The sequence below is a fragment of the Chelativorans sp. J32 genome, from assembly GCF_000518985.1.
Classification (GTDB): Bacteria; Pseudomonadota; Alphaproteobacteria; order Rhizobiales; family Rhizobiaceae; genus Chelativorans.
Genome location: NZ_JAEQ01000025.1, coordinates 1 through 56,843, shown reverse-complemented (window position 1 = coordinate 56,843; position 56,843 = coordinate 1). Strand labels below are relative to the sequence as shown.

The following is a 56,843-nucleotide window of genomic DNA, read 5'->3' as shown; positions in this document are numbered from 1 at the left end:
CTTGCACCTCCGGAACTTTGGGGTCCTCCGGGATGGGGCAAGGGGATAGGCCCTCCTCGGAGGAGGGCGCAGTTCGGCCTGCCTCTCCGCCGTCGCCCTTTTCTGCCTTCCCGCTCAGCAAATCACGAGCCATAAGCTGCTCCGCGTAGCTGGCCGGCTTATAGCGAGAATAGGAAGACGCCGTGTTGTCGAGCAACCGATCCTGATCGTCTTGGCCAGCCTTTTCGCCTGCATTGTTCATTTCGCGCAGTGATGTGAGCATCGTGTGAGCAGTTGCGCCCATCGCGCTGTTCCGGGATTTTCCGCCCGGGTCGTTGTAAAAGTCGTCGATCGTGAACTGCAGTGTTGGCACGAAGTGCTGATCGAGATTCAATCCGAATTCTACTTCTTTGAACCTGCCGCGGATGACCGTGATCGGTGGCACCCCATGCTTTTCAAGTTGCTCCTCGATCGTCCTCTGGCGCAAGTCTTCGCAGCCTTTGCTGTTGAAGGCATTTTCCCATTCTGTTCTCAACGTCGCATTGCCGAACGCGGCCACGGAGGGGGAATGATCCCCTGCCCTACTCGGATCAGTTTTTCCATAGAGGCTGTCTGGATGCAGATGTCTCAGTCTGCTGACCGGAGACTCGAAGGCTTTGCTTTCACTGACTTTCACGAGATTTGCGACCGTGCGCGTATTCTCGGGTTTCGGCGTGGAGAGCTTTATCCCCCAACCATCCAATATCTCGTTGCGCGTCGGCGCAGTCGTTCTGGCTTTCTTGGAAGTAGGCTCATCTTCAGCGCTGGTGCAGTGTCGACGCCTGCCGATCGTGGATATTCCGGTTACCATTCTACTATTCCGCTGAAAAAATGAATTTAAGTATTAGGATGGCATATCGATAGGCGCGCGTGACCCAAATAGGGTGATAGTTATTCGTTATTTCGGCCCGCTGGTTCGGCTTACGCTTCTCCTCCTCATTTTGATGATCTCCCGCTTGGAGGAGCGCCCGGGGAACGAGCACGACGTCGACCATTATTTGCCTATAGCTTGGCGAGGCATATGTTATTCGTCAAAGCTTCGATGAGGTAGCGAACGGAATGACAGGCCGGCTCGAGCGGACGACGATATTGGAGCGGCTTCGCAGGCTGTTCGGTGGGAAGCCGCCGCGCATCCAGGCAGCCGCCCTGCCCTGGCGGTGCAAGGATGGCGTGGTCGAAGTCATGCTTGTTACGAGCCGCGACACGGGACGCTGGGTCCTCCCCAAAGGCTGGCCGGAGGGTGACGAAACACTCGATCGAGCGGCCGTCCGCGAAGCTATGGAGGAGGCGGGTATTGAAGGTACCATCTCGGCGGAGATCGGCCGCTATATCTATGGCAAGCAGATGTCTTCAGGCCTGCGGTCGCGGTGCGAGGTGGCTGTCTTTCCCCTCGAGGTAAAGCGTGAGGCCAAGCGTTGGGCCGAGAAGAAGCAGCGAACCCGCCGTTGGTTCGCGCCCGAAGAAGCAGCGCTGCTCGTCATCGAGCCGGATCTTTCCCGAATAATCGGAACCTTCGAAGGTAATCCACGGAAAATCGCCGCCTGAGGAACGATGGATCGTTTTTCTCGTTGGCGTCGATACCTTCGGTGATTATTGCCTAGGCGGAGCAATTTGGGGGCAACGCGGTTAAGACGCGGGTGCCAGTAGTTCGGACCGCCAATGACCGAGACGACGATCAAACCGAGAAAAGAAACTCTCGACAAGGACTTAGACAAGCTCGTCTATGTCGAGGAAGCGACGAGCCATGTCGCGCGCGGGCTTGCTGCGCCTGGTCTTGCGCTCCTTTTCCTTGCGCTCGCATCCGTCTTTGCCGGCTTCTATGTCTTCGGCGAGCCCGGTGCCGTCGTTATCATCGCAGCCGCCACGGTCGGGGCCTATATGGCGCTAAACATCGGTGCTAATGATGTGGCCAACAATGTCGGGCCAGCCGTCGGCGCCCGGGCCATGACGCTTGGCTTCGCCCTTCTGATCGCCGCCATTTTTGAAAGCGCGGGCGCGCTTATCGCCGGGGGCGATGTGGTGGAGACCATTTCCAGGGGCATTATCGCCCCTGAAGCGGTGGGCGATCCAGGTGTATTCATACGAGCGATGCTGGCCGCGCTGCTTTCCTCCGCTCTATGGGTGCATCTGGCCACATGGATCGGAGCACCGGTCTCCACCACACATGCCGTTGTCGGCGGTGTCGTGGGCGCGGGTATCGCGGCAGCCGGGTTGTCATCCGTCAATTGGCCGATGATGGCTCAGATCGCGGCGAGCTGGGTCGTTTCACCGCTGATCGGCGGCGTCGTGGCAGCGATTTTCCTGGCCTTCATAAAAACCATGATCATCTACCAGGACGACAAGATCGCTTCGGCGCGTCGCTGGGTGCCGCTGCTCATCGCCATCATGGCAGGCTCCTTCACCGCCTATCTGGTAATGAAGGGGCTCCGGCAGGTCCTCCATGTCTCGAACGGCGCCGTGGTGTTTCTGGGGCTTGCCGCCTTCGCCCTTTCCTGGGCGATCTCCCATTTCCAGGTCCGCCGCCAGTCGGAAGGAATGGAGAATCGAAACCAGTCGCTGCGCCGCCTGTTCAACTTGCCCCTCATCATTTCAGCCGCCCTCCTCTCTTTTGCCCACGGGGCAAACGATGTCGCGAACGCCGTAGGCCCGCTCGCGGCAATCGTTTCGGCTGCTCAAGCGAATACGGTTTCGGCGGAAGTCTTCATCCCCCCCTGGGTGATGATCATCGGTGCGATCGGCATTTCGCTCGGGCTTCTGCTTTTTGGCCCGAAGCTGATCCGTATGGTGGGCGAGCAGATAACAAAGCTCAATCCGATGCGTGCATTCTGCGTCGCGCTGTCGGCGGCGCTCACCGTCATCATCGCGTCCGCCCTTGGTTTGCCTATCAGTTCCACACACACGGCGGTCGGTGCCGTATTCGGCGTCGGCTTCTTTCGCGAGTGGTACACCGCGAATTCCAAGCGCCGCCGCGCCTACATCGAGCGGAAATACTCGGTGCGGAACGGAAGCAAAGACAAGAGCGGAAAGCGGAGCGAGGCTGCCCGCAAGACCAAAGATAACGAGAAGAGGGGCGCCGGCCTCTCCCGCGAGGAAATCATCCGGCGCAAACTGGTGCGTCGCGCCCATGTTCGCACGATCGTAGCGGCGTGGGTGCTCACCGTTCCTGCGTCTGCCGCGTTGGCAGCTGTGGTCTTTCTCCTATTAGACGCGTTCGCCTAGCCTTCCCCGGGGTCGGCTAGAAAGCATCGCCCGTAAGGCTTCATGATGATGGGGCCGCCGATCATGGGCGGCACCAGGATGACTGCCGGGATGCCACGGCTATTGCTCCTGCAGAGGTAGCGGAGGACACCACGGCTCAGGTCCAGGACCGTCCCCGGAGACCAAAAGCCTGAAATGGTAAGAGAGGAAACCCTATCCTGAACCGGACCGTTTCGATCGAGCGAGCGTTCCCCAGGGCCATGAGCCCGTCATGTAACGCCTCAAGTCCTCTCGCGCCTTCTCCCCGATATCCACACCCGGGACACACAATATCTAGCGTCATCAAACCTACATCAAACGACTGCTTGACGCGCGCATTCGAGTCGCCTTTTATATGAAAGGAGCGCCTGTCACGGGCGCGCCGAGAGTTCGGACAGTCAGTCGGTTATTCCTTTTGTCAGTTGTAGCGCGTTGCGCTTCACCCGCTGTCGCCGCGGGTGGAGACGGTGTTTTTCTGTCCGATGGCAAGGCGACGGGGGCGCGGGTGTCGTAGTGGTATTTGCAGGCTGTTAATGCTATATTTAGCGTTGCGCGGCATACTCGACACCATATAATGTGAAGTTCTCCATTCGGAGAGACAATCACAGGAAGCGTCATGGGGACCAGCCGGACTTGCCCGGCAGCTTTGCGTGGATGTTTCATCCGGGCCAGGCAGCGGGCGGGAGCAGGTATTGGGGCTGTCATGTGTCAGCGCATGGCAGCAGGCGGCGGATTTGGGCGGCCGGCGAGGCGGATGCGACGAGCATTCTTTCGCGGCAGGCGCTATATCTTGAGATCATGAGGGACGCGAAAGATGCGTATCGAACGTCGATTCACCAAGGAAGGCCAGTCTCCCTATGCGGAGATCCCTTTCCGCAAAGCATTGAGCGAGATCAAGAACCCGGACGGCTCCATCGTCTTCCGGCTTGAGGACATCGACGTTCCCGCACAATTCAGCCAGGTCGCCGCCGACATCCTGGCGCAGAAATATTTCCGCAAGGCCGGCGTGCCCGCGCGCCTCAAGAAGGTTGAAGAGAACGACGTTCCTTCCTTCCTGTGGCGCTCCGTGGCCGATGAGGAGGCGCTCGCTGCACTTCCCGAAGGTGAGCGTTACGGCTCCGAGACCGACGCGCGTCAGGTCTTCAACCGGCTTGCCGGCACCTGGGCCTATTGGGGCTGGAAGGGCGGCTATTTCGATTCCGAGGCCGACGCCCAAGCCTTCATGGACGAGCTTGCCTATATGCTGGCCACCCAGCGCGTCGCCCCCAACTCACCGCAATGGTTCAATACGGGCCTGCACTGGGCCTACGGCATCGACGGCCCCGGGCAAGGTCACTATTACGTCGATCCCTTCACGGGCAAGCTGACCAAATCCAAGTCGGCCTACGAGCATCCGCAGCCGCATGCCTGCTTCATCCAATCCGTCGCCGACGACCTCGTGAATGAAGGCGGCATCATGGACCTGTGGGTGCGCGAGGCCCGCCTGTTCAAATACGGCTCCGGCACCGGTTCCAATTTCTCGCAGCTGCGTGGCGAAGGCGAAAAGCTTTCCGGCGGCGGCAAGTCCTCGGGTCTCATGTCGTTCCTCAAGATCGGCGACCGCGCGGCCGGCGCCATCAAATCGGGCGGCACCACGCGGCGCGCCGCCAAGATGGTGATCGTCGATGTCGACCACCCCGACATCGAGGCCTTCATCGATTGGAAGGTCAACGAGGAACAGAAGGTCGCCTCCCTCGTCACCGGCTCCAAGATCGTGCGGAAGCATCTCGACGCGATCATGAAGGCCTGCGTGAACTGCGAAGGCGCCAATGACGATTGCTTCGATCCCACCAAGAACCCGGCTCTGAAGCGCGAGATCAAGGCGGCGAAGAAAAACGCGGTGCCTGAGAACTACATCAAGCGCGTCATCCAGTTCGCGCGCCAGGGCTATACGTCGATCGACTTCAAGACCTATGACACGGATTGGGATTCGGAAGCTTATCTCACCGTCTCCGGCCAGAACTCCAACAATTCCGTCTCCATCAAGGACGACTTCCTGCGCGCCGTGGAGAATGACGGCGACTGGACGCTCATCCGGCGCATCGACGGCAAGCCGGCCAAGACGTTGAAGGCCCGCGAACTGTGGGACAAGATCGGCTATGCGGCCTGGGCGTCGGCCGATCCGGGCCTGCATTTCAACACCACGATGAACGACTGGCACACCTCGCCCGAGGCCGGTCCCATCCGCGCGTCCAATCCGTGCTCGGAATACATGTTCCTGGACGATACGGCCTGCAACCTGGCGTCCATCAACCTGCTTGCCTATCGCGGCAAGGACGGCAAGTTCGACATCGAGGCCTATGAGCACTCCGTCCGCCTTTGGACCGTCGTGCTCGAGGTCTCCGTGATGATGGCCCAGTTCCCCTCGAAGGAAATCGCGAAGCTCTCCTACGAGTACCGCACGCTCGGCCTTGGCTATGCCAATATCGGCGGCCTGCTCATGACTTCCGGCATCCCCTATGATTCCGACGAGGGCCGCGCCATCTGCGGCGCGCTCACCGCGATCATGACGGGTGTCGCCTACGCCACTTCGGCGGAAATGGCGTCCGAACTCGGCGCCTTCCCGGATTACGAGCGCAACGCCAGGCACATGCTGCGCGTCATCCGCAACCACCGCCGCGCCGCCCATGGCCAGCGCGACGGCTATGAGCAACTTTCCGTCAATCCGGTGCCGCTCGAAGCGAAGTACTGCCCTGATCCGGCCCTCATCGAGCATGCCCGCGCCGCCTGGGACCGCGCGCTGGCGCTCGGCGAAAAGCATGGCTACCGCAACGCGCAGGCGACCGTGATTGCGCCCACCGGCACGATCGGCCTCGTCATGGACTGCGACACGACCGGAATCGAGCCCGATTTCGCGCTGGTGAAATTCAAGAAGCTCGCCGGGGGCGGCTATTTCAAGATCATCAACCGTGCCGTGCCGGAGGCGCTGCGCACGCTCGGCTATTCCGAAGCGCAGATCGCCGAGGTCGAGGCCTATGCCGTCGGCCACGGCAATTTGAACCAGGCGCCGGGCGTCAACCCGTCCACGCTCAAGGTCAAGGGCTTCACCGACGAGAAGATCGAGGCGCTCAACGCGGCGCTGAAATCCGCCTTCGACATCAAATTCGCCTTCAACAAGTGGACGCTGGGCGAGGATTTCTGCAAGGAGACCCTCGGCTTCACGGACGAGCAGCTGAACGACTTCTCCTTCGAGATGCTGCCGGCGCTCGGCTTCTCAAAGAAGGACATCGAGGCCGCCAACATCCATGTCTGCGGCGCCATGACGCTCGAAGGCGCGCCGCATCTGAAGGAAGAGCACCTGCCCGTCTTCGACTGCGCCAATCCCTGCGGCAAGATCGGCAAGCGCTTCCTCTCGGTCGAAAGCCATATCCGCATGCTTGCGGCGGCCCAGCCCTTCATCTCCGGCGCGATCTCCAAGACGATCAACATGCCGAACGAGGCCACCGTCGAGGACTGCAAGAACGCCTATATGCTCTCCTGGAAGCTGGCGCTGAAGGCGAACGCGCTCTATCGCGACGGTTCGAAGCTTTCGCAGCCCCTCAATGCCTCCCTCATCGCCGATGATGAGGAGGACGAAGAGGACGCGGTGGAAGCTCTGCTCGCGCAACCCATGGCCGCCCGCGCAGCCCAGGTCACGGAAAAGATCGTGGAGCGCGTGGTCGAGCGCGTCGTGCGCGAGCGCGAGCGCCTGCCCAACCGCCGCAAGGGTTACACGCAGAAAGCCGTGGTCGGCGGGCACAAGGTGTATCTGCGCACCGGCGAGTTCGATGATGGACGCTTGGGCGAGATTTTCATCGACATGCATAAGGAAGGTGCGGCCTTCCGCGCCATGATGAACAATTTCGCCATCGCCATCTCCATCGGCCTGCAATATGGCGTGCCGCTGGAGGAATTCGTCGATGCCTTCACCTTCGTGAAGTTCGAGCCGGCGGGCATGGTGCAGGGCAACGACGCCATCAAGAACGCCACCTCGATCCTCGACTATGTCTTCCGCGAGCTCGCCGTTTCCTATCTCGGCCGCGCGGACCTGGCGCATGTCGACACGTCGGACTTCTCCAACACCGCGCTCGGCCGCGGCATCAATGAGGGCAAGGCGCTTCCCTTCTCCAAGGGCCTGATGCGCGGCGCCACTCCCTTCAAGGTGGTAAGCGGCAAGGGCGAGCCGAAGGGCGAAGCCGCCCCGGGCTCTCTCGCCAATGCCCGCGCTGCGCCGACCGCCTCGAGCGGCTCCAATGTACGCGCCATCTCTTCCGGCGCTACCGTCACGGCGCTGAAGCACGCTTATGCGGGCCTTCAGGAGGAAGCGACCGCCTTCCGCCGCGACTACGAGGAGCGTGCCAGGGATCTGGCCGAGGAGGTGGCCGAAGAGGAAGGCGTGAACGCCCTCTTCACCGACACGGCAGCCGAAGAGGCGGCGGAAGCCAAGAAGCTCGAATCCCAGCGCCGCCAGCAGGCGATCATGCAGGGCTATACGGGCAACATGTGCTCCGAATGCCAGAACTTCACCATGGTGCGGAACGGGACCTGCGAGAAGTGCGATACGTGCGGCGCGACCAGCGGGTGCTCGTGAGCGAGTAAACGAAGAAGAAGAAGACGAGGCTTAAGGCTCGGCCCGGTCGCAAGATCGGGCCGAGCTACTTAGGAGAACAAAACAGGAAACAACATAAGGATGTCTTTATGTCTTTTCCTCAACCAGAAACACCAAAGCCGACCCAATCGGATCGGCTTTGGGTACCGCGAAGTAAGCCGAAGCCCACGCGGGGCGAAGAGACCGGAATCCCCTCTCCTGTAGCAAGGTTACTATAGGGGGAGTCGGGTCCCAGAGTCGAGAAGGCGTCGGCAGTTTCTGCCTTCATCAACTACAAAAGGACTCATAGGATGAAAGAACCCAAAATAAGCGCAAACAAGCTCGTTGAATATTGTTTTGCAAGCCCCCAAAGAAGGAACGTGATAATTCAAGATATAATTAGGCCGAAAAACTTCCTTCTCGATACAAGATATAACGACATCGAGAGGGCAATGATGTTCTTTATTGAAGCCGCGGTATTAACGATAGTCGCCTCGTACAACTCGACGGAGCACTGTTGTTGAGAGAGCCGGCGTCTTCCCACGAGGAGCAAAGGCTTCTCATCGCGCATGATGCAATTGAGCTTTCCCGGACATTGGATTTTAGAGGGATTCTCAACCAAGGAAAAATCGCCGCTTTGCCCGAGCGGCAACCTCGCTTAAATATTTCTGGAGTTTCTGTCAGCGTACATCCTACTAATTCCATCACCGTAGCTCCGCTCGGGAAACAAGACAGCAGGTTTGGCCTTGTCCGACCTTACTTTGCTAAGTGCCAGCCGCTGAACACGGAAACCGCCGCTTTACATGGTGCGCTTCTGCATTGGTATGCTGAAGAAATATTCCCCACACTGGGTGAAGCGCAGCCAAGCTTGTGCTTCATTATCGATGTGTTCGCTCAGAATATCGTTTCAGCTCCCAAGAACTTTAAGCAGCGGCGGAAACTCCTAGGGGCCTCCTGTCAGGAGATCGCCGATCGATGGCCTGCCATTCGTAAGCGTTTGATTGAGGAGGAGGAAGTCCGCTTAAGACAAGCATTTAGGCGGACGAAGTAGCCACATTTGCCTGACTATGGCCCTCCCCCGAACGGGAGCAAGGTGATGCACGCCATCGCCCTCCACATCAGGCGTTGCGCTCGGGTTGGCTTGTTGTTGAGCGATCTATGGCATGAACCACATAGCCCTTCGTCATCCTGGCGCGGAGCCCCGGCGCAGCCAGGCGTGGAACCTAGCATCCACGCCCAGCGCTTCCGGCAATGGCCCGGGAAACCTCGCATCCCGCACGAACATCACGGCATGGTTCCTCGGGTTAAGCCCGAGCATGACAAAGCGGAGGGAAAGGCGCTTAACCTTTACTGTCGGGGGCGTCACCAGCCGACGCGGGACTGTACCCACGAAAGCCTCGCCGCTCGCACAGGGACAGCCCCTACCTGGCACCGGTTCTGTGTCGTGCCTGCAACGGAGGGAACAGAACTTGAAGCAGGGAGCAAGCCGCCAACCTCACGCCTTGTAACGGCGCAAAATAGCGTGTTATTAACGCTGTAGCCGCCGTGAGTGCGGGTAACCAACTTTACGTTTCGGGCGGGGAATCCCACCATGGACGATGCCTTCCGCGTGGATGGCACACGCCGTCGCTCATCCGTGCTGCGCCGCGTCGCCTTCTGCGTTTCAGCGCTGATGCTTCTCGCTGGAAGCGCGGCGACAGCGGCGGTCATGACCGTGCCGGAATGGTTCCTGTTCAACAAGCGGCTCGCGCTGAACATTCTCGAGCTCAGGACCAATGTCGAGCTTGAGGCGCTCGATCTGAGGACTACCGACGGCTTAAGCCTGCGGTCCTGGTATCATCCGCCCTCTTCCGGAAAGCCCGTCATCGTGTATTTCCCGGGACGCGACGGCGACCTCATCCGCAAGTCCTCGCACCTCTTCAAGCTCGCCGAAGAAGGATATGGCCTGACGCTCGTCGGCTATCGCGGCTTCGGCGGAAATCCCGGAAGTCCCAGTGAATTTCACTTCTACCGCGATGCAGAAGCCCTCATCGACAAGCTTTCTCGGGAAGGACTCGCGCCGGACGGCTTCGTTCTCTACGGCTATTCCATGGGCACAGGCGTTGCCAGCTACGCGGCGATGAAGTCCGAGGCGCAGGGGCTCATCCTGGAGGGGGCGTTCACCTCGTTTCCCGCCGCGGTCCGGCTACAGGTTCCGACGATTCCCACCTGGCTGATCCGCACCCATTTCGATACCACGCAGCGCATTCCATATATAGACGAGCCGATCCTGCTTCTGGCCGGAGAAAAGGACACCGTCACGCCTCCGATATTCGCCGAGAAACTTGCCTCGTTGAGCAAGGGGCTCTCCTGGCTGCAGATCCTGCCGGGAGCTGGGCACCTTGACATGTATCGGCACGGAGCATTGGAGTTTGTCGCCGATTTCCTGGGCGATCTCAGCGTGAACACAGAGGTTGCCGAAACGGGTGAGGCCGGAACCTCGCTCTAAAGTCAGAATCGGGCAAAGGCAGTTGCAGAATGGGAGATGCAGCCATTCGAAGAACCGACAGTGCCGCGCGATTCATCAAGGCCCCTCCGCACGTCCTCTACCGCGCCTTCGTGAACGCCGATGCGCTGGCGCAATGGCTTCCGCCCTTGGGCATGACGGCCGAGATCTTTGCGTTCCAGCCGCGCGCTGGCGGAGCGCTCCGCATGGCGCTCAACTATGAGGCGGACGGCCAGCGCGGCAAGACCGAAGACAACAAGGACGTCGTCGAGGGGCGTTTTGTCGAGCTTGTCGAAAACGAGCGCATCGTTTGGGCGGTCACGTTCAAGTCCGACGATCCATCCTTCGCCGGCGAAATGAAGATGACCTGGAGTTTCGCCCCTGCCCCCGGCGGAACAGAAGTGACGATCATCGCCGAGAATGTTCCGCCGGGTATTTCCAAGGAAGATCACGACGCGGGGCTAAGATCCACGCTCGAAAACCTCGCCGCCTTCATAGAGTGATTCCTGGCCGACAAGAGCGCGGTACCGCCATATGGCTCTACCTGAAGTCGCGCTATGAGCTTTTTATGCACCACCGGCTGCAATCCTCAGCGCGGTATCGAGCCGCCAATAGAAATACACTCCGAGGATCACCTCAAAGAGGAAGGCAGAAAAGGAATCAGGAATTTCGCGTAAACGCTCAAAATGGATCGACGCGAGGCCCATCCCGGAATTCCATACTAGAGAGATGGCTATACCCAGCAGCGCTGCCTGGATGCAGATTGGAAATCCTATGCAGACCGCTCTCGCGATGAATTCCCTGTCGTCACCGTTCCGATTGGTCCGGTAGCACAGAATGGAGCCCACGATACAAATCGCAAGCAAGGCTATGTCCGTGGCAATGAGCCACCAGTCCAGGACGATCCAAACACTCGAAGACAAGATGTTGGATGATGCCAGCCATGTTAAAAAGCTAATAGCGAGGAAGTAATGAAACCTTTCTCGCGACCCGACGGAGTTTTCTCTGAAGCGCCACGCCAGTTCCCTATCTCTTAAAAAATTCATGATGCACCTAAGTAAAGAATGAAACAAAATATTCTTCGATTTGAAAACTTGACGCACACGATAAATATCATGCGTAAATGAACTACACACACAATAGATTCCCTTTCCCGGAAATCACTTTCTTTTGACTTTCTCAGATCCGGCTAAGCCTATCGCCAGGCTGTCCTTACGTTCAGACCATCGTCTGGTGAAACCGGATACGTGTCTGATGCCCTACGCTATCGCGCTTCGGCAAAGTGATCTGGTATCACGCACGTTGGGGAAAATTCCGGTCCTGAAAGTGCGTGAATAAAAATGCGGAGGGAGGTCCCGACCTTTCCCGGACGCAAGTTCATCGTGCTGCGGGATCGGCCGGGGCGGCAGAGGTCCAGGACCAAGCATCCGGGATGAATGCTCCGCCTTTCGGCCAGCTATCGCCGCAGATGCGGTGCTGAGATAATGGTGACGCAGCATCTTGAGGGATGTTCGAAATGGAGCGCAGGCAATTTCTCGGTCTCCTCAGCGGGACGGTTCTGGCCGCGCCACACACCCGAGGCCTTGAGGCAGAAGCCGCCTCTCACCGCCTCTCGCGCCAGGCACCGTCGCAATGCTTCATCACCCAAAACAGCACCGGCTATCTGGTGATGGAGAGGCGCGACGGGGACCGCACATGGGAGATCTGGCAGACGGCAGATGACGGGCTGACCTGGGAGCCTTCAAGCCGCTCGAAGGCATGACGCACGGGCCGGCCAAACCGGTGGCATCCGCGTCACTCCGCCAGGATCTCGGCCTCCTCGGCGGCCTCAACGAAGGCTTTGCGCGCGGTCTCCGGCGCGGCATCGCCGATAAGCACGTTCCGGCAGGCCCTACAGGCGTCGTAATATTTGGGGCCGCGGAAGACGTGGTCCGGCCAGTGGGAAGTCAGGATTTCCGCAGCGCGCATGGTGTCGCCGACGAGGCAACGGGTGTCTCCGCGTTTGCCCGCCTGAACACTGACGGGTATGCTCCAGGATCCGATCGACATGGCGCCCCAGAACACCGGCGCCGGTCCTTTGTTCCTGCGGGATTCGGAAAGTTTTGCAACAAAGCGACCGTCGAAGGAACTGTACGAATCCAGGGCGGCGGTCACTACGAGGCGACTTTCAGCGCAGCCGCTGCAACATGCCTCAGAGCCGTTTCTTCTTCCGGTTCTATGTCCCTGCTCTGGCAGAAAAGTCCCAGAAAATGGCGTACCACGAGCAGCGCCGCCGCCTGCGGATCCGTCGGATCGTCGGATGCAGGGCGCTCGGCCACCCACGCCGCCAGCAATGATTGCTCGAGCTCCTCCGCCTTCAGCTCGGAGACCTTCACATGCTGGCGCACCTTCTCAGCCTCCGGCCCGTAGTCGGCATCCTTCATATGGCGCCTGACCTGGCGCAGGGGAACGACGACGTTTTCGCGCAATGCTTTCGCGCGAGTGTCGAGTTCTGCTATCGCGTCTTCATCCAGCGACTGCTTGCACCGAACCGCGGCATAGAGCGCAAGCAGAAGCACATTGACGTCGACGCCGCAGCGGTCCTGGAGCAGCAGGCAGGACGGTGCGACATCGGGCAGGCCGTAGACCGCCAGCGAGAACTGCCAATGAGGGGCCTTGTCCGCTTGCACGATCATTTCCCGTCCTTTCCTGAATCCTCGTCCCTCCAGCGCTTCACCACCCGGACGTCGATATCGAAGAGGTCGAGCGCGCGTCCGACGGTCTGGTTGACGATGTCGTCGAGCGTCGAAGGGCGGTGGTAAAAGGCCGGCACCGGCGGCATGACGATGGCCCCTGCCCGCGTCGCCAGGTCCATCAGTGTGATGTGGCCTGCATGGAGCGGGGTCTCGCGGAACAGCAGCACGACCCGCCGCCGCTCCTTGAGGCAGACATCGGCGGCCCGAACGACGAGCTCATCATTGTAGCTGTGGGCTATGCCGCTAAGCGTCTTTGCCGAGCAGGGGGCGACCAGCATGCCAATCGTGCGAAAGGAGCCGGACGACAGAGAAGCGCCGATATCCTTGTAACCGTGGACGTGGTCCGCCAACGAACGGACGTCGTCCGCGCTCCAATCCGTCTCTTCGGCGAGCGTGCGCACTGCCGAGGGCGAGAGAATTAGATGCGTCTCGATGTCGGGGAGTTTGCGAAGAAGCTCCAGTGCGCGAACCCCATAGATCGCACCAGAGGCTCCTGTAATCGCCACGATCAGCCGCTTTTTCTCGGCCATTCAGTCCCTCCAAGTGCAGGCCAAGGATCCGCCGTCAGCCTTCCGACCGTTTGGCGGCCTTCTCGGCCGCAAGCCTCTCCCGCAGGTCCCTGGCCCGGCCCTCATAAGTAGCCTGGCGCGCACGCCCGAAGGCAAGCGCATCCGCCGGAACGTTTTCCGTTACAACGCTGCCGGAAGCGACATAGGCGCCTGCACCGACGGACACCGGCGCCACCAACGAGGAATTTGTGCCGATAAAGGCAGCTGCGCCGATCTCGGTATGGTGCTTGCCAAAGCCGTCATAATTGCAGGTGATGGTGCCCGCGCCGATATTGGCGCCCGCGCCCACCGTGGCATCGCCGATATAGGAAAGATGCGGCACCTTCGCACCCGGCTCGACGCGTGCGTTCTTCACCTCGCAGAAATTGCCGATCTTGGCCTTCTCCATGATGGAGGCGCCAGGGCGCAGCCGCGCGAAGGGCCCTATCACCGCACCCGTCTCCACCGCGGCCTCTTCCAGATGCGAGAATGCATGGATCCGCACGCCCGATGCGATCTTCACGCCGGGGCCGAACCAGACATTCGGTTCCACGACAGTATCCGGCCCGATCTGCGTGTCATGGGAAAAAAAGACCGTTTCGGGTGCGATCAGCGTGACACCGGAAAGCATCATCTCCCGGCGCTTCCTTCGCTGCCAGACAGCTTCAGCCTCTGCCAGCTCGGCGCGGTTGTTGATGCCGAGCGCACTTTCAATTCCGGCCTCGCTGGCAACCACGAGAAGACCCTGCCGATTGGCTATCTCCACGATGTCGGTAAGGTAGAATTCGCCCTTCGCGTTGTCGTTGCCCACCTGATCGAGCAATGGAAGCGCATGTTGGCCCGCCACTGCCATGACGCCGCTGTTGCAGAACGTGATCTGCTTCTCCCGCTCGGAGCAATCCTTCTCCTCGCGGATGGCGAGCAGACGCCCATCCTTTTCTATAAGCCTTCCATAACCCGTCGGATCCTGCGGCCGGAAACCCAGGACCGCTACTGCCGCGCCCTCCGCAAGCTTCGCGCGTGCATTCAGAAGAACCGCAGGATCGAGAAGCGGGTGGTCTCCAAAGACCACCAGCACATCGTCATAGCCCCGGGCGATCGCCTCCTGCGCAGCGAGGACAGCATGCGCCGTCCCCAACCGTTGTTCCTGGACGTATATATCGGGCTGCTTTCCGGATTGTGAGTGTGTTTCAGCAAAGCTCCGCACCTGCTCCGCGCCGTTTCCCACCACCAGGGCAAGTCCATCCGCACCGGCTGCCGACGCGGCGGCCATGACATGGCCGACCATTTCCAAACCACCGATCTTGTGCAGCACCTTGGGAAGGGCGCTCTTCATGCGGGTGCCCTCGCCCGCGGCAAGGATGACGGCAAGACAGGTGCGGTTGGTCATGCTGGTTTACCGTGAATCGCGATAGGTCGGAGCGATCTCTACCACCCCGACGCATTCGGCGCAAAAGGGGACTCAGCCAAGAGTGCCCAGCGACGGGAAGGTTTCGAGCAGCCAGAATGCCATGCTCTGCATCCCGCCTGTGAGGAACAGCACGCCGGCGAGCACGAGAAGTCCGCCAATCGCCTTTTCCACCTGCCCCAGATGCATTCGGAACCGCTGCAGGAACCGCATGAAAGCATCGGAGAACAAGGCGGCGAGAAGAAAGGGGATGCCCAACCCGGCAGAATAGACCGCAAGCATCAGCGCGCCCTCCCCTACCGTCTCACGCCCCCCCGCCAGAGTGAGGATGGGTCCAAGCACCGGTCCGATGCAGGGGGTCCAACCGAATGCAAAAGCCAACCCCATCAAATACGCGGCGCCTATATTGGCGGGCTTGGCTTCCGCCTGCAGCCGCGCCTCCCGCGAAAGCAGCGGTATGCGGATGATGCCAAGGAAGTTGAGCCCCATCAGAATGATGACGATGCCTGCTACGATGGCGAGTTCCTGTTGCCAGGCACGCAGGAGACCACCGATCGTTGACGCGCCTGCCCCGAGGGCCACGAAAACGGTCGAGAAACCCAGCACGAAGGCCAAGGCTGCCTTGATGAGCGAAAGACGGGCGGTTCCACCACCCTCCGGGCGACGAAAATCGTCGACGGTGACGCCAGCCATGTAGCAGAGATAAGGCGGGACCAGCGGAAGCACGCATGGGGAAAGGAATGACAATGCCCCCGCAACCAGTGCGCTCGTGTATCCGATGTCAATTGCCATTTGCTCACCCTTTCCCGCCACCCGATATAGCGGCGAGCCCGGAGAAGCTCCAATCACCATCTCGTGGCATTGCGCCGCAGCCCGGGGAGTTGGCCGGATGCTGTGATGCTTCTAACGAGATCTGGCATGTCCCGCGATCACCGTGCCTGACTACGCACTCGGAAGCTTACCGAAAGGCATAGCTTCTATTGCCGCCCGCTTTGGAGGTGAAGCAAAGGCGTTGGCTGATCTTCAGTCGTCGTCGTCTTCGCGCATGACTTCGGCCAGATCGGCGGCGGCCTGGCCGGTATCCTGCAAAGTGGAGATCAGCGCTCGTAAGAGATTGTTGGTCTCATCCGAAAGCTCATTCTGCCGATCGACTGATTTCTTCAGATCAATCAACGCTTCGTAGACCATACCATCCATTTTCCGAGCCCTCATCTGCTCGTGCCCGCCAGCAGCGTGCAGCGTGAGGGACGAATGGTCAATCGGCGGCTAATCAAGTTTTAGGCGGCAGCGTGGTTTGCATCTAAGACCGTGCGGAACGAAAACGCTGATTGGGCATGGCTGTCGGCTGCACCATTGTTCGTGCAACTTTCTTCCAGTCATACGCGAACAGATTCTCTCCGCATACTCCAGTCTGGGATATCGAAAGTTCTGCTTATCTTTCAAAACCACAGAGGTGGTGAGCGCGCAGGGATTCGAACCCTGGACCTACTGATTAAAAGTCAGTTGCTCTACCGGCTGAGCTACGCGCTCGCACGAGGCTGAAATGCCGCCCGCGAATTGCGGCGGAACATAGTGAGGTGCTCGCATCGGGTCAACCGGAAAACCGGATATTGAAGGACGCATAATCGCATTAATTTCAGATGGCCTACGGAGAACGGCTCCGTGCCGGGCGGCCAAGCTCGAAAGGGAATCTGGAATTTCCTCAGCCGCTTCAACGTAAGGCGTCCGGCTCGATAAGCCAGATTCCCATTGACGCCTGAAATTGACGGGATTTGCGACCGGCACCGTGGCGACGCCCTGTCGTGTCCTCGGCAATGATTCTACCGGCTGCCCGCCACTTCCTCCGCAGTGACCAGGTCGGTGTAATTGTTGCCGAAATGTGTGCGCACATAATTGACGACCGCCGCCACCTGTTCGTCGCTCATCATGTCTGCGAATGGGGGCATACCGGCAAGTCCGTGGAGAACGACATAGACGGGGTAATCCCCGGCTTCCAATCGTTCATTCTTGGCGAGCGCAGGGTAGCGCCCTGCCCCCACCGCCCCCTGCCCGTCGCTCATGTGACATGCCGCGCAGACATTGGCGTAAAGCGCTTCCCCGGTCTGCTGCGTGAACTTGTCGTCACCGAGCGTGACGCCGGCCGAATCGGCGGATGCATGCTTCAGCGTGAATATGGTCGCGAGTGCCCAGACAAGAGCGAAGATTCCTGTCTGCCTGAACAATGCCGCCGCACTTTTTCGTGAAAGCGATGGAGATGTCTGAACCTTCATGGCATCAGCCTCCCACCACGCGTTGATGTAATCGTCTGACCGCATCCAGCGACGACAATATCGCTCCCTCCATCCATGCGGGGATATATGACGCGTGCTCGCCCGCGAGCACGATGCGCCCATCGATCTGGCAAAGGTCGTCGTAATATTGCTTGCGCGCTTCCTCCGACCAGTCGGCGGCACAACCGAGGGTAAAAGGGGAGCGGTGCCAGGCCCACGAAACGCCATTTTCGAACTCGTCCCTGTACTGAGGATGAATTTGGGCGCCATATTCGACCGCCTTCCTGACCCTCTCTTCCGGGGGCATGGCCGTGAATTCGTAGGAATGCGTTCCATTCCAGGTATAACAGCCCAAGAGGACGCCTTTGCCGGTGGTGTTGAAACGGCTGCTGGGATAGGAAATCTCGGAAATGGGCAGGTCGGTATAGCTAACACCGCCGAAGATGTGGTCGTCCTCTTCCCAGAAACGACGTTTGAACTGCAGTCCTACCTTCACGGATGACAGATATGGGACGGCTTGGATCGCTGCCCGCATGCGGGCACTGACATTGATGTCGATCTGGCTCAGGATTGGGAGAGGAATGGTGCAGATGCACCAATCAGCACTGGCCTTTCGCACCACGCCAGGCTTCTTCGTGTCCTCATAATAGGCCGTTACGCCACTGTCGTTCTGTTCGATCTTGGTGACCTTGGCATTATAGGTGATCAGGTCACCCACTTCTCGGGCAAAAGCCTTGCCGATCATGTCGATGCCGCCGACCGGCTGGAACATCGTCGTTTGATATTCAAAAAGGGTGAAATTGGCCAGGCTGGCCCAGAGACGCGAGGTGAGGATGTCGGAAAGAGCGATGGGTTTCGAGGGCAGCGGAGCCCCTCCTGGACCACCGCCGGGCAGTTTCGAGTAACCGCGGAAGTCGCTCGTGTGGAGGCTCTCTTTATAAGCGTAATCCTTATCGAGCGCGCCCCAGGAGCGAAGCGCCTCAAGCAGCATCTCCTGGTCCTCTTTGGTGACCTCGCCTTCGAGTTGCCCTCTATTGGTCACCTTGGCCAGAAGCTCAGATACGTGGCCGCGAAAGTCCGTGATGATGTCTCGAATGCGCTGCGGCTTTCCGCCAAATGCGGTGCTGGAGTGGAGGAAGGCATTGTAGTTGAGCTGCTGAAATGCCTCGAGTTGCACGCCCAAGCGCTTGCAATAGGCGAGCAGTCCATAATGATGGTATGGGATCCTCCATGGGCCAGGATTGAAATACAGCCCTTCGGCGAAACGGCATTCCTGTGTGGCTCCGCCCATTTCCGTAATGATATCGCCGCCCCGTATGGTCCAGTTTCGGCCACCGGCACGATCGTTATATTCCAGTATTTGAACCTTATACCCGGCTTGGCGCATTTCGAGCGCAGCCGTCATGCCGGCCAATCCGGCACCCAGGATCAAGACGGACGTGCCTTTGGGATCGCCTTCGAGCTGGATCGGTCCCTTGTAGCTCGACTCGGCGGCCAGCCCCAGCGTCACCATGGCTTGATACATGGCAGCGCTACCGGCTGTGATCCCCACCAGAGATAAGAGATTGCGCCGGCTTAAGCTGAGATATCCTTGGTTACGCTGCATCCACTCTCCTCGCTCGGCAGATTCTTCCGAGGCGCGAAGGTATGCATACTCCTGTTTATCCGCCAGCGAACGCTGGCGACAAGTTGTAACCATCGTTTACCTAGAGCTAACACCGACATATCGTTTATGATGATCTCTGCTGCTCCGCGCGGGATGCCCAATGCCTAATCGCGGAGGAACTCCCGAAACACCCCGGGAAGAATTTCGCACAGGTCTTCGGCGATCAGTCCCGGTCCGAAAGCCTTCGCTGCCTCCGCATGAAGATAGGCGGCAGCCGCTGCCGCTGGATATGCCGGCATGCCTTGCGCCAAGAGCCCGGTGATCATTCCCGCAAGCACGTCGCCCGAGCCTGCGGTCGCCAGATAGGGTGTACCATTCGTGTTGATGCAAGCCTGCCCATCGGGCGAGGCTATGATGGTGTCCGGCCCCTTCAGGAGCACAATCGCACCGCTGCGGGCGGCGGCGGCCCGTGCCTTGCCAAGCTTCGACAAGTGTCGGTCGGCCGCAAGATCGGGGAACAAGCGGGCGAACTCACCCAGATGCGGAGTGAGCACGATGCTCCCCTTCCTTCCAGCAGCCTCCGCAAAGAGCAGTTCCGGTTCCTGCGCGAAGGCGGTGATCCCATCAGCGTCGAGCACCAGATGCGCCGGAGGCCCGTCCTCGCCCGTTCTGAGGACCGCGGCGGCAAAGATGCGTGCTTTCTCGCTGATGCCAAAGCCGGGGCCGAGCAAATAAGCGGAAGCCCTCCTGTCGCGCTGAAAGGCTTCAAGCTCGTCAACGGCCTCGACCCGTCTCAGCATGATCGACGTCAGATGCATGGCATTGACGGCAAGAGCGGCAGCGGGCGAAAGCAAAGTGACAGCCCCTGCCCCAACCCGAGCCGCTGCGCGCGCCCCAAGCCTCGCGGCTCCCGTCGATGTTGGGCCTCCGGAAAAGATCGCAGCATGACCCCGCTCGTATTTGTGCGTGTCATCAGCCGGTCGCCGTAGGAGGGACTGCCAAAGAGACGGCAAGTTCTCGCTGCATCGTGGGCGGATTGTATCGAGCACACGATTGTCGATACCGATATCGGCGACCACGACCTCGCCGCAAAGCGTCCGACCCGGATAGAGGACATGTCCAGGCTTCTTGCGAAAAAATGTGACGGTCAGGCTAGCGGAAGCGGCTGTGCCCAACACCGTCCCGCTCTCCCCTGATACGCCCGAGGGAAGGTCAACGGCCAAGACAGGCACCTTGGCGGCTGCTACGCGACGAAGAGCGTCTGCATAAGCGCCGTCGAGCGGCCGTGCGAGACCTGCACCGAACACTGCATCGATGACCAGGTTTCCCTGTTCCGGCACAAAATCCTTCAAGCCGCCGGCGAGCGAAGGCCAATCTGCCGCCGCGCGTGCCGCGTCGGTTCCGGGCCTTGGCTCCACCTCTCGCCAAACACGCACATCGAGCCCGCGCTCCTGAAGCAGGCGAGCCGCAACATATCCGTCGCCGCCATTGTTCCCCGGACCGCAGAGAATATCGACGCCGGATGTATCGCCAAAGCGTGAGAGAGCCTCAGCCGCCACAGCCGCGCCCGCATTGCGCATGAGATCATAGCCATCGAGTGGCCCCATCTCAGCCGCAAGCCGATCAGCGCGCGCCATTTCCTCAGGAGAAAGAAGTTCGTGCATACCGAAACACCCGTTGAGTGAGGCATTTTTGCTCGCGGAAGCGGGCGCCGTAAATCGGGTTTCGCCCCGTCACCCTTTCAGGCTTGCCTTTTAAGCAGGCTGCACAGTTTTTAGGCAACCTCTCTACAATATTGGAGAATGCTGCGGGAAGAATTTAGCGGTCCGAGCACGCGTCCGACCGGTGAGAAGGCGGTTACAGGTTCGAAAAGACCCCACCAGCCAAACTGGCACGGTTCGTGCATACGAAAGGGCGAAGCGGGTGTTCCCCGTTTTTCAAAGCAACCGGAGGCCGCCGAAAATGAAGAAGATCGAGGCGATCATCAAACCGTTCAAGCTCGACGAAGTGAAGGAAGCTCTGCAGGAAGTCGGGCTCCAGGGCATCACCGTTACAGAGGCCAAAGGCTTTGGGCGGCAAAAGGGACACACCGAACTCTATCGAGGGGCGGAATATGTCGTCGACTTTCTGCCCAAGGTGAAGATCGAAGTCGTACTGGTCGACGAGATGGTGGATGCGGCCATCGAAGCCATTCGCAAGGCGGCCCAGACGGGGCGTATCGGCGACGGCAAGATATTCGTCTCCAATGTGGAGGAAGTGATCCGGATCCGGACGGGCGAAACCGGCCCGGACGCGGTCTGAACCGGCCGCACGGCCGAATTGCAAGAAGAGTTCTCACTTACAGGGGTTGAAGAGAATGACGACAGCACAGGACATCCTGAAGCAGATCAAGGACAGCGATGTTAAGTTCGTTGACCTGCGCTTTACGGACCCGAAGGGCAAGCTCCAGCACGTGACGATGGACGTCGCCGAGGTGGACGAGGACATGTTCGCCGACGGCGTCATGTTCGACGGTTCCTCGATTGCCGGCTGGAAGGCCATCAACGAGTCCGACATGGTCCTGATGCCGGATACCGAATCGGCTCACATGGATCCCTTCTTCGCCCAGTCCACGATGGTCATCCTGTGCGACATCCTGGACCCGGTTTCCGGCGAAGCCTACAACCGCGATCCTCGGGGCATCGCCAAGAAGGCAGAGGCCTATTTGCGGGCGGAAGGCATTGGCGATACCGTCTATGTGGGACCTGAGGCCGAGTTCTTTATTTTCGACGACGTGAAGTACAAAGCCGATCCCTACAACACCGGCTTCAAGCTGGATTCCTCCGAGCTTCCGTCCAACGACGACACCGATTACGAGACCGGCAATCTCGGTCACCGGCCACGCGTGAAGGGCGGCTACTTCCCCGTCCCGCCGATCGACTCGCTGCAGGACATGCGTTCCGAGATGCTCTCGGTCCTCACGGAGATGGGCGTCAGGGTAGAAAAGCACCATCACGAGGTCGCCGCAGCCCAGCACGAGCTTGGCATCAAGTTCGACACCCTGGTGCGCAACGCCGACAAGATGCAGATCTACAAGTATGTCGTGCATCAGGTCGCCAATGCCTATGGCAAGACGGCAACATTCATGCCGAAGCCCATCTATGGCGACAATGGCTCGGGCATGCACGTGCATCAGTCGATCTGGAAGGAAGGCAAGCCCACCTTCGCCGGCAACGAGTATGCCGGCCTCTCCGAGACTTGCCTTTACTACATCGGCGGCATCATCAAGCATGCCAAGGCGATCAACGCCTTCACCAACCCGACGACGAACTCCTACAAGCGCTTGGTGCCAGGCTTTGAAGCGCCGGTCTTGCTCGCCTATTCTGCGCGCAATCGCTCCGCTTCGTGTCGCATTCCCTTTGGCACCTCGCCCAAGTCGAAGCGCGTCGAGGTCCGTTTCCCTGATCCCACGGCCAATCCCTATCTGTGCTTCGCAGCCCTCCTGATGGCCGGCATCGACGGGATCAAGAACAAGATCCATCCGGGCCAGGCGATGGACAAGGATCTCTACGACCTGCCGCCGAAGGAACTCAAGAAGGTCCCGACCGTCTGCGGATCACTGCGCGAGGCCCTCATGAGCCTCGACAAGGATCGCGGCTTCCTGAAGGCCGGCGGCGTCTTCGACGACGATCAGATCGACTCCTATATCGAGCTGAAGATGGCCGAAGTGCTGCGCTTCGAGATGACGCCGCACCCGGTCGAATTCGACATGTACTATTCGGTCTGAGCCGTTCTTGAATGCAATAAAAAGCCCTCGGAAACGGGGGCTTTTTTATTGCCGACAGAGAACTAGTTGACTAGGTGGTGGCGGTAGCAGCGGCGCTTGGGAATGCCGTCGCACCTGCGACTACATCACGCCCAATGACCAATCCACGATATCGCTCGCCGCGGCGTTGAATGCCTGATTGAGAGCGGCCACGAACGCAACATCGCCACTTCCGGTCACCGTCGCAGTGGCAGAAAAATCGCGGGAAGCACGCACTTGGCCCGTGCGATCGTCAAGGACGCGCACGAAGAGCTGGACATAGGCCGAGCCGCTTCCCACCTGCACCTCGAACGAGCGGATGTCCACGATCACCTGATAGTCGATCGCGAGACCTTCGCCCGGCCGGCCGACACCAGCCAGGCTGCCGGACCGCTGATAGGCTTCGACCAATCCGGCTTGCACAAGTCGCGGCAGCCGGTCCGACCAGCGTGCGCCGCTCAGGAGCTGAAGAGCACCGCTGGAAGTACGGATGGCGATGTCCTCGCCGTCAAGGATCTTCAGGGCTTCCGGCTCCGGCACCAGGATCTGGGTGCGTGATCGCCTTGCGGCCGCAAGCTGGAGTGCCGGAGCAGTGAGATCATAGACATCCACAGGACGAGGGCCAAAGCCCGGGATAGCGGCGCAACCGCCGAGCATCAGGCTCAGGATCAACAGCCCGCAATAAGCCCGCTTCAATCCCAACCGCTTGCTCCTGAAAGACGGATTCGGCCCCATCGACCTTTCTTGCGGATGACCTTAAAGCTTGTCAACGGCGCGCCCGCTCGTCATAGCGCCGGATCGTGCCATCTCCACCGGTAATGATGCGCTGCGGGTTTCGCTCTAGATCACTAACGGCGCTCTCGATGCGGGAAATGGCCCGTCGTGCATCCCCGACCAGCGCTTCCACGTCGCGTAAGCCCTGGCCGGAAAAGCGCGAAAGTCCTTCCGTAATCGGACCGAGCCGCGCATTAAGCGTGTCGGCGACTTGCCGGAACGACTTGAGCGTGGAGCTTGCCTCGGCAAAGAGATCCTGCCCCTCTCCGGAGCCCAGCATTCCATCGAGCTTGGCCAGCACGCCATCCACCCGGACGGAGGCTGCGTTGAGCCGGCTTGCGAGCTCCTTCGCATCGGTAATGAACTGATCGATGTCTTCGGTCCTGTCGCTCACCGTGTCGGTGACTTCTGCGATTTGCGCGGAAGCCTTGTTGATCGCCTCGCTTGCCTGCTGGAAATTGCGCACGGCGTCTGAGACCTGATCAGGATCGACGCCGGCCACGAGCCTGTCGACCCTTTGCAGCGTTTCATTGGCTTGGGTGGAGAAACTCGAAAGCGAACCCACGGCCTCGTTCACGCCTGTTGCGATCGTGTCGAACTGGCCGCTGACGCTATCCAGACGTTGAGTAAAGGTTTCGACATTCTGCACGATATTAGCGATGCGATCCTTGTCCACGGAGGTGATCAGGTCTTCCGCCGCCCTCAAGGTCGAATCGAGCTGGCCTGAAACACCGGAGATGCTTTGGGACAGCGCGCTGACATTCGCCAGGAAGTCGTCGATGCCCTGCGCATTGCGTGCCAAAGCGCCGGAAAATGTCTCGACATTGCGAACCGTTTGCGTGAGCGGGCCGCGCGCGTCGGTCACGAATTCCTCGAGTTGGTCCACGACTGAATCGGCGCGCGCCATGAGGCCTTGTGCACTCTGTAGCAAATTACTGACCGCCGAAGGATTGGCCGTCATCTCCGCGATCGTGCCCTGTTCTTCCGCAAGCTGGAGGAGATTCGGCTCTCGCGGATTTCCGCCCGTTAGATCGACATTGGCCTGCCCGGTGGTGAGGCTTGCCAGCCCGATATCGGCCTGGGTTGACTTGGTGATCGGTGTTTTGCGGTCGACACGGGCGTCGGCAATGGCAATAGCCGGATTGTTCGGATCGATCTGGACCCGTTCCACCGTGCCCACCCGCACACCGTTGAAAAGTACGGCGCTGCCTGTTCCAAGGCCCGCGGCCGAACCGGGTATCCTGAATCGGATGGGCGCCATATTGCTGCTGTCGCCGACGCCGGCCGTCCAATAGACAAAGCCGAATGCCGCCAGGATGGCAAAGACGGTGAAGATCCCGACGATGACGTAATTTGCTTTTGTTTCCATTATCTAAGCATCTTTGTTCATCTTCAGCGCACAACCTGTCGGGCACGCTTGCCTCGGAAATACGACTTTACCCAGGGCTCTTCGCTCCTCATCATGTCGTCCACCGTGCCTTCCACGAGCACCCGTTTGTTGCCCAGCACAGCGATCCTGTCACATACGGTGAGAAGACTGTCGAGATCATGGGTGACCATATAGACGGTCAGGCCCATCGTATCGCGCATTTTCGCGACCAACTCGTCGAATTCCGCCGCTCCGATCGGATCGAGCCCTGAAGTCGGCTCGTCAAGGAAGACGATATCCGGATCAAGCGCAAGTGCACGTGCGAGGGCGGCACGCTTGATCATACCACCGGAAAGCTCCGAGGGAAATTTATTGGCAGCATCTCGCCTTAATCCCACAAGCTCCAGCTTTAACAGAGCGAGTTCGTCCATGAGCTTGCGGGGGAGATCGAGATATTCCCGCATAGGCACCTGAATGTTCTCAAGCACCGTCAGGGCGGAGAACAGCGCACCATGCTGGAAAAGCACCCCCTGGCGCATATCGATGAGCATACGCTGAGCTTCATTGAGGTCGGCAAGATCCTGGCCATACATGCAGATCGTGCCCGCCTGCTTCGGGATCAGCCCCAGGATCGTTCGGAGAAGCACGGATTTTCCGGCGCCTGAAGCGCCAACGAAGCCGAGGATCTCCCCGCGATAGACATCAAGCGAAAGGTGTTCCAGCACCGTCGTCCGCCCGAACCGCACGGTGATATCGCGAGCCTCCAACACGACCTCGGAGCCATTTGCGGCCGCGGCCGCGCCCCCTTGGTGGGAAGCCTGGTGGGGGGTCTCGTAAGTTTCCGTCGCCATCTCAGAAGTCGATCGCTGCATAGAACATGGCGAAAAGACCATCGACCACGATGACGAGAAAGATCGTTTTAACGACCGACGATGTCACGTGCCTGCCGAGGGATTCGGCGCTACCACCCACCTTCATGCCCTCGACCGAGGCGATGATCCCGATGATGAGCGCCATAAAGGGAGCCTTGATCAGGCCGGCAAAGATGCTGGTGAGATCGATCGCGTCGTGGAGGCGCTGGATGAAGGTTGGCGGCGCGATGTCCGAATAGAACCAGGCGACAAGGATAGCTCCGCCCAAGGCCGCGAAATTGGCAATGATCGTGAGGCATGGAACGGCCACGACAAGCGCAACCAGGCGAGGAAAGACCAGAACGCCGACCGGGTTGAGCCCGATCACGGTCAGCGCATCGACCTCCTCGCGCATTTTCATCGAACCGATCTCGGCGGTGATGGCGCTGCCGGAACGACCTGCGATCATGATGGCGGTCAGAAGGACGCCGAGTTCTCGCAGGATCAGGATGCCGACCAGGTCGACCACAAAGATCTCGGCACCAAAATAACGGAGCTGGAAGGCACCCTGCTGAGCAATGATGGCGCCCACCACGGCCGACATTAACACGATGATCGGAATGGACCCGACGCCCATACGATCGATCTGACTGGCTATGGCGGCGAGATTCACCGCGTGCCCGCGCCCAAGCTTCATCTGCGCGCCGCTGATGGTCGCGCCCAGGATATTCATCCCGTAGAGGAAATCGTCCTTGATGTCGTAGATGGTCTGTCCGATTGCCACCAGTATGGCGACGAGCGCCGAGCCGCGACGTGCGTCCTTGGGAAGAACAGGCTCCTCCGCTGTCGGACCGACGGCCGCCAGCAGAATGGCCGCCGCATCGGAAGCGCCGGTGACAAGGACCTCGGTTCCCCTCTGTTTCTGGGCAGCGATCACCCTGGCCACCAGCCAAGCCCCTGCCGTGTCGAGCTGGCCCACATCGCTCAGGTCGATTTCGAGAGCCTTCGCATCCCTCCGATCGCGCAGAAGACGCATGGGCTCGTCCACCTGGCTCACCGTGCGCGTGGTCCAATTGCCCGAGAGCCGGCAGAAAAGCGCCCCCTCGTCTTCGCGCAACTCAAGCTGCGGCGCGGTCGGGTCGCGCTCCTGGGCAGTGCCATTTCTCCGCGTCAGAATGTTGAACACCATACCCAACATCCTTAAAGCGGCGAGACCGAGAAGAAAACGCCCTTGCCCCCGAAAGCTTTGCATAGACAAGATACGTTGCCGCTCTCTCGATCGTCTGAGGTTTTCATGTCACGCTCAATCTCCATCCAGATCGAAAATTTCCCGATCGCAGGCGTGTTCCGAATCTCGCGCGGTGCCAAGACCGAAGCGCGGGTGCTCACCTGTACGATTTCCGAGGGAGAGGCCAGGGGATGGGGGGAGTGCGTGCCCTACGCCCGTTACGGCGAATCCTTGGAAAGCGTCGCCGCACAAATTGAAGAGATGCGGGCGGATATCGCCAACGGCATCGACCGGCATACATTGCTGAAGCGTATGCCCGCGGGAGCTGCGCGCAACGCGATCGATTGCGCGCTTTGGGACCTGGAAGCCAAACGGATGGGCAGGCGTGTGGCGCAAGCTGTCTGCGTCGCCCCTCCCCAGCCGCTGGTCACGGCTCAAACGATCTCCCTAGGCACCCCCGAAGAGATGGCAAGCCAAGCGCGTCAATATGCTTCCCGGCCCCTCCTGAAGATCAAGGTCGGCGGAGAAGATGACGAAGCACGGATAAAGGCTGTTGCATCTGCCGCCCCGAAGAGCCGGCTCATCCTCGATGCGAACGAAGGCTGGACCGAGAATAATATCGAGGAATATCTGCGGATAGCGGCGACACACCGCGTGGCGCTTGTTGAACAGCCGCTTCCCGCCGGCAGGGACGCCCTTCTGCGCGAAATCGCGCATCCCATAGCGATCTGCGCCGACGAAAGCCTGCATACGACAGCTGATCTCGAAGGGCTTCGCGGTCTCTACGATGCAGTGAACATCAAGCTCGACAAGACAGGCGGCCTCACGGAGGCAATTCTCCTGCGCGATCGGGCTCGTGCGCTCGGTTTCTCGATCATGGTGGGCTGCATGGTGGGCACGTCGCTGGCGATGGCGCCGGCGGTCCTGCTGGCGCAGGGTGCTGAATATGTCGACCTTGACGGCCCTCTCCTGCTTGCGCGCGACCGTATCCCTGGGCTCGCCTATGACGGCGCGCTCGTGGCGCCGCCCGAGCCGGAACTATGGGGATAACGATCTCCGGTGTGCCCCATTGCGAGCACAACCGTCGGCGCTGCAGGAGGAAGCAGCGGCACAACGAGCCTGGCCGCCTCAGCCGCATTTCAGGTCGGGCAGCGATGAGGCTAACCTCCAAGTGAAACGCCATAGCCCCACCCCACGGCCCTGAACCTCGCACTTTTTTCCAGATCCGGAACACCTGAAATGCCCGCCACCATCAGCACGGCCTTCATCTTCATCGCAGCCGCCCTTGCGGAGATCGCCGGATGTTTTGCTTTCTGGGCCTGGCTCCGGCAAGGCAAATCGATCCTTTGGATCGCTCCGGGCGCCGTTTCGCTCCTGCTGTTCGCCTATTTTCTGACGCTTTTGCCGAGCGATCACGCGGGTCGGGCTTATGCCGCCTATGGAGGGATCTACATCACCGCTTCGCTTCTCTGGCTCTGGCTTGCCGAGGGGCAAAAACCGGATCTATGGGACATATCGGGCGGAGCGATCGCGATTTTTGCCGCGTTGATTATTCTCTTCGCCCCACGGACGCCATGAGGGGGCATCGCCGCTCAGGCAGCCTCAGGGACCTCTTCCTTGAGCGGCGCGCGCGCAGGCCGACCAGTTGCAGTCATTTTCGCAGCTTCGATTTTCGCCCAGGTGATGATCTCGAAATTGCCGTCGAAGTCCTCCACCAGCGCCGTGCAGCTTTCCACCCAATCACCCGCATTCATGTATTGGACGCCGCGGATCCGCTCGATCGCGGCGTGGTGAATGTGGCCGCAGATCACCCCATCCACCTCGGATCGGAGGGCTTCCTGGGCAAGCACATCCTGGAATGAACTGATGAATTTTACCGCCTTCTTTACCTTCACCTTCGCCCAGGACGAGAAGGACCAGTAAGGTTGGCCGGTGAGGCGGCGGAAAGCCGCGACCACCCGGTTCACCACGATGGCCGCGTCATAGGCGCGGTCCCCCAGGTAAGCCAGCCAGCGGACATTGTGAACGACGGCGTCGAACTGGTCGCCATGGATGACGAGAAAGCGCCGCCCGTCAGCGCCATCATGGATGACCCTGTCCGCCACGGCGATGCCGCCGAAATGAATGCCTTCGAAAGCGCGCAGGAATTCGTCGTGATTGCCTGCGATGTAGAAGATCCTGGTTCCCTTACGCGCTTTGCGCAGAAGCTTCTGCACCACGTCGTTGTGGTCCTGCGGCCAATGCCATGAGCGCTTCAGCCGCCATCCGTCCACGATGTCACCGACGAGGTAAATCGTTTCCGCATCGTGATGGCGCAGAAAATCGATGAGGAACTTCGCCTTTGCCGGCCTGGACCCCAGATGGATGTCTGACAGGAAGATCGTTCGAAATGAGCGTGGCGCGATCGGGAGCATAGCAATTCCAGCTTTTCGTCGCGTTCCCTATGCCCCGATTCATGTCACAGGCATGTGACGGTTGCCATGCCGGACTCCCGGGAGTAGACGATCATGGAAGGCAATGCGGGAACAGCTCAATGGATCTGGGTATCGCGGGTAAGAATGCTATCGTGTGCGCATCGAGCAGAGGCCTTGGCCGCGGTTGCGCGATGGCATTGGCGGAAGCGGGTTGCAATCTGGTCGTCAACGGCCGCGATCCGCAGACGCTGCAGGAGACGGCACAGGAGATCCGGGACCGGTTCGGCGTCTCAGTGGCCGAGGTTGCGGCGGATGTCTCGACCTACGAGGGGCAGAAGGCCCTGCTGGCCGCCTGTCCCGCGCCCGACATTCTCGTCAACAACAATGCTGGTCCGCCGCTGAAGGATTTTCAGGCATTGTCGCGGGAAGAGCTGCTGAAAGGCGTAACCCAGAACATGGTCACGCCGCTGGAGCTGATCCAGGCTGCGCTGCCCGGCATGACGGAACGCGGCTTTGGGCGTATCGTCAACATCACGTCTCTGTCGGTCTATATGCCTATTTCCGGGCTCGATCTTTCCTCTGGCGCCCGCGCCGGCTTGACGGCGTTTCTGGCCGGCGTTTCTCGCAAGGTGGCGAACAAGGGCGTTACGATCAACAATCTGCTGCCGGGGAAATTCGGGACAGACCGGCTCAACAGCAACATCAGGCACGCTGCCGAAAAGGCCGGCCGCTCTTTCGAAGAACAGGCGCAGCGTCAGGCATCGGAAGTGCCTGCCGGCCGCTTCGGCACGCCTGAGGAGTTCGGGCAGGTCTGTGCCTTCCTGTGCTCTATCCATGCGGGCTACCTGACGGGCCAAAACATCCGGCTCGACGGCGGCTTGTTCCCGAGTGCATTCTGATAAACTGTCCTCCGCTTCGGCGGCGAATCGGTGATTGATGGAGGGATGATTGAAACTTTTGCGTTTTGGCAACAAAGGTTCGGAGAAGCCGGCCGTTCTTCATACCGACGGGACCATTCGGGACGTATCTTCCCTTGTGGCTGACTATACCCCGTCAACCATTTCACCGGCGCTCCTGCGCATTCTCGCCTCCGCCGATATCGGCTCGCTGCCCACGGTGCCTCAGGTGACACGTATCGGAGCTCCGATCGCTCGCACCGGCCATTTCATCGCCATCGGCCTCAATTATGCAGACCATGCGGCCGAGTCCGGCCAACCTGTGCCCAGCGAACCCGTGGTGTTTTCCAAGGCGCCCAGCTGCCTTTCCGGGCCGAATGACGATGTCGTGCTGCCAAAGGGCTCTCAGAAGGGCGACTGGGAGGTCGAGCTTGCCGTCATCATCGGCGAGCGCTGCGACTACGTCTCCGAAGAGGAAGCGCTTTCGCGCGTGTTCGGCTACGCCGTGTGCAACGACGTTTCCGAGCGCGAATATCAGGCCGAGCGCGGCGGCCAGTGGATCAAGGGTAAGAGCGCGCCGACCTTCGGACCTCTCGGCCCCTGGATCGTGACATCCGACGAGATTTCCGATCCGCAGAACCTCGACATGTTCCTGGACGTGAACGGCGAGCGCATGCAGACCGGAAGCACGAGCACGATGATCTTCTCGGTCGCTGAGATCATCTCATACCTTTCGCGCTTCATGGTGCTCGAGCCGGGCGACGTGATCACCACCGGCACACCGCCGGGCGTCGGCATGGGCAAGAAGCCGCAGGTCTACCTGAAGGCCGGGGACGAAATGCTTCTTGGCGTTACGGGCCTGGGCGAGCAGCGCCAGCGCGTCATCGCACGCTGATTGAATCCCACATGTTTTCTGTAAGAAGAGGGGCGACAGCCGAATAGGCCATGGCCGCGAAGAAGACACGTTCGGATCTGGATGAGGCTGCCCTTTTCTTCCATCGTCACCCCGTACCGGGCAAGCTGGAGATCCAGCCGACGAAGCCGCTCGGCAACCAGCGCGACCTGGCGCTTGCCTATTCTCCAGGCGTGGCCGCGCCGTGCCTGGCGATCCAGGAGGATCCGGCCCTTGCCGCCGACTACACTTCTCGCGCCAATCTGGTCGGCGTGGTGTCGAACGGAACCGCAGTCCTCGGCCTTGGCGATATCGGTCCGCTCGCCTCGAAGCCGGTGATGGAGGGGAAAGCTGTCCTCTTCAAGAAATTCGCTGGCATCAATGTTTTCGACATCGAGATCGACGCGCCCGATGTCGACCGCATGGTGGAGACCATCGCCGCGCTGGAGCCCACCTTCGGCGGCATCAACCTTGAAGACATCAAGGCGCCGGAATGCTTTGAGGTCGAGGAGCGCCTCAAGGCGCGCATGAAGATCCCTGTCTTCCATGACGACCAGCACGGAACGGCGATCATCGTGGCGGCAGCGGTCCTGAACGGCTTGGAGCTTGCGGGCAAGGACATCGCCTCTGCCAAGATCGTGACCTCCGGTGCGGGCGCCGCGGCGCTCGCCTGCTTGAACCTGCTCGTCTCGCTGGGCGCAAAGACGGAGAATATCTGGATCACGGACCGGTATGGCGTCGCTTATCGCGGGCGTGTTGAGGAGATGGACCGCTGGAAGGAGCCCTATCTCAAGGACACGAACGCCAGGGAGCTGACAGACGTGATTGGCGGGGCGGATGTGTTTCTTGGCCTTTCGGTCGGCGGCGTTCTGAAGCCGGAAATGCTCAAGGAGATGGCCGATCGGCCGTTGATCCTGGCGCTCGCCAACCCAAATCCGGAGATCATGCCGGAGGAGGCACGCAAGGCGCGGCCCGACGCCATGATCTGCACGGGACGATCAGATTTTCCGAACCAGGTCAACAACGTCCTGTGCTTTCCCTATATCTTCCGCGGCGCGCTCGATGTCGGCGCCACGGCGATCAACGAAGAGATGAAGCTTGCGGCGGTGCGTGCCATCGCCGCGCTTGCCCGTGAGGAGCCTTCGGAAGTCGCCGCCCGCGCCTATTCCGGTGAGACGCCTGTCTTCGGACCGGATTTCCTCATCCCCTCGCCTTTCGATCCACGGCTGATTCTCAGGATCGCGCCCGCGGTCGCCAAGGCGGCAATGGATTCGGGCGCCGCGACGCGCCCGATCGAGGACATGGACGCCTATCTTGATCGGCTGAACCGATTCGTCTTCCGCACCGGCCTGGTGATGAAGCCGGTCTTCTCTGCCGCCAAGCAGGCCGGGCGTAAGCGCGTCATCTATGCGGATGGTGAAGACGAGCGGGTGCTGCGCGCCGCGCAGGTTGTGCTGGAGGAAGGGCTTGCGCAGCCCATCATCATCGGCCGCCCGCATGTGGTCGAGGTACGCCTGAAGCGATACGGCCTGAAGATCAGGCCCGGCATCGATTTCGAGATCATCAATCCGGAGGACGATCCGCGCTACCGCGACTATGTGGATCTCCTGATCCGCATCGCGGGCCGGCGCGGTGTGACGACTGAGGTGGCGCGCACGCTCGTGCGGACGAACACCACCGTCATCGCCGCTCTTGCCATGATGCGCGGCGAGGCTGATGGCATGATCTGTGGTCTCGAAGGCCGCTTCGAGCGGCATCTGCGTTACGTGGATGCGATCATCGGCCGTCGGGAGGGAGTGCGGGATATTTCAGCACTGTCGCTGCTCATCACGCAGCAGGGCGTGATGTTCTTCACCGATACCTATGTGACGCTCGATCCATCCGCGGAGGAAATAGCGGAGATGACAGTGCTCGCGGCGGAGGAGATCCGCCGTTTCGGCATCGAACCAAAGGCAGCACTCCTCTCGCATTCGGATTTCGGCTCGCGCGACTCCGCAAGTGCTTTGAAGATGCGCGAGGCCGTCGGTATTCTGCATCGCATCGCACCGGACCTCATCGCGGACGGCGAGATGCATGGCGATGCCGCGCTTTCCGAGGAGTTGCGCCAGCGTGTCTATCCGCACGCACTGCTGAAAGGCGAAGCAAACCTGCTGGTGTTCCCGAACCTCGATGCCGCCAACATCACGCTTACCACGGTAAAGGCGATGACGGATGCGCTCCATGTCGGGCCAATCCTGCTCGGAATGGCTCGGCCGGCTCATATCCTTACGCCTTCCGTCACCTCGCGCGGCATCGTCAACATGACCGCGCTTGCGGCCGTCGAGGTTCTTCAGAGCCAGAACCGTCAGCTGCACCTGCCGGGTTAGCGCCGAGGACCGGAATCGGTTTCGCGAGATACGCAGTTCGGTAACGCGCACCGTTCCCTGCTCGTCCCCGAGCCTGCCCGACGTAACGCGGGATTAAGACTGGCTTGATACGCTCTGGCTCGTAACTGCGGTCGCTTGAACGAGCCGCAGACGGCGTTTGGCGGAGTGTGTAATGCGTCTCTCGGAAAGATGGCGGGCGGGCGCTCGCCTGGTGATCCTTTCAGGTACGGTGCTCTTGGCAGCAAGCGGCGGCGCTGCGGCTCAAACCGCCGGTTATGTCGTCATCGGCGGTGGAACCGACAATGGGGCGCCCGACGCCGAGAAAACCTCTTCCATCCAGGCGCCGGAAGCATTTCCTTCCATCCAGGAAATTCCGCCTGTAAACGCAATTGTACCGGAACCGGCCCGCACCCACGAAGCTGCTGCCCGACCGATGACCGAGGCAGAGAAGAATGTCAGGGTCGTCGGCCCAAAGTTCCTTCCCGACCCAGAAGAGGCAATAGATCTGCGAGCTCCGGGCCGGAATCGCGCCCGGTAAGCGCCAGTCGCAAGGGCTTGAAGAGGGCCTTCCCCTTGCGACCGGTCCGTTCTTTTACCTTCTCGGTCCAGATGCGCCACGTTTCGTGGTTCCACGGTTCGGGCGGAAGGAGATCGAAGGCATCGCGCAGGAACATGCGATCCTCATCGGAAAACTCGGCCTGTTCCGGACCTTCGGTCACGATGCGCCACCAGCCGGCCGTATCCTGGAGCTTCTCGATATTGCCGCGCACCGCATTCCAGAACGGCTGAGCTAAAAGTCCCTCGACACCCATCGCTTCAAGACGGGGAGCGACCTGTTCGAACGGCATTGCCTGGATGAGCGAACGGCTGAGCGCCTCAAGCTCCGCAGGATCGAATTTTGCCGAGGATTTGGAACTCGACGCCGGGTCGAAATGGGCTGCAAGCTCATCCATGTCGCGATAGGCCGACACCGCTTCCGACGTGCCGATGAGCACGGCGAGCGATGCGACCGCCATTGGCTCCACGCCCGCTTCGCGGAGGCTGGCGATCGAGAGCGCCCCGGTGCGCTTGGAAAGGCCCTCGCCCGTGACGGTTGTAAGCAGGTTGTGATGGCCAAAGCCTGGCGCTTTTGCACCCAGCGCTTCAAAAATCGCGATCTGCGCGCCGGTGTTGGTCACGTGGTCGTCGCCGCGGATGACATGGGTGATGCCAAGGTCGATATCGTCCACCACGGAAGGCAGCGTATAGAGGAAGGTTCCGTCTTCCCTGACCAGAACCGGGTCTGACATGGAAGCGAGATCGACGGTCTGGGAGCCGCGGATGATATCATCCCAATGGATCTCGGTGCGCCTGGTCGTAAAAGGATCGCTCTCGAAATTGGGCAGGAGAAAGCGCCAGTGCGGCTTTCGGCCTTCCGCCTCATAGGCCGCTTTCTGCTCGTCCGAAAGCCGCAGCGCTTCACGGCCATAGATCGGCGGCAGCCGGCGCGAGAGCCTGATCTTCCGGCGCAGTTCCAGTTCCTCTGCGGTCTCGTAGCAGGGATAGAGACGTCCCGCCTCTTTGAGCTTCTCGACCGCGCGATTGTAAAGCGCAAACCGATCGGACTGCCGCACCGTCACATCGGGCTCGATCCCGAGCCAACCCAGATCGACCTCGATTTGATCGGCATATTCCCGGCGGGAGCGTTCGACATCCGTGTCGTCGAAGCGCAGCACGAAAGAACCGCCCGCCTTCTTGGCGAACAACCAGTTGAACAGCGCCGTGCGGGCGTTGCCGATATGAATCTGCCCCGTCGGTGACGGTGCGAAGCGAACTGTTACGGTCATGGCGCGGAGGTAGCCGACACCTCGGCCATTTGCAAGGACCGTGCCTGGAGCCGGCGGGAGACCATCAGCATGAGGATGGCCGCCCCTATGCAATAAACACCCATGGCCGCGATTTGCAGCGGGTAGGATACGCCGATATCGATCAGGTACCCCGTCAGACCCGGCGCCGCGCCAGTGGCAAACACCAGGATCGCAACGATCAGAGCCCGTACCGCGCCAAGATGACGAATCCCATAGATCTCCGGCCAAAGAGCCCCCAAAAGCGTGGACGAAAACCCGTTGGACATGCCGAGCAGGCCCATGAAGACGAACACGCTCCATTGCGCATCAAAGGATGCGAGCACGAAGCAAGCGACAGCCAGGGGCAGGAGGAAAGCAGGCAGCATCGCCACGGCGGAGAAGCGGTCGATCAGCTGGCCCGAAACGAGCGCAAAGATCACCGTCATACTCGCAGAGACGGTGAAGGCCGATGCGAAGACTTCCAATGACCAGCCCCTAAGTTCCACCAAGTACACCTGATGAAAGGCGATTGTCGTGCCGATGAATCCAGGCGCCATGACACCGAGCAGCAAGATGTAGAACAGCGGATCGCGCACCACCTCGGCACGCGTCCAATCGCGTCCTGTCGTCACGCGGGCGGCAGGATCGCTCGCCCTCGGCGTGCGCTCCACCGCCATGAGCGAGGAGATGGCCGGCAGTGCGATCAGCAGGAGGAAACCAGCGGATATGAGCCAGCCGTTGCGCCAGCCGACCAGTGCGGCAAGCGCCACGAAAATGAGCGGAAGTGTGGCCTCGCCCCCATTGTGCCCGAGCGTGACGATGGAGACCGCGCGCCCGCGCTGGGCGGAGAACCAGCGCCCCATCGCGGTGAATGCATTCTGCGTCATCATCCCCTGGCCGAAAAGCCGCAGGAGATAGATCGTCAGGCAAAGCAGAATCACCGATTGGGATAGGGCCATCGAAATGCAGGCAAGCGCCAGCATCGGCACAGTGATCAGGGTTACGGTTTTCGGAGAATAGCGGTCGACGATCTGCCCGAATTTTGTGAGCGTGAATGCGCTGGCAAGCGTCGCCAGCATGTAGATCATGCCGAATGCGCCATGGGAAAGGTCGTATTCTTCCCTGATGTGGCCGGCGGAAATGGAAATAAAGAATGTCTGGCCGAAGGAGGAGAAGAAGGTGAGCAGGAAACCGCCGGCGAGCCAGCGGGCATTTTCGCGGAGGAAATTGAAAAAGGACATCGGTTTCTTGTTGGAGAGCGCCGGAACGCTAAGCCCATGCCGGATTCGGGCAGACGTCGCATCCTATGCACCCATCCGCAGGAGGCAAGGCGCAGCGCCGCTGCCACACCTTCTTTTCCCTGCTGGCGCAACACTGCTTGCATGACAGATAAGTCTATGCTTATCTATCTTCATGAACGAGTCGGACGTCTTTCGCGCACTTGCAGACCCGACCAGGCGAGCTGTCCTGGAGCGGCTGCTCGAGGGCGAGAAGAATGCGACGGAACTGCGGGAGGGCCTCGGTATCTCGCAGCCGGCTGTTTCGCAGCATGTCGCGGTGTTGCGGAGCGCTGGTCTGATCGCGGAAAAGAAGCATGGCCGCCATGTGCATTACAGCCTGGCACCGGACGGGCTCGCGCCCGTGTTCGACTGGCTCAGCCGTTATCGCGCCTACTGGCCGGCCCGCGTCGAAAGGCTGAAAACGCTTCTGAAGGAGATGGACCAATGACGCTCAGCGTGGATACGAAGCGGGACGAGGTCGTCGTGGAATGCGAAATGGAGACTACGCCCGAAAAGCTGTGGCGGGCGCTCACGGAAGAGGCGTTCCTGTCCGACTGGCTGGACGCCAGCCCTTCAGATGAAGCCGTGCAAGCGCCGGAGTGTCGTAACTACAGGCTTCTAGAAGCCAAACCTTATAGCCGTGTCAGCTACGCTTGGCATGATCCTGACCACCCTGACGCGCCCTCCCTGGTCACGGTCGAACTCGAGCGGCTGCCGGCCGGGCGCACCTGGTTTCGTCTGACGCACGGGCCGGTGGCAAGCGGAATTCATGCCATGGCGGCAAACACGAACCGCCAACCGCTGGCGATGGCGGGGTGAAGAAATAGCGAACGGGACTAGGGATCGGGACGCGTCCGGTCGCCCTGCCCCATTCGCTCCCAACGTCCAAACTGGAAGCAAGGAGGTTGCGCCATGCGCGACATGATGAATCTCGTGCCCATGGTTGTCGAGCAATCAGCGCGTGGAGAACGCGCCTTCGACATTTTTTCGCGGCTTCTACGCGAGCGCATCATCTTCCTGAACGGCCAGGTGGACGACAACTCAGCTGCGCTCATCTGCGCGCAGATGCTGCATCTGGAAGCCGAGAACCCGAAAAAAGAAATCGCGTTCTACATCAACTCGCCGGGCGGCGTGGTCTCCAGCGGGTTTGCGATTTACGACACGATGCAGTTCATCAAATGCCCCGTCGCCACGCTTTGCCTTGGCACCGCGGCCTCCATGGGATCGTTCCTGCTGATGGCGGGCGAACGTGGCATGCGCGTCGCGCTTCCGAACGCCAGCATCATCCTGCATCAACCTTTGGGCGGCTTTCAGGGGCAGGCGTCCGATATTGAACGCCATGCGCAGAATGTCATGAGGCTGAAGCGCAGGATGATCCGCCTCTACGCCGAACACTGCGGCCGCACCGAGGAAGAGGTGGAGCGTACGCTCGACCGCGACTTCTTCATGACCGCAGAGGATGCCCGGGAGTGGGGACTGGTCGATCACGTCTATCGTCGGCGTGAAGGAGCGGTCTCGCTTCCAGCGCCGTGCATATAGCCCTCACTAGCGGGGGATCCTCAGAATGGTGTCTTCGTCATCGTCCCATGGATTGAGGATACACCTGTAGCCGACCCGGCAGGATTGGGTATCGCGCGTCGAGATCCACGCATCATCCGCGACATGCCCAACGGGACAGAAGCGCTCTCCGGCGACATAGCGATCGTAGGTGAAGCGCCCAGTCGTGAGCACGACCGCCCCATTTTGCTGCACCAGGGAACGAGCTTCTCCACAAGAAAGATTGCGCGCATCCACCCTGCCCTGTGCGGTTGCCAGAGTGGTCGAAAGGGCGAGCAGAGCAAACGCCGCCAAGCCGCGCCCCATTATTCCTGAGCTTTGCATCATCTGTCCTCAACCTTGTCCAAACGACAAAATCGCTTTATCTGCCTCCCAGCACGGCTGCTGGACTTGCGCCGGCAGTTCCTCACAAATGCGGTCAGCGCGGCACAATCACGGCCGCCAGACCCACAATTTCGTGAAGTCATGGCCGGCGAAACAGCATCTCTTCTGACACTCGATTACGCGGCGTTGAAGCCCGAGACAACCGCGATCTTTCTCGACTTCGACGGCACGCTCGCAGATATCGCCGAACGGCCAGAGGATGTTTCCGTTCCCCTCGCCACACGCGAAATACTGGCACGCCTTCAGGAAAGCACCCGCGGAGCGGTTGCGATCATCACGGGCCGGCCGATCGAGACGATCGATCACTTTCTGGTGCCTCTACGGCTGCCCGTTGCAGGCGTGCATGGCATGGAGCGCAGGACAGCCGGCGGACAGCGCATCGACAGCGTGGTGGACGAAGAGACCCTCGCTCATGTCCGGGTACAATTGGAAGCGTTTGCTCATGCGCATGACGGGGTCCTTGTCGAGACCAAGCACGGCTCTCTCGCCCTGCACTACCGTCAGCGGCCTGAACTGGCAGATGAGTCGATTGCCGCCGTGCATGCGGCAGTAGCGGGCGTGCATGGCCTTCATCTTCTTCATGGCAAGATGGTGGTCGAGGTAAAAGGGGGAAAGGCGACGAAGGCGGACGCCTTGAGCGCCTTCATGCAGGAGGAGCCTTTTCGCGGACGGGTGCCGCTCTTTGCCGGCGACGACGTAACCGACGAGGATGCCTTCAATCAGATCGCAAATCTGAACGGGATTTCCATCAAAATCGGTGAGGGTTCCACCGCGGCCCAATTTCGGACCGAAGGGACGGCCAGTTTTCGTGAGTGGCTCGGCCGTCTGGCCGATAGTTTTGACCTTCGGAGGCGTTGACAAATAAGGTTTTCAAGCATGACAACACTCAATCTGGGCGTTATCGGCAATTGCACCTATTCTGCGCTCATCGACCCAAAGGGTCGCATTTTGTGGTGTTGCCTGCCGCGTTTCGATGGAGATCCGGTCTTCAACGCGCTGCTGGCGGGGGAGGACGATCCCTCGGAAGGGCTTTTCTCGATCGGGCTTGAAGGCCTGACGGAGACAGAACAGCATTATGACGGCAATACCGCAGTTCTCGTCACGCGGCTGCACAGCAGTTCCGGTTCACTGGAAATAACCGATTCCGCACCGCGCTTCTTCTGGCGCGACCGCATTTTCCGTCCGCAAACACTGGTGCGGCGTATCCGCCCTCTTTCAGGCACACCGCGCATCTCCATTCGGGTCAAACCGACCTTCGGCTATGGGACCCAGCGTCCTCAGTCGACCCGTGGCTCAAACCATATACGTTATGTCGGGCCTGAGATGACCTTGAGGCTCACCACGAACGCTCCGATCGACTATGTGCTCGATGAGACCTTTTTCAATCTGTCCGCACCGATCGATTTCATCTTCGGTCCTGACGAGACCATTGAGGACGGCGTAGCGCATACCGCGCGCGAGTTCGAGGAGCGGACGGCGGCCTACTGGCGCGGATGGGTGGCCAATCTCGCTCTGCCCTTCGAATGGCAGGATGCGGTGATCCGCGCGGCGATCACGCTGAAGATGTGCACCTATGAGCCCACGGGCGCCATCATCGCGGCGATGACGACGAGCATTCCAGAAGCACCCGACAGCGGGCGTAATTGGGACTACCGCTTCTGCTGGTTGCGCGACGCCTTCTTCGTCGTACGGGCCTTAAACAGCCTTGGCACCGTCCAGACGATGGAAAACTACTTCCGATATCTGATGGATATCGTGGCCGATGCCGATGGGGGCCACTTGCAGCCGGTTTTCGGCATCGGGCGGGAAAGGCAGCTGACCGAGAATATCCTCGACCATTTCGCAGGTTATCGCGGCATGGGGCCCGTGCGCTGCGGAAACCAAGCCTTCGAGCACTATCAACACGACGTTTACGGCAATGTGATCTTGGGCGCGGCCCAGATCTTCTTCGACCGCCGCATCGAGATGAAGCCGAATATCACGCACTTCCAGTTGCTGGAACAAGCGGGCGAACAGGCCTACCGGCTATACAATCAACCTGATGCGGGTATGTGGGAACTCCGTTCCCGCTCACGCGTTCACACGTCCTCTAGCCTTATGTGTTGGGCCGCCTGCGACAGGCTCGCCCACATAGCCGCCCAATTAGGAGAAGCTGCGCGTGTTCGCTATTGGAGAGAGCGTGCGGACGAGATCAAGGAGCGCATCCTGGCCGAAGCCTGGTCGGAGAAGCGTCGGGCATTCGTGGAAAGCTTTGGAGGCGAGACGCTCGACGCGAGCGTGCTTCTAATGGCGGAAGTCGGCTTTATCGATCCGCGCGATCCGCGCTTTGTGAGCACTGTTGACGAGCTCGAGAAGGTGCTCGCCATTGGGCCGCACATGATGCGTTACGAGGCCGCCGACGATTTCGGCAAGCCGGAAGTCGCTTTCAATATCTGCGCTTTTTGGCGTCTCGACGCGCTTGCACGCATCGGTCGGCGGGAGGAAGCGCGCGAGATTTTCGAGGCATTGCTGAAGGCTCGTAACCCGCTGGGGATTCTGTCCGAAGATACCCATCCCGTCACCGGCGAGATGTGGGGCAATTATCCGCAGACCTATTCTATGGTGGGCATCATCAATGGCGCCCGCCGGCTATCCAAACCATGGGAGACAGTAGTGTGAACAGGCTTGTCGTCGTCTCGAACCGCGTTGCGGATCTGACAAGGACGTCTCAGGCCGGCGGCCTGGCCGTGGGCCTTGCGGATTCCCTGCGCCAGCGGGGCGGCGTTTGGATGGGCTGGGACGGTCAGACGCTGAAATACGAGGAGGAGCCCGAGCCGCGCATCCGCAAGATCGGGGAGGTCACGCAGGCAACGATCCCGCTCACCGAACAGGATTACGCAGAATATTATCTGGGTTTCGCCAACAGCGTGCTCTGGCCCCTCTTCCATTACCGGTTGGACCTGGTGGAGTACAAGACGGCGTTCCTGGAGGGCTACCGCAGAGTCAACGCGAAATTCGCGAACGCGCTGGCCTCCATCCTGCGTGATGACGATCTGATCTGGATCCATGACTACCACCTGATCCCCCTCGCGGCGGAACTGCGCGAGCGTGGCTGCAAGCAGCGCATCGGCTTCTTCCTGCATATCCCCCTGCCGCCACCTGAAATCCTCGCGGCAGTGCCCCGCCACCGCTGGCTGGTCGAGTGCCTCCTGAAGTATGACGTGGTCGGCTTCCAGACGCAGACGGACCTCAACAATCTCCTGCGCTATGTCGAGGATCATCTGGGCTGCGAGCTGCTTCCCGACGGCCGCATCAAGACGCGCGAACGGGAGGTGATCGCCGGCTTCTATCCGATCGGCATCGACGTAGACGCCTTCGTGGCCATGGCCGAGAAGCCAAACGACGCCGTGCAGATCGAGACGAAACGCCGCGAAATCCTGGGGCGTAGACAGATTATCGGCGTCGATCGGTTGGACTACACCAAAGGCCTGCCGGATCGGCTGCGGGCATTCGCCCGTCTTCTGGAAATGTATCCGGAGATGCGCAAGTCCGTCGCGCTCATGCAGATCGCCACGCCTACGCGTGAGGAGGTCGAGGCCTATGTCGAGATCCGCAAGGAGCTTGAAGCGCTTTCCGGCGCCATCAATGGCCGCTTTGCCGATTTCAACTGGACGCCCGTGCGCTACATCCACGGCACGGTGCCACGCGATGCGCTCGCGGCCCTCTATCGCGCAAGCCAGGTGGGCTTCGTCACGCCGCTGCGCGACGGCATGAACCTCGTTGCAAAGGAATATGTCGCCGCCCAATCCATGGACGACCCTGGCGTGCTGGTGCTTTCGAAATTCGCGGGTGCCGCCGAGGACCTGCACGAGGCATTGATCGTCAATCCCTACGATGTGGACGACATGGCCCGCAATCTCTGCCGAGCGCTTACAATGCCGCTTGAGGAAAGGCAGGATCGGCAGGCAGCGCTTATGGAAAGAATCCGCAAACACGACTCGACCAATTGGCTGAACTGCTTCATGGCCGCGCTCGAAAGGGGCGAGACGAAGAAGGACGAGGAATAGGGAAGGCATTCTCCGGCGAGCCGGCGCGTTCGGCCGCTTTCGGGCGTGGGTGCCTCCGCTTAATCCGCAGGATCCATGCCTGAACGAAACCGCAGGCGCTTTTACAAGAACCGCTCGTCAGTCCTTTTTCTTGTTCGGCAGGTTCTTTCGCTTGGTGTGGGCAAGCTCCTCAAGCTGCTTCTCGCTCATGGATTCCTCCATTCCGCGTGAAGCGCCCTTGAGCTTGGATTTCGGTGTCTCACCCCGCTTGGCCGATAGCGCGGCACCGGCTGCTTTCTGCTGTGCCTTGGATTTTGCAGGCATCACTCGCCTCCTTGCTTGATGGACGAAAAATCCCTCAAGGCAAAGGAAAGTTCCGGACGGAACGGGAACAGGAAGACTGCGCATCGTGTTCTTCTGAGAAACCCTGGACACGAGGCAAGGCAATGAGCGAGCAGACACTTCCGAAGCAGGAGCAAGAACACCAGCCGGGCAAAGAGCACGAGATGGATCCGCGTCCGGATTTCACTCCCCGCTACCGCGGCTCGGACCGACTGAAAGGAAAGGTGGCGGTCATCACAGGCGGCGATTCCGGCATCGGCCGTGCCACCGCCATTCTCTTCGCACGTGAGGGAGCGAAGGTCGCATTCCTCTACAAGGACGAGAAGAAGGACGCCGAGGAAACCGAACAGCTCGTTCAGGCCGAAGGGGCGGAAGTGTTCTCCATGGCCGGCGATGTGGGAGAGACCGACACGGCGGAGCGCTTCGTCCAGGCCGTGATCGACCGTTTCGGAAAAATCGATGTTCTCGTCAACAATGCCGCCGAGCAGCACTATCAGGAAGAGCTGACCGACATTTCGGATGAGCAACTGGAGCGGACCTACAAGACCAACATTTTCGGCATGTTCCGGGTGACGCGGGCTGCCTTGCCGCATATGCAACAAGGCTCGTCCATCATCTGCACGACATCTGTGACTGCCTTTAAGGGACAGGATGTGTTGATGGATTATGCGTCAACCAAAGGTGCCATCCTCGCCTTCGTGCGTGCGCTCTCAGGCAATCTCGCCTCGAAAGGCATCCGTGTGAATGCCGTCGCACCAGGCCCGATCTGGACGCCGCTGATTCCGGCCTCTTTCCCTGCCGAGAATGTCGCAAAATTTGGCAAGAACGTGCCGCTTGGCCGGCCCGGCCAACCGAACGAAGTGGCGCCCTGCATGCTGTTCCTCGCTTGCGAGGATTCTTCCTACATCACCGGCCAGACGCTGCACCCCAACGGCGGAACGCTGGTGGGTGGATAGAGTACGTGCTTCACGAAGCATTCCTTCGCCCCCGTTGGCCAGGCCAGAGGGGCGAAGGTTACCTTGTCATGATGGATTGCCAGCCCTCGTCAGGCGCGAACCGTTCGCCATGCTTCTCTTCGAGACGGCGCAGCTTGGCGATGATGTCGCTCGCTCCGCGTTCGCGGGCGTAGAGAAGAGGTCCGCCTCGGAACGGCGCGAAGCCCGTGCCGAAGATCATGGCGCCATCAACAATTTCCTCATCGGCGACAATGCCTTCGCGCAGACAGCGCACAAGCGTGTTCAGCATAGGCAGGATTAGCCGGTCTGCCGTTTCGGCGTCGGCCCGGGGGATCTGCGGATCGTCCGCCACCTTCGTCTCCTCCTTCCGCGGCACGCCCTTTTCATCATAGACATAAAAGCCCCTGCCCGCCTTGCGGCCGGTCTCGCCCGCCTCGACCTTGTGGACGAGCCATAAGGGGATTTCGGGCATGGGGTCGGACGAACGCTCCTTGAGCATGCGCGCGACCTCCAGGCAGATATCGAGACCCACGCGGTCCGCCAGTTCGAGCGGCCCCATGGGCATGCCGAAGTTACGGGCCGCGCGGTCGATCGCCTCCTTCGGGAGGCCCTCGTCGAACATGATAAAGGCTTCGACCAGATAAGGCGTGAGGGCACGGTTGACAAGAAATCCGGGCGCGCTCTTCACCGGCGCCGGCAAGCGGGAGATATCGCCGCAGAAAGCACGCCCCCGCGCAAGCGTCTCCTCGCTTGCCCCGTCATGAGCCACGATCTCCACCAGTTCCATCCGCGTGACCGGATTGAAGAAGTGGAGCCCCAGGAAACGGTCTGGGAAAGGCAGTCCCTCGCGCAACACTTCCAGCGGGATCGATGAGGTGTTCGTCGCCAGGATCGCACTGGGCTTCATACCAGGCGCGATCGCCTCATAGACCCTGCGCTTTACCTCCGCCTTCTCCGCTACCGCTTCGATGACGAGATCAGCCTTGGCGAGACCGCCTCCATCGAAATCGGGTAACAGGCGGTCTAGCGCGTCGCGGCGCTCGAGACTGGAATGAAGCCGCTTGTCGAAGAAGGCGGAGGCACGACCGACGGCGCGGGCTATGGCCCTGGGATCGAGGTCCGTCAACGTCACCCGCAGGCCCCGCGCTGCACACCAGGCAGCGATATCGCCACCCATCGTGCCCGCGCCGATGACATGAACGCGAGAAATGCCGCTCTCTCCTTTGGCGAGCGACTTCAATCCTTCGCGCAGGAAGAAGACGCGGATGAGATGCTGTGCCGTCTCGCCGACCAGGAGTTCGGAGAAGGAGCGGATCTCCGCCCGCTGCATGGCTCTGGGGTCTCCGCCATGCTCCTCCCACAGATCGATAAGGCGGTACGGCGCGGGGTAGTGTTGTTTCGGCGCATTCTTCTCGGCTTCCGCCCGCATGCGGGCGGCCGCCATGCGGCGCGCGGGCCCAACGCCAAAGATGCTCGCCTTCCATCCGCCGGATGAACGCCTGATTTCTCCGGCGATCGCCGCGGTTATCGCCTGACGGACATGCCTCTCCTCGACGACCTCGTCGACGAGCCCGATCGCCCTCGCCTTTTTCGTATGTACGGTGCGGCCCGTGAGCACCATTGTCATAGCCTCGACCGGGTCTATGAGCGAGGTGAGCCGGAATGTGCCACCCAGACCGGGATGAAGCCCGAGAAGGATCTCCGGAAAGCCGAAGCTCGCACCAGTGACCGCAATGCGGTACCTGCAAGCGAGCGCCAGTTCGAGCCCTCCGCCCAAACAGTGGCCGTGGACGACGGCGACCGTGGGCATCGCGAGCGCCGCCAGCCGGTCGATGATGTCGTGCGCGCGCTGAATGTGCCTTTCTACTTCCCCCGCGTCCCGGATGCCGCGGAAGTCTCGGATGTCCGCGCCGGCCGCGAAGCCACCCTTCTTCCCCGAGCGGATCACAAGTGCCCGCGCGTTCAGCGTTCGCAGGTCCTCCAACACGATCTGGAGTTCCGCCAGTACCGCTTCGGAGAGCGTGTTCGTGCTTTCACCAGCCCGGTCAAGAACGAGCCAGACAACGCCATCCTCGTCCTTCGTGTAGCGCCAATTGGCAAGCACACGCGTCGGCTCTCCTTCCGGGCCCAGATAATTGTTGCGATGCTCCAACAATTGCCAAACCTTGTGCGAGATAGGCATCACACCACCTCCAGAAGCATGGCGCCACCCTGTCCGCCGCCGATGCATTCGGTGGCGATGCCGCGCTTGAGGCCCAGCCTGCGCATGGCGTTCGCAAGATGAAGCACGATCCGGTTTCCGCTGGAGCCGACCGGATGGCCGAGGCTGATGGCACCGCCATCGACATTGAGCCGGTCGCGGTCCACCGTGCCAAAGGGCCGCTCCAAGCCCAGTATCTCGCGGCAATATTCATCATCCTCCCACGCGGCAAGGCATGCCAGGATTTGCGCCGCAAAGGCCTCGTTGATCTCCCAGAGATCGATATCCTCGCGAAGGAGCCCGCGTCGCTTCATAAGTTCGGTCGAACAGATCGTCGGACCCAGTCCCATCACCGAAGGATCTAGTGCAGCCCATTCGCTGTCTACGATGCGCGCAAGCGGCGTCAGCCCATATTTCGCGACCGCCTCTTCCGAAGCGATCACAACCCAACTTGCGCCATCGGTGATCTGGGAGGAGTTGCCGGGTGTCACCCGGCCATGCGGCCGCTCGAAGGCCGGTTTGAGCTTGGCGAGCTTTTCCATGGAGGTGTCGGGCCGCACACCGTCGTCATGGTCGTAGAGCGTGCCGTCACGCGCGACGGAGGCGACGACCTCGCCTTTTAGAAAGCCCTCCGCCTGGGCGCGCGCAAGCCGTTGATGGCTTTCCAGGGCATAGGCGTCCGCCGCCTCCCGCGTCACCCCGAAGGCGTGGCCGATGATCTCGGCTGTCTGCCCCATGCTGAGGTCGGTGACAGGATCCGTTAGCCCTCGCTCGAGCCCGATTATGGGCTTGGCCATGTCCGGCCGGAAGGCGCCAATGGCGGCCGCCCTGTCCCACGCCGTCTTCGCCATGGCAAACCGGGCGAACCAGCCGGCGGCCTTTCTGGAAAGCACGAGCGGGGCGTGCGAGAGCGCTTCCGCCCCACCGGCGAGGATCAGGTCGGCCTCGCCGCCTTCGATCAGGCGAAAGCCCGTGTCGATCGACTGCATGCCCGAACCGCAGTTGATTTGCACCGTAAAGGCGCGCATCGCCTCACCCATGCCGAGGCGGAGTGCTGCCACACGCGCGGGGTTCATCTCATCCGCAAGGACATTCACGCAGCCGAGAATGACGAGGTCGAATTCTTCCGGCGCGAAAGGCAGCCGGTCAAGGAGCGGTCGCCCACACTGCACCGCCAAATCAACCGGCGTGAACGGGCCGGGTTTTCCCCTCGCTCTCAGAAAAGGCGTGCGCGCGCCATCGCCCAGATAGACGGGTCTCTTTCCGGATTCGGAGCGCCGCACGCTCAGCCCTGCACCAACGCCGGGGCTGGGGACGGTGTCGGTCGTCGTATTGGCTGGCTCTGACATGTTCACCCCTTGATTCGTTCAAACCCTTGGGTACCGGAGAGAATAGAGGCCTTTGTCGGCTTTGCCCACGGTCCGCCAATAAGCCGTCAGCGCAAACGCTGCGGCGCGGGCTCCGTTCCGCAAGGAAATCCGCGATGCGAGGAAACCACTTGGCGTTCTCCCGGTTCGGCAGGTTATCCAAGCGATGGAGAGTGACATGCCGGCAGCTAAGGCCAACCAGGGGCGCAAGCCAAACGACTCGACGAAACTCGGCCAGACCGATCTGGCAAATGACGAGATGGGCAGAAACAGTCTGCAGGGTGACGATCAGCTGAATGTCCGCAATCAGCGCCATGCCGGGCCCGACGCTCGTACCGACCCCGACGAGGTGATGGAAAGCTTCACCAAGATGGACAAGGAAGAACGCGCACGCGCCGATCTCGGCAAAGGCAACAGGAGAGACAAATGAAGCACTGGCTGCCTCCGGCGGTTTTCCTTGTCGCATGTCTCGCCGCGGCACCCTCGCCCGCCCAGGAGCAAACCGGCCCGAACAATACACGCGGAACCGCCGATGACATTGATGCCGATAAGTCACCAGTCATCGTGAATCCCGACAGGGTTGGTGGCCAGCCGACGGAAGACCGGAAGGATTTTCGTTCCGAGCTGGAGGCGTTCGTCCAGATTCCGGGTGCTTGGGCGAGCGACGAGGCCGCGTGTAACCAGGAGAGCAACGGTCAAGGCATATATCTTACCGATACGATCGTCCGGTCAGAAGACGCGACCTGCAGCATCCGTGACGTGGAAACCATGGACGATACGGCCAAGATTTTTGCCAACTGCACCATTGGGGGCGACCGTCGCGAGCGTACGTTCACCCTTCGCAAGACCGGTGAAGATACCCTGACGATTACCGCCTCACCGGAAGGCCCGCAGAGCACAACCTCACTTGCACGCTGTCCTAACCAACAGTGACCGGATAGCCACGAACCCGAAAAAAGCACGTCGCGACTTGGCGTTACCTGCTTGATGGGCAGCCCCTTCTTGGGATAGTGCTTGCCGCATTGCCATTTGCCGCTAGCGTGTGCCGCTGCAGCATATGGTGGTGCGGCAGGCGGGGACATTTTGAAGAGCTGGCAAGCGCGGCGTTTTTTGCGCAGCCGGGAGGGACATTGGTTAACCGCGATGCCGATTTCCGGCAAATCTCATTGCGCCTGAAAGCTGCGGTATTCATCTGCGCCGCTGCTTTGGCGGCGCCTGCTCCAGCCCTTGCGCTGGAGATTTTCGGGTTGCGCCTTTTCGAGCGCGACAAGCCTGAAGAAGAGGTTATTGGCACACCGCAACCTTACACCGTGGATTTCGCAGTCCAGGGCGACGATGCCGATATGGAACGCTTGCTGCAGCGAGCTTCCCAACTCTGGAGCGACCGGGAGGAGCCTGCCTCGGGGGCAGCAGGCCTCATCGCGAAAGCACGTGGGGACTACCGACGCCTGTTGAACGCGCTCTATTCCGAGGCGCGTTACGGCGGTACGATCTCGATCACGATCGACGGGCGCGAGGCAGCCAATCTTTTGCCTGACACGGAATTGGCAAGTCCTGCCAGCGTACGCATTGCAATCGATCCCGGTCCCTTGTTCAATTTCGCCGAAGCGCGGATCATTAATGAAGCACCACCTGCGATGCACCGGCGGGACCGTGTGGAGGATCCGGCGGATCAGGGATTCCGCGTCGGCGAGCCTGCGCGCAGCGGCGTCATCATCCAGGCGGCGCAGCTTGCCACGGAAGCCTGGCGCCAGCAGGGCTATGCCAAAGCGGAAGTCATCGAGCAGCGTATCGTCGCCGCTCACACAAACAGCACCATAGATGCAGAACTGACCGTGGATCCAGGACGATATGCCGTCTTCGGGCCGATCACAGTCACCGGCACGGAACGGATGGACGCGGACTTCGTCGCACGCCAGACCGGCCTGGTGCCAGGCATGGAATACGATCCCGACGATCTGAAGCAGGCGCGGGACAATATCTCGAGACTCGACGTTTTCCGCTCGGCCCGCGTTCAGGAGGCTGAAACCATCGGCCCGGAGGGGAGCCTGCCTATACAGATCATCGTCCAGGAACGGCTGCCGCGCCGCTTCGGTGTCGGCGGTTCCTATTCCACCGTAGACGGGCTCGGATTGGAGGCCTTCTGGCTGCACCGGAACCTTTTCGGGCGGGCGGAGCGGCTTCGCATCGAAGGCAAGGTGGCGGGGATCGGGGAAACCATCGATCCCACGAAGTTCACCTATCGCGTGGGCGCCACCTTTACCAAACCCGGCATCTACACGCCGAACACGGATTTCGTTGCTTCGATCTTCGGCGATCGCGAGGTGCTGGATATCTACACGCGAACCGGCGTGACGGCTGAGGCCGGTTTTACCCACCGGTTCACGGACCAGATTACCGGCAGGCTGTTAGCCAATGTCGGCTATGCCACCTTCGAGGACGATCTTGGCGAGCGTGATTTCGTCACCGCGGGCTTCCTGGGCGGCATCGCCTATGATTCCCGCAACAACGCCGCCGATGCAACTGAAGGCATCTTTGCCGAACTCACACTGCAGCCCTTCTACGAATTCAATTACGGCAATGCCGCCGCGCGCATGACCGCGGAGGGCCGGGCTTATTACAGTTTTGACGAGGACAGTCGCTTTGTCGCCGCCGGCCGTCTGAAACTTGGCGCGCTGGTCGATCCGCCCATCGAGGAAACACCGCCTGACCGGCTGTTCCTCGCCGGTGGAGGCGGCTCGGTACGCGGCTATGCCTATCGCAGCATCGGCGTGGAGACGGCTGCGGGAACCACCGGTGGCCGGTCTCTGATCGAGGCTTCGGCGGAACTGCGCTTCCGTGTGACGCAGTCGATCGGCCTCGTCGGATTCGTGGATGCGGGCTATGTGGGCGAAAGCGCCATTCCTGATTTTTCCGAGGATCTCAGGATCGGCGTAGGCGGCGGCTTGCGCTATCTTACAGGCTTCGGACCGATCCGCCTCGACGTGGCGGTGCCGCTCGACCCGCGTGAGGACGATCCGAACGTTGCCTTCTATGTCGGCATAGGACAGGCCTTCTGATGCGCTTTCTCATCGCCCTTCTTCTGGCCTTGACCATTTTTCCGGCGCTTGCACAGGACGCTCCGCAGGAGACGCCCGAGGAAGAGCGCTCGTTCTTCCTGTCATTCGTCGAGAACCGCCTTTCCACGCCCAACCGGCAAATCCGTATCAACGGCATCCAAGGCGTGCTCTCATCCGAGGCGACCATTGGCGAAATCACGGTGGCGGACCGGCAGGGCATATGGCTGCGGATCACGAATGCCACGATCGACTGGAGCCGCTCGACGCTTCTCCTGCGGCAAAGGCTCGAAATCTCGCGCCTCACCGCGGATTCGATTGAGGTGTTGCGCCCTCCTCTGCCGGACGAGAACGCCCTGCCCTCACCTGAAGCGCGCGCCTTTGCCATTCCTGAGTTGCCCATCGCCATCAATCTCGGCCGGCTGGAAGTGCCGTCGGTTTCGTTCGGGCAAGACATCTTCGGGCTCCAGTCGAATCTCTCCATCGAAGGGCGCTTGCGGCTGGAAGGCGGATCCTTGGATACCGCGCTCGATATAACGCGTCTCGACGGCCCCGGAGGGCAATTGTCGCTGCAGGCGGTCTATGACAAGCCAGCGGAGCGGTTCGACCTGGATTTTGCCCTCTCAGAACCGCAAAACGGTGTCGTGGCCAATCTTCTCAATATCGAAGGTCGCCCGCCTCTCGCCCTGACCTTGGCCGGCTCGGGCCCGATCAACGATCTCGACCTCTCGATGACCCTCGCTGCGGCCGGGGAGCCTGCGCTTTCTGGAACGGCCAGCTTCCGCCAGCAACAGGAAGGTCTCGGCTTTACCGTGGATTTGGGCGGCCCCATCGCAAGGCTGATCCCGACGCGCTTTCGTAGCTTTTTCGGCGCGGAAACCAGCCTCGAAGCGGCGGGCGTGGCAAAGAACGGCGGCGGATTGCGGCTTGATCGCCTCGATCTCTCAAGCGCGGCACTCACGCTCGAAGCGAATGCGGAAACCGCAGGCGATGGATTCCTGACCTCGCTGTCGCTCGACGCGAATATCGCGGATGCGGCAGGCAATCAGGTGCTCCTGCCAGTAAGCGGCGGCGAGACTTCCGTCCGCACCGCCAGGCTTGCAGCTCGGTTCGGGGCGGCCGGAGGCGAGGACTGGAACGCGTCTTTCGATGTTCAGAACCTGCAGACGGGCACTTTCGCGGCGGGCAGCGCGACAATTACCCTGAACGGTACCGCCTCTAATCTCTCCACGCCGAACGAGCGCCACATCACCTATGACGCCCGGGGCGCGGTTACCGGCATCACTGCCGAGCGGGCCGATATCGCGGAAGCGTTGGGAAGAGAGATTCGTTTCAGTGCAGGAGGCGAGTGGCAAGCCGGAGAACCGCTCGCAATCGATAATGCCGAACTGCTCGGCAACGGTCTTGCGGCGACATTATCCGGCACCATGCTCGAATTCGCGTTCCGTGGCGACATCGGCCTGCGCGCTTCCAGCATCGCGCCTTTCTCTGCGCTTGCAAGCAGAGAGCTGAGCGGCGGCGTGGACCTCACCGCCAATGGAGAAGTTCGCCCGATCAGCGGCGCATTCGACCTGAGGCTTGACGGCACCGCGGACGAACTTCGACTGGGGATCGAGGCGCTCGATCCTCTTCTGACGGGTCAGACGCGGCTTACGGGACGTGTCGCGCGAACAACCGAGGGCTTTTCAGCCGAGGGATTCCGTATAGCGAGTGAGCAAATGCAGCTCACCGCTGACGGCACTTTCTCCAGCCAAGCTGCAGATTTCCGTTTCGACACGACGCTCGAAGATCTCGCCGTCATCACCGATCGCGCGCAAGGCAGGTTGACCGCCACCGGCCGTGCGCTCGGAGGCAACGGAGATTTCAGCCTAACCTTTGCCGCCCAGGTTCCCACTGGCAGGCTCCTGGACAAAGCACTCGAAAATGCGCGCATCAGCTTTGATGGCAGGCTTCGGGCCGAGGCGCTTACGGGGCAAATTGTCGGACAAGCCGCGCTGGAAGGTACCCCCGCCAATCTGCGGGCAGACCTCTCGGTGGCATCAGGCGAACGGCGCTTGACCGACATCGAGTTCTCAACGAGAGGAGCGCAGCTGTCGGGCGATATCGCGCAAAATCGCGAGGGTCTTTTCACCGGCGCACTCACACTCGGTGCCACCGATATCTCAACCGCCGCCGCCCTGTTCCTGGTCGAAGCTCAGGGTGCGGTAAACGCCCAACTCTCCTTCCAACCACGAGAGAACGGCCAGCACGCGAGTGTAAACGCGTCAGCGACGCGTCTCTCGCTGCCCCAGCTCTCGCTCGAAAGCGGCGAAGCTCAAGCAACGATCGACGATCTCTTCGGCGTGCCCGCGGTAGAAGGGAACCTGCAGGCAGGAGGACTGAAGCTTGCCGGCATCCAGGTCGCAACACTAACGGCGAATGCTCAGACCAGCGGTGACGCAACCAATTTTTCCGGTCAGGCGGCGCTTGCCAACGGCACCGACATCTCCGCGCGTGGCACGCTTGCGCCCCAGGCGGGAGGATACCTCCTGACATTGGATCAGGCGGAGCTCACTCAGGCAGCCGTTTCTGCACGCCTCCTGCAAGCCGCGCGGATTTCGGTCCGTGGAGATACCGTCTCGTTCGACCCGATGCGACTTGACGTTGCCGGCGGAGAAGTGATCGCTCAGGGCGAAGTTGGCCAGACTCTCAACGTCGCACTCGGCCTCACTCGCGTGCCTCTGTCGATCGCAAACACGATCCGGCCGGACTTGGCTCTCGGCGGGACGATTGACGGAGAGGCGGCCATTTCCGGGACGCGCGAATTCCCGCAAGCGAATTTCAACCTGACCGGCCGGAACATCACCGCTGCCGCCCTGAGACAAGCAGGGATCAACTCACTTGCGGTGGAGGCGAACGGTGCAACACAGGGCGAAACCCTGAACCTGAATGCGCGGATGACAAGCCCCAACGGCCTTAATGCGACAGTGACGGGCGCAGTGCCTTTCTCTCAAGGGCAGATGGCGGTTGACATAAACCTGAGATCTTTTCCGCTTTCGCTCCTCAATACCCGCATTCCCGGCCAGGATCTCGGCGGTAGCCTGACCGGTTCTGCGCGGGTGACCGGAACTCTCCAGAATCCGGCCGCGACATTTAACGCCGAGGCAACCGGTCTCACCGCTCGCACGCTCAGCTCGGTCGGAGCAGCACCGCTCAATGTCTCCGCATTGGGGAGTTTTGCGGGAAATAGCGTCGATCTTCGTACGCTAAGCGCGTCAGGGCCAGCTGGTCTTTCGATCTCGGCGAGCGGCCGCATCCCTCTCATGGGTGGCGGTCTTGCCCTTAATTTGCGCGGCAGCGCACCGCTTTCGCTGGCGAACCGGCTGCTTGCGGATCGGGGTACCCAGCTTGCCGGAACCGCGCTTGCCGATCTGCAGATCGGCGGCAGCCTTGCCGTACCCGCGATTTCGGGAACTCTTTCGACAAGCGGAGCTTCCGTCGTCGATCCCGGCTCAAACCTGCGTCTGACGGGCATCAGCGTTGAAGCAGCTTTATCCGGCGAAACGGTTACCATCCGCTCGGGCTCGGCCGCCGTGGCCGAAGGCGGCACTGTCTCCCTGTCGGGCACCGTATCGACCAACGCTTCAGCTGGGTTTCCAGCCGATCTGGCAATGCGGCTGAATGAGGCTCGTTATGCCGACGGGGAACTGGTAACGGCAACCGTCAGCGGCCAACTGCGTCTGACGGGCCCGATCACCCGTGATCCACTGCTTTCCGGAAACATCGAGATCAGCCGCGCAGAAATCCTCGTCCCTGACAGTTTCGGCGGTAGCGCAGCATCTTTGAACGTACGGCATATCAACCCTTCGCCGGCGGTGGAGGAAACGCTGGAGCGCGCCCGCGCAGATGACGGAACGCCCATGCCAAGCGCGCGTCCCAGCGTCATGCGTCTTGATGTCAACATCAACGCCCCTGCCCGCATCTTCGTGCGAGGGCGCGGGCTTGACGCAGAACTGGGTGGCTCGGTCCAGATCACCGGCCCGGTGACATCCGTTCAGCCGGTGGGCGGCTTTCGGCTGATCCGCGGCCGGCTTTCAATCCTTGCGCAGCGCATCACCTTTGACGAGGCTACTGTAAGTCTTGTGGGCGATCTCGACCCATTCCTCGATTTCGTAGCGCGGTCGGAAGGGTCCGACATCACCGTCTTCATCACGGTGCGCGGCCGCGTGTCAGACCCCGAAGTCGTATTCTCCTCACAGCCGGAGCTGCCACAGGACGAGGTTTTGGCAAGGCTCCTTTTCAATCGTGGCGTTGATCAGCTTTCGCCCCTTCAACTCGCCCAGCTTGCGGCGGCGGCTGCAGAGCTTGCAGGGGGATCGGATACCTCCCTGTTGGGTTCGTTGCGGAGCGCAACCGGTCTCGACGAGCTCGATATCGTCACCACGGATGAGGGCAATGCTGCGGTGCGCGCAGGGCGCTATATCCAGGAAAATGTGTATCTGGGCGTGGAAGCGGGCGCAGGAGGTACGACGCGCGGCACCATCAATCTCGACCTTACCGACAATTTACGGGTGCGCGGCGGTGTGGGATCCAACGGAGATTCCGATCTCGGCATCTTCTATGAACGAGATTATTGAGCCGCAGAGCGGCAAATCAAAATTGCGGATAAAAAAATGCCGGCGTTCTAGCGCCGGCAAACGACACGCAATTGTGGGGTTGGGGGGCGGGGGGAGTGCGTGCCGTCACACTCCAAATGCGCAGCCCGCAGGAAGGTTCCCATAATTCTTAAAATTATTTGAACCGGCGAATCTCGGCTCTAAGGAACCGCCGCCCCGGTCATGTGTTGGGCCGGCATGCATTGGAGGACCCTTGAATGCCAGCAGAGACACTCAAGATCTATAGGCTCGTACCGGATGCGGCAGAAACGGACCCCAATTGGGATCTTGCCGAACCCGCGGGTGAGGTGGTGGTGCGTGCTCGCTCGGAAGCCGATGCGCGAATCGTGGCGGCGGAAGCCGAACTGGATTTCCTCGATGTCGGAGCCAAGCCCGGCGACGGCGTGTCGACGAGCTTTGCCAGCGCATTTCGCGACCAGCGTCTTTATCGCGTGGTGGAAGATGACAGCGGCGCCTTCCCTGCCGAAGGTCCACGGGGCGTGTTGACTGGTCTTTCGCGCCAGGACCCGATACGGCACGGCCACTGAGCCGCGGGTTTATTGTTCTACTTTCACCCGATAGATCGTGACCAGGGTTTCCTTGGGCTCCAGTGCCTCCCAGATCTTCCAGCGAAGTTCCTTATAGTCCGACGGGCTGGCCACAACCCGCTCCTCCTTTCCATCCGGCTGTTTGACCGTCTTATATGCCGGCAAGGTCTGCCATGGTTCCCCTCTATCAACACTTCCAGAGTAGCCTTGGCCGAAACAGAGAGCCCGCCCTCGCTGAAGACGGTGTTGCTCGGAATGGGTCCCTTCACGACGAGGCCGGCAAGCGGCACTTCGGAAATATTGGTATAGGTGCCCTTATATTGGAGCAGGTCGCCCGGGGCCGCCGTTTCGGCGGCAACCAGCGTCTCTTTCTTGCTCTCCTCATCGAACACGACACGCTCAACCGTCAGCTTCGCTGCTAACGGCCCCTCGCTCGGTGCTGCGTCCTGTGCGAATGCCATGCCAGCCGAAAAGGCTAGGCCCGCAGCGAACAATGCGGCTTTGATCCAGTATCTCATTGTATCTCCCGTTTTTTGCTACAGGCCCAATTTGCGGAACGATGCACGACAACCCTGCACGAACATCCAGCGGTGCTGAAGTTGCGAAGATGGCTAGAGCCTGTGCAAGTAACCTCGCTGGATTTGTGAAAGTAAAATAAGCAATCATTTCTGGTCCTACTCCTGGACTTTGACCCTGAACCGGACTTCGCCTTTTGCGCCTGGTATCATTGAGCCGGTGCACAGCCATCTGAGATCGCCCTGATAGCCCGCGGTTCCGCCGCCGGCCGGCAGGTCTGGCTGGCAGACAACGCCGGAAGGTTGCTGCTCGACCCAGATCGCCTGGGCAAGGCTGGTGTATTCCGGCGTCATGTCCAGCACCCGCACCTGGTCGATCCGGCTGGCCGACGGATTTTGGAAAATCACCTGATACTCCAGGATATTGCCGGGCGCGCTGCTGCTGGTGGTAGAGAAGGAGGTTTCGTTCAGCGTCACATTGCGCACCCGCTTCAGCACCTGCACCGCACCGTCCGCCACCACCACCCGGTCGATGTTCTCCAGCGGGGCGAGCATCGCCTGGGTGATGCCGAGGGTGGTCGTCGCGGTCAGTTGGTAGCGCAGCCGCGCCCCCCGTGGCGTGACGGCCGAGCTCTGCACCCGCACCAGGAGACAGACCACCACGCC

50 protein-coding genes, 1 tRNA gene and 1 pseudogene (1 of these 52 running past the window's edge) are annotated in these 56,843 nt (G+C 60.7%); 27 read left to right on the top strand and 25 right to left on the bottom strand.

What is annotated here, in order from left to right; all coding sequences use genetic code 11:
* Positions 1 to 283, bottom strand: partial view of a hypothetical protein gene (locus CHEJ32_RS27260; protein ID WP_156936774.1) — the 5' end (the start) only. The gene continues 674 nt to the left of window position 1, outside the view; the window shows 283 of its 957 coding nt (coding positions 1-283); the start codon lies at positions 281 to 283; its stop codon lies beyond the left edge, outside the window.
* Between CHEJ32_RS27260 and CHEJ32_RS27255 the strand changes: the two genes are divergently transcribed.
* From CHEJ32_RS27255 to CHEJ32_RS0122170, 7 genes are all read left to right on the top strand, one after another.
* Positions 266 to 853 carry a hypothetical protein gene (locus tag CHEJ32_RS27255; RefSeq protein ID WP_156936773.1) on the top strand — a complete coding sequence of 196 codons (588 nt, stop codon included), beginning with the start codon at positions 266 to 268 and terminating at the stop codon, positions 851 to 853. The genes CHEJ32_RS27260 and CHEJ32_RS27255 overlap by 18 nt on opposite strands.
* Before the next feature lie 224 nt (positions 854 to 1,077).
* Entirely contained in the window at positions 1,078 to 1,563 is a 486-nt protein-coding gene (locus tag CHEJ32_RS0122195; protein WP_028035745.1) for an NUDIX hydrolase, read from the top strand.
* 114 nt (positions 1,564 to 1,677) lie between these two features.
* Positions 1,678 to 3,237, top strand: coding sequence for an inorganic phosphate transporter (locus CHEJ32_RS0122190; RefSeq protein WP_028035744.1), 1,560 nt, complete (start codon positions 1,678 to 1,680; stop codon positions 3,235 to 3,237).
* Positions 3,238 to 4,069: 832 nt separating this feature from the next.
* Positions 4,070 to 7,864 (top strand): vitamin B12-dependent ribonucleotide reductase, encoded by a 3,795-nt coding sequence (locus CHEJ32_RS0122185; RefSeq protein WP_028035743.1) that lies wholly within the window; start codon positions 4,070 to 4,072, stop codon positions 7,862 to 7,864.
* Between the two features lie 514 nt (positions 7,865 to 8,378).
* Positions 8,379 to 8,912: a hypothetical protein gene (locus tag CHEJ32_RS0122180; protein WP_028035742.1), complete on the top strand. Its 534-nt coding sequence runs from the start codon at positions 8,379 to 8,381 to the stop codon at positions 8,910 to 8,912.
* A gap of 540 nt (positions 8,913 to 9,452) precedes the next feature.
* A complete protein-coding gene (locus CHEJ32_RS0122175; RefSeq protein WP_028035741.1) occupies positions 9,453 to 10,349 on the top strand; it encodes an alpha/beta hydrolase in 897 nt (298 codons plus the stop codon).
* A gap of 29 nt (positions 10,350 to 10,378) precedes the next feature.
* Complete coding sequence (locus CHEJ32_RS0122170; protein ID WP_028035740.1) at positions 10,379 to 10,849, top strand: SRPBCC family protein; 471 nt, start codon at positions 10,379 to 10,381, stop codon at positions 10,847 to 10,849.
* 63 nt (positions 10,850 to 10,912) lie between these two features.
* Here the strand turns inward: CHEJ32_RS0122170 and CHEJ32_RS0122165 are convergent, their stop codons facing one another.
* Positions 10,913 to 11,392, bottom strand: coding sequence for a hypothetical protein (locus CHEJ32_RS0122165; protein ID WP_156936772.1), 480 nt, complete (start codon positions 11,390 to 11,392; stop codon positions 10,913 to 10,915).
* Positions 11,393 to 11,862: 470 nt separating this feature from the next.
* Between CHEJ32_RS0122165 and CHEJ32_RS0122160 the strand changes: the two genes are divergently transcribed.
* Complete coding sequence (locus CHEJ32_RS0122160; protein WP_156936771.1) at positions 11,863 to 12,108, top strand: hypothetical protein; 246 nt, start codon at positions 11,863 to 11,865, stop codon at positions 12,106 to 12,108.
* 32 nt (positions 12,109 to 12,140) lie between these two features.
* On the opposite strand, the gene CHEJ32_RS0122155 is transcribed toward CHEJ32_RS0122160, so the two are convergent.
* The 10 genes from CHEJ32_RS0122155 to CHEJ32_RS0122110 form a co-directional block, all read right to left on the bottom strand.
* A complete protein-coding gene (locus CHEJ32_RS0122155; RefSeq protein ID WP_156936770.1) occupies positions 12,141 to 12,410 on the bottom strand; it encodes a DUF982 domain-containing protein in 270 nt (89 codons plus the stop codon).
* A gap of 89 nt (positions 12,411 to 12,499) precedes the next feature.
* A complete protein-coding gene (locus tag CHEJ32_RS25720) occupies positions 12,500 to 13,021 on the bottom strand; it encodes a TIGR02444 family protein (RefSeq protein ID WP_051469843.1) in 522 nt (173 codons plus the stop codon).
* Positions 13,018 to 13,611, bottom strand: coding sequence for a UbiX family flavin prenyltransferase (locus tag CHEJ32_RS0122145; protein WP_028035736.1), 594 nt, complete (start codon positions 13,609 to 13,611; stop codon positions 13,018 to 13,020). Before CHEJ32_RS0122145 ends, CHEJ32_RS25720 begins: the two co-directional genes overlap by 4 nt.
* 34 nt (positions 13,612 to 13,645) lie before the next feature.
* Complete coding sequence (gene glmU / locus CHEJ32_RS0122140; protein ID WP_028035735.1) at positions 13,646 to 15,019, bottom strand: bifunctional UDP-N-acetylglucosamine diphosphorylase/glucosamine-1-phosphate N-acetyltransferase GlmU; 1,374 nt, start codon at positions 15,017 to 15,019, stop codon at positions 13,646 to 13,648.
* A 72-nt stretch (positions 15,020 to 15,091) separates the two neighbouring features.
* On the bottom strand, positions 15,092 to 15,829 hold the full coding sequence (locus CHEJ32_RS0122135; RefSeq protein WP_028035734.1) for a cytochrome c biogenesis CcdA family protein: 738 nt from the start codon (positions 15,827 to 15,829) through the stop codon (positions 15,092 to 15,094).
* Positions 15,830 to 16,060: 231 nt separating this feature from the next.
* A complete protein-coding gene (locus CHEJ32_RS27250; protein ID WP_156936769.1) occupies positions 16,061 to 16,234 on the bottom strand; it encodes a hypothetical protein in 174 nt (57 codons plus the stop codon).
* A gap of 257 nt (positions 16,235 to 16,491) precedes the next feature.
* A tRNA-Lys gene (locus CHEJ32_RS0122125) sits at positions 16,492 to 16,567 on the bottom strand.
* A 290-nt stretch (positions 16,568 to 16,857) separates the two neighbouring features.
* Positions 16,858 to 17,307 carry a cytochrome c gene (locus CHEJ32_RS0122120; protein ID WP_084032910.1) on the bottom strand — a complete coding sequence of 150 codons (450 nt, stop codon included), beginning with the start codon at positions 17,305 to 17,307 and terminating at the stop codon, positions 16,858 to 16,860.
* A gap of 4 nt (positions 17,308 to 17,311) precedes the next feature.
* Complete coding sequence (locus CHEJ32_RS0122115; protein WP_028035732.1) at positions 17,312 to 18,913, bottom strand: flavin monoamine oxidase family protein; 1,602 nt, start codon at positions 18,911 to 18,913, stop codon at positions 17,312 to 17,314.
* 164 nt (positions 18,914 to 19,077) lie between these two features.
* The gene (locus CHEJ32_RS0122110; RefSeq protein ID WP_028035731.1) at positions 19,078 to 20,577 is read right to left on the bottom strand and encodes a bifunctional ADP-dependent NAD(P)H-hydrate dehydratase/NAD(P)H-hydrate epimerase; all 1,500 of its coding nucleotides are present in this window, start codon (positions 20,575 to 20,577) and stop codon (positions 19,078 to 19,080) included.
* A 298-nt stretch (positions 20,578 to 20,875) separates the two neighbouring features.
* Here CHEJ32_RS0122110 and CHEJ32_RS0122105 point away from each other — a divergent pair, with 298 nt between their 5' ends.
* Both CHEJ32_RS0122105 and glnA read left to right on the top strand, forming a co-directional pair.
* Positions 20,876 to 21,214: a P-II family nitrogen regulator gene (locus CHEJ32_RS0122105; protein WP_028035730.1), complete on the top strand. Its 339-nt coding sequence runs from the start codon at positions 20,876 to 20,878 to the stop codon at positions 21,212 to 21,214.
* 55 nt (positions 21,215 to 21,269) lie between these two features.
* A complete protein-coding gene (glnA, locus tag CHEJ32_RS0122100; protein WP_028035729.1) occupies positions 21,270 to 22,679 on the top strand; it encodes a type I glutamate--ammonia ligase in 1,410 nt (469 codons plus the stop codon).
* Between the two features lie 120 nt (positions 22,680 to 22,799).
* Here the strand turns inward: glnA and CHEJ32_RS0122095 are convergent, their stop codons facing one another.
* The 4 genes from CHEJ32_RS0122095 to CHEJ32_RS0122080 form a co-directional block, all read right to left on the bottom strand.
* Positions 22,800 to 23,399: an ABC-type transport auxiliary lipoprotein family protein gene (locus CHEJ32_RS0122095; protein ID WP_245261257.1), complete on the bottom strand. Its 600-nt coding sequence runs from the start codon at positions 23,397 to 23,399 to the stop codon at positions 22,800 to 22,802.
* A gap of 64 nt (positions 23,400 to 23,463) precedes the next feature.
* Positions 23,464 to 24,840, bottom strand: coding sequence for an MlaD family protein (locus CHEJ32_RS0122090; protein WP_028035727.1), 1,377 nt, complete (start codon positions 24,838 to 24,840; stop codon positions 23,464 to 23,466).
* A 23-nt stretch (positions 24,841 to 24,863) separates the two neighbouring features.
* Entirely contained in the window at positions 24,864 to 25,691 is an 828-nt protein-coding gene (locus tag CHEJ32_RS0122085; RefSeq protein ID WP_034658958.1) for an ABC transporter ATP-binding protein, read from the bottom strand.
* A 1-nt stretch (position 25,692) separates the two neighbouring features.
* Positions 25,693 to 26,880, bottom strand: coding sequence for an ABC transporter permease (locus CHEJ32_RS0122080; RefSeq protein WP_028035725.1), 1,188 nt, complete (start codon positions 26,878 to 26,880; stop codon positions 25,693 to 25,695).
* 105 nt (positions 26,881 to 26,985) lie between these two features.
* Between CHEJ32_RS0122080 and dgcA the strand changes: the two genes are divergently transcribed.
* Together dgcA and CHEJ32_RS0122070 are read left to right on the top strand one after the other, a co-directional pair.
* Positions 26,986 to 27,969, top strand: coding sequence for an N-acetyl-D-Glu racemase DgcA (dgcA, locus tag CHEJ32_RS0122075; protein WP_028035724.1), 984 nt, complete (start codon positions 26,986 to 26,988; stop codon positions 27,967 to 27,969).
* 189 nt (positions 27,970 to 28,158) lie between these two features.
* A complete protein-coding gene (locus CHEJ32_RS0122070; RefSeq protein ID WP_034658957.1) occupies positions 28,159 to 28,497 on the top strand; it encodes a YnfA family protein in 339 nt (112 codons plus the stop codon).
* Positions 28,498 to 28,511: 14 nt separating this feature from the next.
* Here CHEJ32_RS0122070 and CHEJ32_RS25715 read toward each other — a convergent pair whose 3' ends face one another.
* On the bottom strand, positions 28,512 to 29,333 hold the full coding sequence (locus CHEJ32_RS25715; protein ID WP_051469842.1) for a UDP-2,3-diacylglucosamine diphosphatase: 822 nt from the start codon (positions 29,331 to 29,333) through the stop codon (positions 28,512 to 28,514).
* Positions 29,334 to 29,452: 119 nt separating this feature from the next.
* On the opposite strand from CHEJ32_RS25715, the gene CHEJ32_RS0122060 reads away from it, so the two are divergent.
* The 3 genes from CHEJ32_RS0122060 to CHEJ32_RS0122050 are packed head-to-tail and all read left to right on the top strand — an operon-like array spanning position 29,453 to position 33,487.
* Entirely contained in the window at positions 29,453 to 30,232 is a 780-nt protein-coding gene (locus CHEJ32_RS0122060) for an SDR family oxidoreductase (RefSeq protein WP_028035722.1), read from the top strand.
* 49 nt (positions 30,233 to 30,281) lie between these two features.
* On the top strand, positions 30,282 to 31,124 hold the full coding sequence (locus CHEJ32_RS0122055) for a fumarylacetoacetate hydrolase family protein (RefSeq protein WP_028035721.1): 843 nt from the start codon (positions 30,282 to 30,284) through the stop codon (positions 31,122 to 31,124).
* A gap of 50 nt (positions 31,125 to 31,174) precedes the next feature.
* Complete coding sequence (locus CHEJ32_RS0122050) at positions 31,175 to 33,487, top strand: NADP-dependent malic enzyme (RefSeq protein WP_028035720.1); 2,313 nt, start codon at positions 31,175 to 31,177, stop codon at positions 33,485 to 33,487.
* Positions 33,488 to 33,942: 455 nt separating this feature from the next.
* Here the strand turns inward: CHEJ32_RS0122050 and gltX are convergent, their stop codons facing one another.
* Positions 33,943 to 35,313 (bottom strand): glutamate--tRNA ligase, encoded by a 1,371-nt coding sequence (gene gltX, locus CHEJ32_RS0122045; RefSeq protein WP_028035719.1) that lies wholly within the window; start codon positions 35,311 to 35,313, stop codon positions 33,943 to 33,945.
* A complete protein-coding gene (locus CHEJ32_RS0122040; RefSeq protein WP_028035718.1) occupies positions 35,310 to 36,554 on the bottom strand; it encodes an MFS transporter in 1,245 nt (414 codons plus the stop codon). Before CHEJ32_RS0122040 ends, gltX begins: the two co-directional genes overlap by 4 nt.
* A 172-nt stretch (positions 36,555 to 36,726) precedes the next feature.
* Between CHEJ32_RS0122040 and CHEJ32_RS0122035 the strand changes: the two genes are divergently transcribed.
* From CHEJ32_RS0122035 to CHEJ32_RS0122025, 3 genes are all read left to right on the top strand, one after another.
* Positions 36,727 to 37,041, top strand: a complete 315-nt coding sequence (locus tag CHEJ32_RS0122035) for a helix-turn-helix transcriptional regulator (protein WP_028035717.1) — start codon at positions 36,727 to 36,729, stop codon at positions 37,039 to 37,041.
* Positions 37,038 to 37,412, top strand: coding sequence for an SRPBCC domain-containing protein (locus CHEJ32_RS0122030; RefSeq protein ID WP_028035716.1), 375 nt, complete (start codon positions 37,038 to 37,040; stop codon positions 37,410 to 37,412). The genes CHEJ32_RS0122035 and CHEJ32_RS0122030 overlap by 4 nt, the downstream gene beginning before the upstream one ends.
* 93 nt (positions 37,413 to 37,505) lie before the next feature.
* The gene (locus CHEJ32_RS0122025; RefSeq protein WP_028035715.1) at positions 37,506 to 38,132 is read left to right on the top strand and encodes an ATP-dependent Clp protease proteolytic subunit; all 627 of its coding nucleotides are present in this window, start codon (positions 37,506 to 37,508) and stop codon (positions 38,130 to 38,132) included.
* Positions 38,133 to 38,138: 6 nt separating this feature from the next.
* Here the strand turns inward: CHEJ32_RS0122025 and CHEJ32_RS25710 are convergent, their stop codons facing one another.
* Complete coding sequence (locus CHEJ32_RS25710; RefSeq protein ID WP_034658970.1) at positions 38,139 to 38,474, bottom strand: hypothetical protein; 336 nt, start codon at positions 38,472 to 38,474, stop codon at positions 38,139 to 38,141.
* A 141-nt stretch (positions 38,475 to 38,615) separates the two neighbouring features.
* Here CHEJ32_RS25710 and otsB point away from each other — a divergent pair, with 141 nt between their 5' ends.
* Genes otsB through otsA form a run of 3 tightly spaced genes read left to right on the top strand, consistent with a single transcriptional unit; the run spans position 38,616 to position 42,580 of the window.
* On the top strand, positions 38,616 to 39,392 hold the full coding sequence (otsB, locus tag CHEJ32_RS0122015; RefSeq protein WP_051469840.1) for a trehalose-phosphatase: 777 nt from the start codon (positions 38,616 to 38,618) through the stop codon (positions 39,390 to 39,392).
* 18 nt (positions 39,393 to 39,410) lie between these two features.
* A complete protein-coding gene (locus tag CHEJ32_RS0122010; RefSeq protein WP_028035713.1) occupies positions 39,411 to 41,192 on the top strand; it encodes a glycoside hydrolase family 15 protein in 1,782 nt (593 codons plus the stop codon).
* A complete protein-coding gene (gene otsA / locus CHEJ32_RS0122005; protein ID WP_028035712.1) occupies positions 41,189 to 42,580 on the top strand; it encodes an alpha,alpha-trehalose-phosphate synthase (UDP-forming) in 1,392 nt (463 codons plus the stop codon). The genes CHEJ32_RS0122010 and otsA overlap by 4 nt, the downstream gene beginning before the upstream one ends.
* A gap of 117 nt (positions 42,581 to 42,697) precedes the next feature.
* On the opposite strand, the gene CHEJ32_RS0122000 is transcribed toward otsA, so the two are convergent.
* The gene (locus tag CHEJ32_RS0122000) at positions 42,698 to 42,883 is read right to left on the bottom strand and encodes a DUF3008 family protein (RefSeq protein ID WP_028035711.1); all 186 of its coding nucleotides are present in this window, start codon (positions 42,881 to 42,883) and stop codon (positions 42,698 to 42,700) included.
* Between the two features lie 122 nt (positions 42,884 to 43,005).
* Here CHEJ32_RS0122000 and CHEJ32_RS0121995 point away from each other — a divergent pair, with 122 nt between their 5' ends.
* Positions 43,006 to 43,857, top strand: a complete 852-nt coding sequence (locus CHEJ32_RS0121995; RefSeq protein ID WP_028035710.1) for an SDR family oxidoreductase — start codon at positions 43,006 to 43,008, stop codon at positions 43,855 to 43,857.
* Positions 43,858 to 43,915: 58 nt separating this feature from the next.
* On the opposite strand, the gene CHEJ32_RS0121990 is transcribed toward CHEJ32_RS0121995, so the two are convergent.
* Positions 43,916 to 46,039 (bottom strand): 3-hydroxyacyl-CoA dehydrogenase NAD-binding domain-containing protein, encoded by a 2,124-nt coding sequence (locus CHEJ32_RS0121990; RefSeq protein WP_028035709.1) that lies wholly within the window; start codon positions 46,037 to 46,039, stop codon positions 43,916 to 43,918.
* Positions 46,039 to 47,406: an acetyl-CoA C-acetyltransferase gene (locus tag CHEJ32_RS0121985; protein WP_245261255.1), complete on the bottom strand. Its 1,368-nt coding sequence runs from the start codon at positions 47,404 to 47,406 to the stop codon at positions 46,039 to 46,041. The genes CHEJ32_RS0121990 and CHEJ32_RS0121985 overlap by 1 nt, the downstream gene beginning before the upstream one ends.
* 196 nt (positions 47,407 to 47,602) lie before the next feature.
* On the opposite strand from CHEJ32_RS0121985, the gene CHEJ32_RS0121980 reads away from it, so the two are divergent.
* The 5 genes from CHEJ32_RS0121980 to CHEJ32_RS0121960 all read left to right on the top strand — a co-directional run bounded on the left by CHEJ32_RS0121980 (position 47,603) and on the right by CHEJ32_RS0121960 (position 55,662).
* Positions 47,603 to 47,854, top strand: coding sequence for a hypothetical protein (locus CHEJ32_RS0121980; RefSeq protein WP_028035707.1), 252 nt, complete (start codon positions 47,603 to 47,605; stop codon positions 47,852 to 47,854).
* The gene (locus CHEJ32_RS0121975) at positions 47,851 to 48,357 is read left to right on the top strand and encodes a hypothetical protein (RefSeq protein WP_028035706.1); all 507 of its coding nucleotides are present in this window, start codon (positions 47,851 to 47,853) and stop codon (positions 48,355 to 48,357) included. The genes CHEJ32_RS0121980 and CHEJ32_RS0121975 overlap by 4 nt, the downstream gene beginning before the upstream one ends.
* A 197-nt stretch (positions 48,358 to 48,554) precedes the next feature.
* A complete protein-coding gene (locus CHEJ32_RS0121970) occupies positions 48,555 to 50,483 on the top strand; it encodes an autotransporter assembly complex family protein (RefSeq protein ID WP_084032907.1) in 1,929 nt (642 codons plus the stop codon).
* On the top strand, positions 50,483 to 55,096 hold the full coding sequence (locus tag CHEJ32_RS0121965; RefSeq protein WP_084032906.1) for a translocation/assembly module TamB domain-containing protein: 4,614 nt from the start codon (positions 50,483 to 50,485) through the stop codon (positions 55,094 to 55,096). The genes CHEJ32_RS0121970 and CHEJ32_RS0121965 overlap by 1 nt, the downstream gene beginning before the upstream one ends.
* A gap of 236 nt (positions 55,097 to 55,332) precedes the next feature.
* Positions 55,333 to 55,662: a hypothetical protein gene (locus tag CHEJ32_RS0121960; RefSeq protein WP_028035703.1), complete on the top strand. Its 330-nt coding sequence runs from the start codon at positions 55,333 to 55,335 to the stop codon at positions 55,660 to 55,662.
* A gap of 23 nt (positions 55,663 to 55,685) precedes the next feature.
* Here CHEJ32_RS0121960 and CHEJ32_RS25705 read toward each other — a convergent pair whose 3' ends face one another.
* Both CHEJ32_RS25705 and CHEJ32_RS27495 read right to left on the bottom strand, forming a co-directional pair.
* Positions 55,686 to 56,180 (bottom strand): hypothetical protein, encoded by a 495-nt coding sequence (locus CHEJ32_RS25705; RefSeq protein ID WP_245261253.1) that lies wholly within the window; start codon positions 56,178 to 56,180, stop codon positions 55,686 to 55,688.
* Positions 56,181 to 56,336: 156 nt separating this feature from the next.
* Positions 56,337 to 56,843 (bottom strand): annotated as a pseudogene (locus CHEJ32_RS27495) (right-handed parallel beta-helix repeat-containing protein); the annotation flags it as partial.

Bases quoted from the DNA above. Each gene is read 5' to 3' on its own strand.
- CHEJ32_RS0122195 (WP_028035745.1), top strand. From the start codon at position 1,078: ATGACAGGCCGGCTCGAGCGGACGACGATATTGGAGCGGCTTCGCAGG.
- CHEJ32_RS0122190 (WP_028035744.1), top strand. From the start codon at position 1,678: ATGACCGAGACGACGATCAAACCGAGAAAAGAAACTCTCGACAAGGAC.
- CHEJ32_RS0122185 (WP_028035743.1), top strand. From the start codon at position 4,070: ATGCGTATCGAACGTCGATTCACCAAGGAAGGCCAGTCTCCCTATGCG.
- CHEJ32_RS0122175 (WP_028035741.1), top strand. From the start codon at position 9,453: ATGGACGATGCCTTCCGCGTGGATGGCACACGCCGTCGCTCATCCGTG.
- CHEJ32_RS0122170 (WP_028035740.1), top strand. From the start codon at position 10,379: ATGGGAGATGCAGCCATTCGAAGAACCGACAGTGCCGCGCGATTCATC.
- CHEJ32_RS0122165 (WP_156936772.1), bottom strand. From the start codon at position 11,392: ATGAATTTTTTAAGAGATAGGGAACTGGCGTGGCGCTTCAGAGAAAAC.
- CHEJ32_RS0122160 (WP_156936771.1), top strand. From the start codon at position 11,863: ATGGAGCGCAGGCAATTTCTCGGTCTCCTCAGCGGGACGGTTCTGGCC.
- CHEJ32_RS25720 (WP_051469843.1), bottom strand. From the start codon at position 13,021: ATGATCGTGCAAGCGGACAAGGCCCCTCATTGGCAGTTCTCGCTGGCG.
- CHEJ32_RS0122145 (WP_028035736.1), bottom strand. From the start codon at position 13,611: ATGGCCGAGAAAAAGCGGCTGATCGTGGCGATTACAGGAGCCTCTGGT.
- glmU (WP_028035735.1), bottom strand. From the start codon at position 15,019: ATGACCAACCGCACCTGTCTTGCCGTCATCCTTGCCGCGGGCGAGGGC.
- CHEJ32_RS0122135 (WP_028035734.1), bottom strand. From the start codon at position 15,829: ATGGCAATTGACATCGGATACACGAGCGCACTGGTTGCGGGGGCATTG.
- CHEJ32_RS27250 (WP_156936769.1), bottom strand. From the start codon at position 16,234: ATGGATGGTATGGTCTACGAAGCGTTGATTGATCTGAAGAAATCAGTC.
- CHEJ32_RS0122120 (WP_084032910.1), bottom strand. From the start codon at position 17,307: ATGAAGGTTCAGACATCTCCATCGCTTTCACGAAAAAGTGCGGCGGCA.
- CHEJ32_RS0122115 (WP_028035732.1), bottom strand. From the start codon at position 18,913: ATGCAGCGTAACCAAGGATATCTCAGCTTAAGCCGGCGCAATCTCTTA.
- CHEJ32_RS0122110 (WP_028035731.1), bottom strand. From the start codon at position 20,577: ATGCACGAACTTCTTTCTCCTGAGGAAATGGCGCGCGCTGATCGGCTT.
- CHEJ32_RS0122105 (WP_028035730.1), top strand. From the start codon at position 20,876: ATGAAGAAGATCGAGGCGATCATCAAACCGTTCAAGCTCGACGAAGTG.
- glnA (WP_028035729.1), top strand. From the start codon at position 21,270: ATGACGACAGCACAGGACATCCTGAAGCAGATCAAGGACAGCGATGTT.
- CHEJ32_RS0122090 (WP_028035727.1), bottom strand. From the start codon at position 24,840: ATGGAAACAAAAGCAAATTACGTCATCGTCGGGATCTTCACCGTCTTT.
- CHEJ32_RS0122085 (WP_034658958.1), bottom strand. From the start codon at position 25,691: ATGGCGACGGAAACTTACGAGACCCCCCACCAGGCTTCCCACCAAGGG.
- CHEJ32_RS0122080 (WP_028035725.1), bottom strand. From the start codon at position 26,880: ATGGTGTTCAACATTCTGACGCGGAGAAATGGCACTGCCCAGGAGCGC.
- dgcA (WP_028035724.1), top strand. From the start codon at position 26,986: ATGTCACGCTCAATCTCCATCCAGATCGAAAATTTCCCGATCGCAGGC.
- CHEJ32_RS0122070 (WP_034658957.1), top strand. From the start codon at position 28,159: ATGCCCGCCACCATCAGCACGGCCTTCATCTTCATCGCAGCCGCCCTT.
- CHEJ32_RS25715 (WP_051469842.1), bottom strand. From the start codon at position 29,333: ATGCTCCCGATCGCGCCACGCTCATTTCGAACGATCTTCCTGTCAGAC.
- CHEJ32_RS0122060 (WP_028035722.1), top strand. From the start codon at position 29,453: ATGGATCTGGGTATCGCGGGTAAGAATGCTATCGTGTGCGCATCGAGC.
- CHEJ32_RS0122050 (WP_028035720.1), top strand. From the start codon at position 31,175: ATGGCCGCGAAGAAGACACGTTCGGATCTGGATGAGGCTGCCCTTTTC.
- gltX (WP_028035719.1), bottom strand. From the start codon at position 35,313: ATGACCGTAACAGTTCGCTTCGCACCGTCACCGACGGGGCAGATTCAT.
- CHEJ32_RS0122040 (WP_028035718.1), bottom strand. From the start codon at position 36,554: ATGTCCTTTTTCAATTTCCTCCGCGAAAATGCCCGCTGGCTCGCCGGC.
- CHEJ32_RS0122035 (WP_028035717.1), top strand. From the start codon at position 36,727: ATGAACGAGTCGGACGTCTTTCGCGCACTTGCAGACCCGACCAGGCGA.
- CHEJ32_RS0122030 (WP_028035716.1), top strand. From the start codon at position 37,038: ATGACGCTCAGCGTGGATACGAAGCGGGACGAGGTCGTCGTGGAATGC.
- CHEJ32_RS0122025 (WP_028035715.1), top strand. From the start codon at position 37,506: ATGCGCGACATGATGAATCTCGTGCCCATGGTTGTCGAGCAATCAGCG.
- CHEJ32_RS25710 (WP_034658970.1), bottom strand. From the start codon at position 38,474: ATGCAAAGCTCAGGAATAATGGGGCGCGGCTTGGCGGCGTTTGCTCTG.
- otsB (WP_051469840.1), top strand. From the start codon at position 38,616: ATGGCCGGCGAAACAGCATCTCTTCTGACACTCGATTACGCGGCGTTG.
- CHEJ32_RS0122010 (WP_028035713.1), top strand. From the start codon at position 39,411: ATGACAACACTCAATCTGGGCGTTATCGGCAATTGCACCTATTCTGCG.
- CHEJ32_RS0122000 (WP_028035711.1), bottom strand. From the start codon at position 42,883: ATGCCTGCAAAATCCAAGGCACAGCAGAAAGCAGCCGGTGCCGCGCTA.
- CHEJ32_RS0121995 (WP_028035710.1), top strand. From the start codon at position 43,006: ATGAGCGAGCAGACACTTCCGAAGCAGGAGCAAGAACACCAGCCGGGC.
- CHEJ32_RS0121990 (WP_028035709.1), bottom strand. From the start codon at position 46,039: ATGCCTATCTCGCACAAGGTTTGGCAATTGTTGGAGCATCGCAACAAT.
- CHEJ32_RS0121985 (WP_245261255.1), bottom strand. From the start codon at position 47,406: ATGTCAGAGCCAGCCAATACGACGACCGACACCGTCCCCAGCCCCGGC.
- CHEJ32_RS0121980 (WP_028035707.1), top strand. From the start codon at position 47,603: ATGCCGGCAGCTAAGGCCAACCAGGGGCGCAAGCCAAACGACTCGACG.
- CHEJ32_RS0121975 (WP_028035706.1), top strand. From the start codon at position 47,851: ATGAAGCACTGGCTGCCTCCGGCGGTTTTCCTTGTCGCATGTCTCGCC.
- CHEJ32_RS0121965 (WP_084032906.1), top strand. From the start codon at position 50,483: ATGCGCTTTCTCATCGCCCTTCTTCTGGCCTTGACCATTTTTCCGGCG.
- CHEJ32_RS0121960 (WP_028035703.1), top strand. From the start codon at position 55,333: ATGCCAGCAGAGACACTCAAGATCTATAGGCTCGTACCGGATGCGGCA.
- CHEJ32_RS25705 (WP_245261253.1), bottom strand. From the start codon at position 56,180: ATGAGATACTGGATCAAAGCCGCATTGTTCGCTGCGGGCCTAGCCTTT.